This window comes from Methylobacterium sp. ARG-1 (genome assembly GCF_001262595.1).
Taxonomy (GTDB): domain Bacteria; phylum Pseudomonadota; class Alphaproteobacteria; order Rhizobiales; family Beijerinckiaceae; genus Methylobacterium; species Methylobacterium brachiatum.
Map to the genome: position 1 here is coordinate 332024 of NZ_LHCD01000001.1, position 40386 is coordinate 372409.

The 40386-nt window shown below is 69.4% G+C and carries 43 protein-coding genes; 21 read left to right on the top strand and 22 right to left on the bottom strand.

Annotated elements, in window-relative coordinates; genetic code table 11:
- Positions 1–193: 193 nt before the first annotated feature.
- Together AKJ13_RS01585 and AKJ13_RS01590 are read right to left on the bottom strand one after the other, a co-directional pair.
- The gene (locus AKJ13_RS01585) at positions 194–472 is read right to left on the bottom strand and encodes a hypothetical protein (RefSeq protein ID WP_050731803.1); all 279 of its coding nucleotides are present in this window, start codon (positions 470–472) and stop codon (positions 194–196) included.
- A 275-nt stretch (positions 473–747) separates the two neighbouring features.
- Positions 748–1215, bottom strand: a complete 468-nt coding sequence (locus tag AKJ13_RS01590) for a MucR family transcriptional regulator (RefSeq protein WP_050731804.1) — start codon at positions 1213–1215, stop codon at positions 748–750.
- Between the two features lie 689 nt (positions 1216–1904).
- Between AKJ13_RS01590 and AKJ13_RS01595 the strand changes: the two genes are divergently transcribed.
- The 5 genes from AKJ13_RS01595 to AKJ13_RS01615 all read left to right on the top strand — a co-directional run bounded on the left by AKJ13_RS01595 (position 1905) and on the right by AKJ13_RS01615 (position 3581).
- The gene (locus AKJ13_RS01595) at positions 1905–2111 is read left to right on the top strand and encodes a hypothetical protein (protein ID WP_007566117.1); all 207 of its coding nucleotides are present in this window, start codon (positions 1905–1907) and stop codon (positions 2109–2111) included.
- Between the two features lie 33 nt (positions 2112–2144).
- The gene (locus AKJ13_RS01600) at positions 2145–2330 is read left to right on the top strand and encodes a hypothetical protein (RefSeq protein ID WP_050731805.1); all 186 of its coding nucleotides are present in this window, start codon (positions 2145–2147) and stop codon (positions 2328–2330) included.
- A gap of 140 nt (positions 2331–2470) precedes the next feature.
- Positions 2471–2725, top strand: a complete 255-nt coding sequence (locus AKJ13_RS01605; RefSeq protein ID WP_007566121.1) for a hypothetical protein — start codon at positions 2471–2473, stop codon at positions 2723–2725.
- Positions 2726–2838: 113 nt separating this feature from the next.
- Positions 2839–3072 carry a hypothetical protein gene (locus AKJ13_RS01610; protein ID WP_050731806.1) on the top strand — a complete coding sequence of 78 codons (234 nt, stop codon included), beginning with the start codon at positions 2839–2841 and terminating at the stop codon, positions 3070–3072.
- A gap of 80 nt (positions 3073–3152) precedes the next feature.
- On the top strand, positions 3153–3581 hold the full coding sequence (locus AKJ13_RS01615) for a hypothetical protein (protein WP_144426154.1): 429 nt from the start codon (positions 3153–3155) through the stop codon (positions 3579–3581).
- 16 nt (positions 3582–3597) lie between these two features.
- Here the strand turns inward: AKJ13_RS01615 and AKJ13_RS01620 are convergent, their stop codons facing one another.
- From AKJ13_RS01620 to AKJ13_RS01630, 3 genes are all read right to left on the bottom strand, one after another.
- Positions 3598–4602, bottom strand: a complete 1005-nt coding sequence (locus AKJ13_RS01620) for a diguanylate cyclase (RefSeq protein ID WP_050731807.1) — start codon at positions 4600–4602, stop codon at positions 3598–3600.
- Positions 4603–4911: 309 nt separating this feature from the next.
- Positions 4912–6939: a threonine--tRNA ligase gene (gene thrS / locus AKJ13_RS01625; RefSeq protein ID WP_050731808.1), complete on the bottom strand. Its 2028-nt coding sequence runs from the start codon at positions 6937–6939 to the stop codon at positions 4912–4914.
- Between the two features lie 595 nt (positions 6940–7534).
- Positions 7535–8914 (bottom strand): RsmB/NOP family class I SAM-dependent RNA methyltransferase, encoded by a 1380-nt coding sequence (locus AKJ13_RS01630; RefSeq protein WP_200905563.1) that lies wholly within the window; start codon positions 8912–8914, stop codon positions 7535–7537.
- Between the two features lie 56 nt (positions 8915–8970).
- On the opposite strand from AKJ13_RS01630, the gene AKJ13_RS01635 reads away from it, so the two are divergent.
- Positions 8971–9192 (top strand): DUF1674 domain-containing protein, encoded by a 222-nt coding sequence (locus AKJ13_RS01635; protein ID WP_050731809.1) that lies wholly within the window; start codon positions 8971–8973, stop codon positions 9190–9192.
- Positions 9193–9206: 14 nt separating this feature from the next.
- Here the strand turns inward: AKJ13_RS01635 and AKJ13_RS01640 are convergent, their stop codons facing one another.
- A complete protein-coding gene (locus AKJ13_RS01640) occupies positions 9207–10214 on the bottom strand; it encodes a 2-keto-3-deoxygluconate permease (protein WP_050731810.1) in 1008 nt (335 codons plus the stop codon).
- Between the two features lie 262 nt (positions 10215–10476).
- Between AKJ13_RS01640 and AKJ13_RS01645 the strand changes: the two genes are divergently transcribed.
- The 3 genes from AKJ13_RS01645 (at position 10477) to AKJ13_RS32115 (ending at position 11583) form a co-directional block, all read left to right on the top strand.
- Positions 10477–10734, top strand: a complete 258-nt coding sequence (locus AKJ13_RS01645) for a cupin domain-containing protein (protein WP_244471482.1) — start codon at positions 10477–10479, stop codon at positions 10732–10734.
- Positions 10735–10890: 156 nt separating this feature from the next.
- Positions 10891–11178: a nucleotidyltransferase domain-containing protein gene (locus AKJ13_RS01650; RefSeq protein WP_144426155.1), complete on the top strand. Its 288-nt coding sequence runs from the start codon at positions 10891–10893 to the stop codon at positions 11176–11178.
- Between the two features lie 234 nt (positions 11179–11412).
- Complete coding sequence (locus tag AKJ13_RS32115) at positions 11413–11583, top strand: hypothetical protein (RefSeq protein ID WP_200905569.1); 171 nt, start codon at positions 11413–11415, stop codon at positions 11581–11583.
- A 20-nt stretch (positions 11584–11603) separates the two neighbouring features.
- Here AKJ13_RS32115 and AKJ13_RS01655 read toward each other — a convergent pair whose 3' ends face one another.
- Both AKJ13_RS01655 and bluB read right to left on the bottom strand, forming a co-directional pair.
- A complete protein-coding gene (locus tag AKJ13_RS01655) occupies positions 11604–12113 on the bottom strand; it encodes a L,D-transpeptidase (protein WP_007566141.1) in 510 nt (169 codons plus the stop codon).
- A 151-nt stretch (positions 12114–12264) separates the two neighbouring features.
- Positions 12265–12918: a 5,6-dimethylbenzimidazole synthase gene (bluB, locus tag AKJ13_RS01660; protein ID WP_050731811.1), complete on the bottom strand. Its 654-nt coding sequence runs from the start codon at positions 12916–12918 to the stop codon at positions 12265–12267.
- Between the two features lie 377 nt (positions 12919–13295).
- Between bluB and AKJ13_RS01665 the strand changes: the two genes are divergently transcribed.
- A complete protein-coding gene (locus AKJ13_RS01665; protein WP_050731870.1) occupies positions 13296–13670 on the top strand; it encodes a DUF2794 domain-containing protein in 375 nt (124 codons plus the stop codon).
- A gap of 4 nt (positions 13671–13674) precedes the next feature.
- On the opposite strand, the gene AKJ13_RS01670 is transcribed toward AKJ13_RS01665, so the two are convergent.
- The 4 genes from AKJ13_RS01670 to AKJ13_RS01685 all read right to left on the bottom strand — a co-directional run bounded on the left by AKJ13_RS01670 (position 13675) and on the right by AKJ13_RS01685 (position 19023).
- Positions 13675–14568: a dihydrodipicolinate synthase family protein gene (locus tag AKJ13_RS01670; protein ID WP_050731871.1), complete on the bottom strand. Its 894-nt coding sequence runs from the start codon at positions 14566–14568 to the stop codon at positions 13675–13677.
- Between the two features lie 98 nt (positions 14569–14666).
- Complete coding sequence (locus AKJ13_RS01675; RefSeq protein ID WP_050731812.1) at positions 14667–15443, bottom strand: Bax inhibitor-1/YccA family protein; 777 nt, start codon at positions 15441–15443, stop codon at positions 14667–14669.
- 317 nt (positions 15444–15760) lie between these two features.
- Complete coding sequence (locus AKJ13_RS01680) at positions 15761–18340, bottom strand: FtsX-like permease family protein (protein WP_050731813.1); 2580 nt, start codon at positions 18338–18340, stop codon at positions 15761–15763.
- Entirely contained in the window at positions 18340–19023 is a 684-nt protein-coding gene (locus AKJ13_RS01685; protein ID WP_144426159.1) for an ABC transporter ATP-binding protein, read from the bottom strand. Before AKJ13_RS01685 ends, AKJ13_RS01680 begins: the two co-directional genes overlap by 1 nt.
- 219 nt (positions 19024–19242) lie before the next feature.
- Between AKJ13_RS01685 and AKJ13_RS01690 the strand changes: the two genes are divergently transcribed.
- Entirely contained in the window at positions 19243–19842 is a 600-nt protein-coding gene (locus AKJ13_RS01690) for an arylesterase (protein WP_050731873.1), read from the top strand.
- Complete coding sequence (gene thpR, locus AKJ13_RS01695) at positions 19842–20381, top strand: RNA 2',3'-cyclic phosphodiesterase (protein ID WP_050731814.1); 540 nt, start codon at positions 19842–19844, stop codon at positions 20379–20381. The genes AKJ13_RS01690 and thpR overlap by 1 nt, the downstream gene beginning before the upstream one ends.
- A 4-nt stretch (positions 20382–20385) precedes the next feature.
- Here the strand turns inward: thpR and coaA are convergent, their stop codons facing one another.
- From coaA to AKJ13_RS01710, 3 genes are all read right to left on the bottom strand, one after another.
- Positions 20386–21375, bottom strand: a complete 990-nt coding sequence (coaA, locus tag AKJ13_RS01700) for a type I pantothenate kinase (protein WP_007566159.1) — start codon at positions 21373–21375, stop codon at positions 20386–20388.
- Complete coding sequence (locus AKJ13_RS01705) at positions 21372–21695, bottom strand: phosphoribosyl-ATP diphosphatase (RefSeq protein ID WP_007566161.1); 324 nt, start codon at positions 21693–21695, stop codon at positions 21372–21374. Before AKJ13_RS01705 ends, coaA begins: the two co-directional genes overlap by 4 nt.
- A gap of 156 nt (positions 21696–21851) precedes the next feature.
- Positions 21852–22799 (bottom strand): aspartate carbamoyltransferase catalytic subunit, encoded by a 948-nt coding sequence (locus AKJ13_RS01710; protein WP_050731815.1) that lies wholly within the window; start codon positions 22797–22799, stop codon positions 21852–21854.
- A 183-nt stretch (positions 22800–22982) separates the two neighbouring features.
- On the opposite strand from AKJ13_RS01710, the gene AKJ13_RS01715 reads away from it, so the two are divergent.
- The 3 genes from AKJ13_RS01715 (at position 22983) to topA (ending at position 27842) form a co-directional block, all read left to right on the top strand.
- Complete coding sequence (locus AKJ13_RS01715) at positions 22983–23846, top strand: cytochrome b/b6 domain-containing protein (protein ID WP_050731816.1); 864 nt, start codon at positions 22983–22985, stop codon at positions 23844–23846.
- The gene (locus AKJ13_RS01720) at positions 23843–24793 is read left to right on the top strand and encodes a molybdopterin-dependent oxidoreductase (RefSeq protein WP_050731817.1); all 951 of its coding nucleotides are present in this window, start codon (positions 23843–23845) and stop codon (positions 24791–24793) included. Before AKJ13_RS01715 ends, AKJ13_RS01720 begins: the two co-directional genes overlap by 4 nt.
- Before the next feature lie 361 nt (positions 24794–25154).
- Positions 25155–27842 carry a type I DNA topoisomerase gene (gene topA / locus AKJ13_RS01725; RefSeq protein ID WP_050731818.1) on the top strand — a complete coding sequence of 896 codons (2688 nt, stop codon included), beginning with the start codon at positions 25155–25157 and terminating at the stop codon, positions 27840–27842.
- Between the two features lie 45 nt (positions 27843–27887).
- Here the strand turns inward: topA and AKJ13_RS01730 are convergent, their stop codons facing one another.
- Entirely contained in the window at positions 27888–28076 is a 189-nt protein-coding gene (locus AKJ13_RS01730) for a hypothetical protein (RefSeq protein ID WP_050731819.1), read from the bottom strand.
- A 328-nt stretch (positions 28077–28404) separates the two neighbouring features.
- Between AKJ13_RS01730 and parE the strand changes: the two genes are divergently transcribed.
- The gene (parE, locus tag AKJ13_RS01735; RefSeq protein WP_050731874.1) at positions 28405–30465 is read left to right on the top strand and encodes a DNA topoisomerase IV subunit B; all 2061 of its coding nucleotides are present in this window, start codon (positions 28405–28407) and stop codon (positions 30463–30465) included.
- A 195-nt stretch (positions 30466–30660) separates the two neighbouring features.
- Here the strand turns inward: parE and AKJ13_RS01740 are convergent, their stop codons facing one another.
- Both AKJ13_RS01740 and AKJ13_RS01745 read right to left on the bottom strand, forming a co-directional pair.
- Entirely contained in the window at positions 30661–31152 is a 492-nt protein-coding gene (locus AKJ13_RS01740) for a PRC-barrel domain-containing protein (RefSeq protein WP_050731820.1), read from the bottom strand.
- A 176-nt stretch (positions 31153–31328) separates the two neighbouring features.
- Positions 31329–32195 (bottom strand): porin family protein, encoded by an 867-nt coding sequence (locus AKJ13_RS01745; protein ID WP_050731821.1) that lies wholly within the window; start codon positions 32193–32195, stop codon positions 31329–31331.
- A 416-nt stretch (positions 32196–32611) separates the two neighbouring features.
- On the opposite strand from AKJ13_RS01745, the gene AKJ13_RS01750 reads away from it, so the two are divergent.
- The 3 genes from AKJ13_RS01750 to AKJ13_RS01760 all read left to right on the top strand — a co-directional run bounded on the left by AKJ13_RS01750 (position 32612) and on the right by AKJ13_RS01760 (position 35861).
- Complete coding sequence (locus tag AKJ13_RS01750) at positions 32612–32965, top strand: hypothetical protein (protein ID WP_050731822.1); 354 nt, start codon at positions 32612–32614, stop codon at positions 32963–32965.
- Positions 32966–33150: 185 nt separating this feature from the next.
- Positions 33151–34698, top strand: coding sequence for a DEAD/DEAH box helicase (locus AKJ13_RS01755; RefSeq protein WP_050731823.1), 1548 nt, complete (start codon positions 33151–33153; stop codon positions 34696–34698).
- A gap of 104 nt (positions 34699–34802) precedes the next feature.
- Entirely contained in the window at positions 34803–35861 is a 1059-nt protein-coding gene (locus AKJ13_RS01760; protein WP_050731875.1) for a GGDEF domain-containing protein, read from the top strand.
- Positions 35862–35870: 9 nt separating this feature from the next.
- Here AKJ13_RS01760 and AKJ13_RS01765 read toward each other — a convergent pair whose 3' ends face one another.
- The gene (locus AKJ13_RS01765) at positions 35871–36248 is read right to left on the bottom strand and encodes an iron-sulfur cluster assembly accessory protein (protein ID WP_007566183.1); all 378 of its coding nucleotides are present in this window, start codon (positions 36246–36248) and stop codon (positions 35871–35873) included.
- Between the two features lie 122 nt (positions 36249–36370).
- Positions 36371–37384 (bottom strand): threo-3-hydroxy-L-aspartate ammonia-lyase, encoded by a 1014-nt coding sequence (locus tag AKJ13_RS01770; protein ID WP_050731824.1) that lies wholly within the window; start codon positions 37382–37384, stop codon positions 36371–36373.
- A gap of 289 nt (positions 37385–37673) precedes the next feature.
- On the opposite strand from AKJ13_RS01770, the gene AKJ13_RS01775 reads away from it, so the two are divergent.
- Both AKJ13_RS01775 and AKJ13_RS01780 read left to right on the top strand, forming a co-directional pair.
- Positions 37674–37898, top strand: a complete 225-nt coding sequence (locus AKJ13_RS01775) for a hypothetical protein (protein WP_007566185.1) — start codon at positions 37674–37676, stop codon at positions 37896–37898.
- A 363-nt stretch (positions 37899–38261) separates the two neighbouring features.
- Positions 38262–38417: a hypothetical protein gene (locus tag AKJ13_RS01780; protein WP_244471478.1), complete on the top strand. Its 156-nt coding sequence runs from the start codon at positions 38262–38264 to the stop codon at positions 38415–38417.
- Between the two features lie 339 nt (positions 38418–38756).
- On the opposite strand, the gene lpdA is transcribed toward AKJ13_RS01780, so the two are convergent.
- Both lpdA and AKJ13_RS30105 read right to left on the bottom strand, forming a co-directional pair.
- Positions 38757–40196 carry a dihydrolipoyl dehydrogenase gene (lpdA, locus tag AKJ13_RS01785; RefSeq protein WP_050731826.1) on the bottom strand — a complete coding sequence of 480 codons (1440 nt, stop codon included), beginning with the start codon at positions 40194–40196 and terminating at the stop codon, positions 38757–38759.
- 13 nt (positions 40197–40209) lie between these two features.
- The coding region (locus tag AKJ13_RS30105) for a 2-oxo acid dehydrogenase subunit E2 (protein WP_200905564.1) at positions 40210–40386 on the bottom strand (177 nt) is incomplete at its 5' end.

Consider the following 40386-nt stretch of genomic DNA (forward strand, 5'->3'; position numbering starts at 1 on the left):
CTGTGCTGGGGCCGGACCCGCGCCTGCCGGCGCCGGTCCGCGACACAGAGATAGGGCCGACAGCCCCGTATGCCGCCCCGGTCGAGGGCCCGGCGAAGCGACATCGGATCGCGGTTCGGCCGCTGCGCCTCGCGACACCCCGTCAGCCCGACCGTGGCCACGGCCCGAGGGGGCGATCTCGATCGGCGGCCGGTTACTTGCGGGCCGACATCATATCGTGGGTGAGCACGGTCAGCTTGCCGATCAGGCTGGTGATGTCGGCGCCCTTGCACGACCATTGCGTGCCGATCGCCTCGCCATCCGTCGAAACCGAGACGACGGCCACAGAGCGCAGACGTCCCTCACGGGCGAGGACCAGTTGCTCCTGCAGCACCGCGATCACCGATGCGGTGTCCTCGTCGGCCACGGTGGGGGCGATACGCGCCGGGAAGGCCACGACGGAGTTCGGGTTCGTCTGCTCACGCTTCATCATGCTTCGATCCCGCGCCTGTCACTCTCGGGATCCGGCGTGGGCATCTGCTTTGTGCAGAGTGTGGCAGCTTGTCCGTGTCACGCCACGTGCCGGACGTGTGTGGCCGCGCGGCAACGTTCGGGGGCGCCGGCAGGGCCGGGTTATCCACCGCGGCGGTTTATCGGCAGGGACGGCGGCACGCGGTCCACGAATGAGGGGGCCGGATAGCGTGCGCCGGTCCAAGCGCTCGGCGGAACGACCTCGGCGGCGCCTGCCGCCGGAGGCGTTCAGGTGGTTCACGCGGCCTTGCGGCCCTTGCGCTCGCGCTCGGCCATGGCGCCGGGCTGCCCCAACCCGATCGCCTTGGCGAGGGCGGAACGCTGCTCGGCGTAGCTCGGGGCGACCATCGGATAGTCGGCCGGCAGGCCGTAGCGCTCGCGGTAGCTCTGCGGGCTCAGACCGTTCGCGGTCAGGTGCCGCTTCAAGGTCTTGTAAGTCTTGCCGTCGATGAAGCTGACGATCCCGTCCTGCTGCACCGACTTGCGGATCTGGGCCGGGCTCGGCTTGTCGACCGTCTCGCGCGGCGCCGTACCGGCCGGAGCTGTGCCCGTACCGGAGGCGAGGCTGGCGATCGCACCGTGCACGCGGGCGATCAGTGCCGGCAGCTCGGACGCCGGAACGGGGTTGTTCGACACGTAAGCGGCGACGACGTCGCCGGCCAGCCCGATCAGATCTGGCGTGTGCACAATCGTTTCTTCTGTCACTTCATGGTTCCCAATGTGCCCCTCACGCGCGATTTGCTACCACTCCGGGCCGAATGCAAGTTACAAAAGCCTACAACCGGGTGCATCTCGGTCATGATCGCTGCGCATGCTCAAGCGCCGAGTCGGGAAATTCTGGCACAACCGCCAGGTGAACTGTCCTGATGGGCGGAGGTTTTGATAACCACTGCGCCAGTGTTTCTAGATCGTGGCCACTGGCTTGCCGGTTCGTGGATCGAACCGGACGCCGGCACGGCCGGTGATTCGGCCCGTTCGTGGGCACCTACGCGCGGCGACGATCTGGCGGAGCATCGCATAATCCGGCAACGCATGCGCCGTTCTTCTACATAAATATTGTGTTCGTCCGGTTTTAGACAGATCTCGCCGACGGTGCGACAAATATGTTCCGTGTTGTTCCAATCCTCGGCAGAGAGGCACGGCCGAGGACAGGCAGTCGTCGTCGAGCGTGCCTCGGAAAACTGAATCGTGATACGCCGTCGGAGGCTGCGATCGCGATCCGCAGCCCAATCAAGACTTTGATCCGTCAGCGGATCTCGATCCTGCCAGAATCCGGCAAATGCGTATCCGGGTGACGGGGCTTTCCCCAAGTTCTCAACTTTCGAGCGAATAGCTTGGGCGGGTGCAGCCCCTCGTGCGGTGACGCGCGGGCGCGGTCATGGCATTGCGCGCGGATGCTGCTGCTCGCTCTCCTTCTCGCCCTTCTGGTCGTCCTGGCCGTCATGATCATCACGCGACGCTGGACTGGCCGACTGGCCTCGCTCGCCACCTTGATCGCGGGGGCGATCATGGCACTGTGGCTGGCCCAGGTCGGGCTGCTGCCGGGCTCCACCGGACCGCTGACGCCGGACCGGCCCCGTGTCCCGGGGCTCGACCGGTAACGCGCCGGTAACCGTCCTGCGCGAGCATGGGCCATGCCCACGCTGTCAGCCCCGCGCCTGCTCACCTTCCTGGTCTCGGCCGTCCTCATCGGCCTGGCCGTCGCGAGCCTCTACACCCGCATCCCCATGGTCGGACGGACCGTGGTGGCGCATCGGCAATGGTTCTTCATCGGCGCCTACGCGCTGCTGGCGCTCGGGGTCACGACGCGCAGCCTGTAACCGACGCGGCGCCGTAACGCCGGCGCGCCTTCGAGATGCCGGCGGCCTTTGATCGCACGGCATCGGTTTCCGAATGCCGGCCACCACCTTTCAGAATGATGCCCTATCGCAACCGTGCGGCGTGCTTCAAAGGTAGCGGTATGGCGATGAAGACGACATTCGTGGTGCAGCCGTTCGAATTGCACCGGAAGCGGTTGCGGCCGGCTCGACAGGAGCCCGCCCAGAGCGAGTTCGGCGCCCTCAAAAAGGCCGAGGCCTTGGCCGGACGCATGCCGGGTGCAGCGGCCTTGAAGGTGGTTGCCGACGACGAGACCGGCGAACTCGAGGGCGTGACGATCCTGGGCCAGTTCGGCGAGGTGCCGGAAGACTTCGCCGAGAGCCTCCAGGGCGGCTGAGGCGATTGGGCACTCGCGCCCGGGTGCGACACAGGCGACGGCGGCTGGACACTACGTAGAAACAACGTAGCACGAAGCTTGCGAGCGATCGCGCGTCCAGAGCCACAAAATCCGTGCCCCGATACTTTATCGATCTCCATGACGGCACCAATCTCGTTCGTGATGAGAAGGGGGTCGACCTGCCCGATCTCGCCGCCGCGCAGGACCAGGCGGTCCGTATGATGACCCGGATCGCGCAGGGGCTCTCGGATCCGCAGGTGCGCCAGGATTACGTGATCGCCGTCCGGGACGAGCAGGGAACCGTCCGCCTGCGGCTGCGCCTGTCCTACGATGTCGAGCCCGGCTGAAAGTCGGGGCGCCGGATCGCGACGGAAGCAATCCTGCGCGCGTTGGTGCTGTACCGGTTCGCTCACGATCAGGAGGCTGTATGGGACGCTCGAGGATCACGACCGGATCGGCCCTGGCCACCCTCGTCCTTCTGGTAACCGCCGTCGGGCCGGCCGCGGCCCAGACGACGCCGCCACCGCAGGCCGGCTCGGCCGTGGCGACGCCCGACAACGCGATCCTGCTGACGGTCTTCCTGCGGCACGACCAGTCGCGGCCCCTGGCCGAGTTGAACGAGCAACTGGCCAAGCAGGGCTTCTACAAGGCCTTCCCGCCGCCCGGCATCGAGATCGTCTCGTGGAACGTCGTCATGGGGATCGGACAGATCATCACCCTGCGGCTGCCCGCCACCCGGCTGCGCGAGATCAACCGCGTCCTGGAGGACACCGCCTGGGGCGCCTACCGGACCGAGTTCTACCCGACCTACGATTACAAGGCCGTTGGCCTCGCGGAGCACGACAAGGCCCGCTGAGCCACATCATCGGCGCTCACACCACCCCTTCGGCAACCCGTACCGGGCCGGAGGCCAGCGCGTCGCTCCACAGGCAGGGATGACCGAGCTGCTTGGCCCGGTACATCGCCGCGTCGGCCTGCTCGAACAGCGCCTGCGCCCGGCAGGCGTGCTGCGGCGCGCGGGCAATGCCGATCGCGGCCCCGATCCGCACTGGCTGCCCGGCGCCGACATCGTAGGGTTCGGTGAGCCGCGCGTGGAGACGCTGCGCCCGATCGAGCACGGTCGAGGCCGGAACCTCATCCAGGAGCAGGACGAACTCGTCGCCGCCGAGGCGTGCGGCGGTATCCCGGTCGCCGAGACCCTCCTGGAGCCGCCCGGCCATCTGCCGGAGCAGCGCGTCGCCGGCGGCGTGGCCGTAGAGGTCGTTTACCGGTTTGAACCCGTCGAGGTCGATGCACAGCAGGGCGCAGCCCCGGCCGGTGGGCTCGGCCGTGGCCTGGTCGAGCCGCGCCTCGAACAGGTAGCGGTTGGGCAGGCCGGTCAGCGGGTCGTGATGGGCCCTGTGGTGCAGCAGCGCCTCCGCCCGTCGGCGCTCGGTGACGTCCTCGTAGAGGGCGAGCCAACCCCCGCCCGGTTGCGGCTGAAGCGCCAGGGCGATCTGGCGCCCGTCCGGGAGCGTCTGCAGCACGGTGCCGGGATCGCGCCGGGCCAGGGCCCGGGACCGCTCCGCCCAGATCTGCGCCGGATCCCGCTCGGCCTTCAGGCCTTTGGCGGCGTTGAGAGCGATGAGCGTTCGGGCGTGCATGCCGGGACGGGGTTGCCCGGCGGGCTGGCCGAAGATGCGCCGGTAGCCGTCATTGGCGAAGAGCAGGCGGTCTCCGGCATCGAACAGGCAGAAGCCCTGCGGCAGGCTGTCCAGGGCCCGCATGATCCGGGTGCCGAGCCGCCGGTCCCGGCAGAGCCCGTAGGGACGCGAGATGACGATCGCCTCCCGCTCGCGCCGTTGCAGCCGCGCCGAAACCCTGTTCGCTCGCGCCATGATGGCGAACCCCCTTCAGGCGCCCGGCCGAGCCCAAGCCCCGCTCACGGCCGAACGCCCCACCGAAGACTGCCCCTGCGCTGTCATAGAATGGGATTCCTTTCGCCAACCTTGACGAGATTGTGTTTCGCTCAAGGAAGCCTGGTCTTCGAGGCAGCCGCGTAAATCGCAGCACGAATCCCTGCCGGCCACAGCCACGCGCAGGCTCGCCCCAAAGAAAACCCCGCGGCTCGGCGCCGCGGGGATGGGGTCGTCTCGATCGGCGCGCCGCCTCCTCTCGACGCGGCGGCGACCGACGGCGTCGAAGGCTCAAGGTGCGTCGTGGACGCCGTGATGTCCGTCGAGGACGGTCTCACTGGTCGGGACCGTGTCGGCCACGGCTTCCGCCCGGCGGCGATCCGGGGCGGTCGCCTCCTCGACGAAGGCCGCCACCGCCTCCGTGAGCGGCAACGTCCGGGTCTGCTGGCTGCCGAGCCGACGGATCGAGACCGTGCGCTCCTCGGCCTCGCGCTTGCCGAGCGCCAGCAGCACCGGCACCTTGGCGAGCGAGTGCTCCCGGACCTTGTAGTTGATCTTCTCGTTGCGCAGATCGGCCTCGACCCGCAGGCCGGCCCGTTCCAGGGCGCGCACGACATCCCGGGCATAGGCATCGGCCTCGCCGGTGATCGTCGCCACCACCACCTGGACCGGCGACAGCCAGAGCGGGAAATGCCCGGCGAAATGCTCGATCAGGATGCCGGTGAACCGCTCCATCGAGCCGCAGATCGCCCGGTGCACCATCACGGGCGGCTTCCTTGCGCCGTCGGCATCGATGTAGAAGGCGCCGAACCGCTCGGGCAGGTTGAAATCCACCTGCGTGGTGCCGCATTGCCAGTCGCGGCCGATCGCGTCGCGCAGGACGTACTCGAATTTGGGCCCGTAGAATGCGCCCTCCCCCGGATTGACCTCCGTGCGGATCCGGCCGGCCGACTGCGCCTCGATCTGCGTCAGCACCCGGGTCATCACGTCCTCGGCGTGGTCCCAGAGCGCGTCCGAGCCGACGCGCTTCTCCGGCCGCGTCGAGAGCTTCACGACGATCTGGTCGAAGCCGAAATCCGCGTAGGTCGAGAGGATCAGATCGTTGATCTTCAGGCACTCGTCGGCGAGCTGATCCTCGGTGCAGAAGACGTGGGCGTCGTCCTGGGTGAAGCCGCGCACGCGCATGAGCCCATGCATGGCGCCGGACGGCTCGTAGCGGTGCACCACGCCGAACTCGGCAAGCCGCAGGGGCAGGTCGCGGTAGGACTTCAGGCCGTGCTTGAAGATCTGCACGTGGCCGGGACAGTTCATCGGCTTGAGGGCGAACCAGCGCTTGTCCTCGGCCTCGTCGCCCGCCGATTGTGCGGCGAACATGTTCTCCCGGTACCAGCCCCAGTGGCCGGAGGTCTCCCACAGGGCCTTGTCGAGGATCTGCGGGGCGTTGACCTCGGCGTAGTCGCCCCGGAGCCGCCGACGCATATAGGCGATCAGCTCCTGAAAGATCGTCCAGCCCTTGGCGTGCCAGAAGACGACGCCCGGCCCCTCCTCCTGGAAGTGGAACAGGTCCATCTCCCGGCCGAGCCGGCGGTGGTCCCGCCGCTCGGCCTCCTCGAGCCGGTGCAGGTAGCCGTCGAGATCGGCCTGGGCCGCCCAGGCCGTGCCGTAGATGCGGGTCAGCATCGGGTTGTTCGAATCACCCCGCCAATAGGCACCCGCGACCTTCATGAGTTTGAAGGCGGTGCCGACCTTCCCGGTGGAGGTCATGTGCGGGCCACGGCACAGGTCGAACCAGTCGCCCTGCCGGTAGATCTTGAGATCCTCGCCGGGCGGGATCGCGTCGACCAGCTCGACCTTGAATTTTTCGTCCTTGCCGGCGAACAGCGCCCGCACGTCCTCACGTTTCCAGATTTCTTTTGTAAACGGCGCATCGCGCGAAATGATCTCGCGCATCTTCGCCTCGATCTTCGGGAAATCCTCGGGCGTGAACGGGGTCTCGCGAAAGAAGTCGTAATAGAAGCCGTTCTCGATCACCGGGCCGATTGTCACCTGCGTCTCCGGCCAGAGCGCCTGCACCGCCTCGGCGAGCACGTGCGCGCAATCGTGCCGGATCAGTTCCAGGCTGCGCGGATCGGTGCGATCCAGGAATTCGATGCGGGCGTCGCGCTCGATCGGATCGTCGAGGTCGGCGACCGTGCCGTCGAGCGCCATGGCCACGGTGCGCTTGGCCAGCGACTTGGCGATGCCCTCGACCACGCTGCGGCCGGTGGTGCCGGCGGCGACCTCCCGCGTGTTGCCGTCGGGGAAGGTGAGAATCGGCATGGCTCAGGCTCTCCAGGCTCAGTCCTGCATACGCAGCAGGTAAGCGTTGTCAGGGTCCGTCTTCGGGGAGCGGCCGTGTAGACCGAATTTTTTTCCTTGGCGAGGGAATGGCGCGCAGTGCAGCCTCCCCTGTGGACGCCATCCTCCGGCGTCGTCCGGGGCGGCGAAGCCGGCTCGCGGCCGAGACGGCTCGAAACTTTATTCAACGCCGTGGTCCTACAATCAGCCGCCGCATCGTCTTGGACGGGCCGGCGCGGGACCGTCTTCTCGCGTGATCACGCGAGCGGCATCGGTAAGCGGATGATGGCGGGCAAGGACAAATCCGGAACCTTGTCCAGGTTGGGCGTGGGGGATTTGCGCGAACATCCCGATCCCGGCCCGCCGATATTGTGGCCGCCCAGCAAAGTTCGGGAACGCGAAAGCGCCCACGTATCAAAATCTTGGATGCCCTGTGGCTTCGAAGTGTGAGCGAGCCTGCTGCCTCCCGAACTGACACGGCGTTTTGTCCTGCGACCGTGACAGCGCAGATCGGCGAGGGAGCGCGGCAACGCCGGCTTCGGTAACGTCCCTCGGCTGCCCCAGAAGCCGGCCCGCCTCACCCCACGCGTTCGAGCCGGCTCGCGAAGAAGCCGTCCAGGCCGCCGCGGGCGCCCGGGACGTCCGGCAGGTGGCACGGCAGGGTGCGCAGGTCGCCGTTGCCGTCGATCATCTCGGCCGCGCCGCCGACCTCCACCGGCTGGACCGGCACACGCCGGTATCGGGCATCGCGGGCCAGGAAGGCCGCGATCTGGGCCTCGCCCTCCTCGGGTTCCAGCGAGCAGGTGCAGTAGACGAGCCGCCCGCCCGGGCGGACCAGTCCGGCCGCGTGGTCGAGGAGCTTCGCCTGGAGTGTCGCCAGCCGGGCGATGTCGGCCTCCGACTTGGTCCAGGCCACGTCCGGATGGCGCCGGATCGTGCCCGTGGCCGAGCAGGGCGCGTCGAGGAGCACGGCGTCGTGGTCCTGCGCCTCCAGGGCCAGGGCATCGGCCACCGCGATGGTGACGTCGAGGCCGAGCCGGGCGACGTTCTCGCGCAGGCGCTCCAGCCGGGGCGCCGAGCGATCGACGGCCGTGACCTGCGCGCCGGCGGCGGCGAGCTGCATCGTCTTGCCGCCGGGGGCGGCGCAGAGGTCGAGGACGCGGGCGCCGGCCTGCGGGGCGAGCAACCGGGCCGGGATCGCCGCGGCGGCGTCCTGCACCCACCAGGCGCCCTCCTGGAATCCCGGCAGGTCGGGGATTGCCGGGCCGTTCTCCGGCAGCCGCAGGGAGCCGGTCGGCAGCCGCACCGCGCCGAGCGGCTCGACCCAGGCGGCGGCATCCCCGCGCGGGGTCAGGTCGATCGCCGCGCCTGCGCGATGCGCCCGCGCGATGGCGGCAGCCCGTTCCGGCCCGTAGGCCGTGGCCCAGCGGCGGGCGAGCCAGTCGGGCGTGTTGACGGCGAGCGCGTCGGCGGAATCGGCCAGGATCGCGTCGCGCTCCCGGGCGACCCGGCGCAGAACCGCGTTGACCAGGCCGGCGAGATGAGCGGTGCGATTGTCCCCCTTGGCGAGACGCACGGCGCAATCGACGGCGGCATGATCGGGGACCGCGAGGTCGAGGATCTGAGCGGTGGCGGTGGCGAGCAGCGCCGTGAGCCGCGGCTTCTCGACCGGCAGGCCACGCTCCAGCCGGGCCGCCAGGGCGGCGCGGATCAGGCCGTATCGCCGGAAGGTCGCCACCGCGATCGCCCGGGCCAGGGCCGCGTCGGCCGGGCTCAGGGTCTCCGCCCGGATCGCCAGCGCCAGCGTCTCCTCCAGGGCCGGGGGGCGCTCCTGGCCGATGATCTCGGCCACCGCCTGCAGGGCGGCCCGGCGCGCGCCGAGGCCCGCTGTGTCGGGCGCGCTCGTGCCCGTCGATGTCTCGCCCCGCGTGTTGCGACCTGTGTCCCGCGATGCCACTTCTACTCCTGACCCAATTGCCTTCAGACCCACGCCCTCACACCCGAGCGACCGCGATGCAAGACCCGAACGGACATGACGTGACCGAAGACGCGGCCACCCCGCGCACGCTCAGCCCCGCGGCGGAGCGCGCGCTGGCCGAGGCGGCCGAGCGTCGCGCCGCGATCGACGCCCGCGCAGCCGAGATCCGCGCGGCCCCGGAGCGTCTGGGTCGCGGCGGCCTCGAGCCGGTGCGCTACCAGGATTGGGAAGTGAAGGGCCTCGCGGTCGACTTCTGAGACCGCCGGCTGCCCTACTCGGCCGCGACGCCGCCATAGACCACCGGCGGCTCGGGCCGGGCCTCCGCGGCGCCCGCTCCGAACCGTCGGTACCAGAGCCCGGTCAGGATCGGCACGAGGATCGAGGTGACAATGATGCAGATCGTCACCAGCACGGTGGCGGTCTGCGCCGCCGGCGCGAATTGCGGTGCCACGGCCGCGATCGCCAGCGGGTTGGCGGCGGCCGCGCCGGCGGTGGACGAGGCGGCGAGCCCCGCCGTCCCGGTGCCGCCGCCGATGGCCTTGTCGGCCAGGATCAGCGGGATGCCGGTGAGCACGATGACGGCCAGGGCCAGGACGATCCCCAGCCCGGCCAGCGGCGAGAGCAGGTTGTTGAGATCGACCGTGTTGCCGAGCGCGAAGGCGAAGAACGGGATCATCAGCTGGCTGCCCGGCGCGAAGAAGGCGCGCAGCTTCGGGTCGAGATTGCCCAGCAGGAAGCCGACGAGGAACGGCAGCACCGCGCCGATGAAGATCTGCGGCTCGAAATGCGCCGCCCCGGAGGCGCCGAGGATGATCATGCTCATCAGCGGTCCGGATTCGATCGAGGTCAGGATGAAGGCGCCGGCCTCCTCGCGGCTGCCGTAGGTCTGCATCAGCGAGGCGTAGAGGCCGCCATTGGTCATATCCATCGCGCACACGATCGCGAGGATCGACAGTCCCGCGAAGAAGCCGGTCTGGATCCCGTCGGGCGGGATGAACAGCGACGCGACCAGCACGATGACCCAGGCGGAGAGCAGCTTGGTCACCACCAGGGTGCCGGATTTGCGCAGGACGGTGCCGGTGGCCTTCAGGCTGACCGACGCGCCCATGCAGAAGAACCAGACCGCCAGGATCGGGATCACGCCGGTCATGAGGCCCTGCGTGAAGCCCTTGAAATAGACCGGGGCACCCGGCGTGAACGTCTTGCACAGGGCGCCGAGCAGGAGTGGGACCAGCATCAGGCCGCCGGGAATCCTGTCGATCGCCGCCTTGATCTGCATGGCGCGTTCCCTCCCGTTGGTTCGCGGACGCGCCGTATCCCGGGCGTCGCGCCGGTCCACGCCTCTGTCGGGCGCCTTCCTGGACCGGTGCGACATCCTGTTGCTGCGGGCCGCAGGCCGTCAAGCGGCGGTCCGGGCCGTGGCCGCGACACCGGGTGCGGAACGTCGCGCGGCGGGCGCCGTTGGGCTCGTTCATCACCAGGAGGCTCAGATGGCGACGAAGGTATAGGCTCACGGCGCGGCCGCGGGACCGCATGGCGAGATCGCGCTTGCCCGCGGCGAGCGGCTCGGGATGCGGATGTGGCGGGCCGAGGAGCCGAATGCCGACAAGCCCATGACGTCCTCGCCGCACGAGACCGTGGGCTACGTCATCAGCGGCCGGGCCGAGCTGGTGGTCAGCGGCGAGACGGTCGCGCTTGCGGCGGGCGATTCCTACTGCGTGCCGGCCGGCGCGGAGCACACCTATCGGATATTGGAGACCTTCACGGCCGTGGAGGCGACTGCGCCGCCGGCCAAGTAGGGCGCAGCGGCCGCCCAATCTGCGCGCGCCGCGGATTGGGCGTCGGCGCGCGCCTGCGCATCGGCGCGGCATGTTGTACATCACGCATCATGAGCCACGCGCTTGCCCGGGATAGGCTGTCGACGCCGCTCGCCGCGGCGTTCGTGCGCCTGCGCGATGTCGCGCCTGTCGAGCGCGTCATCCTGTTCGGAAGCCGGGCGCGGGGACCACGACGCGGACAGCGACTGGGATCTGTGCGTCCTGCTGAACGACGACATCCCGCCGGGCCGCTATACGCCGGGCTTCCTGTGGGAGGCCGTGCGCGACCGCGGCGCGTCGATCCAGGTGGTGCCGATGCGCAGGAGCGTGTTCGAGGCCACCCATCGCGACGTCAACGCGCTCGCCTATGACGTCGCCCGGGACGGTCTCGTCCTGTACGACAAGGCGTCGGAGAGCGCGCCGTGAGCGCGTCGGATCCGGGCGCATGGATCCGGAAGGCGCAGCAGGATACGCGCTCGGCGCGACGCCCGCTGCTTGATCCGCCCGAACTCGAGGATGCCGCGTTCCACGTCCATCAGGCCGTCGAGAAGGCCGCCGAAGCGGTCTTGGTGGCGGAGGGCATTCGGTATCCGCGCGGTTGTGGGGCCGGCCCTGATCCCGACGCTCCGACCAGGCTGATACCGATCGCCAATCCGTTCCATGAACGGGCAGCTCGCGGGTCTGACGCCGTGGGCGACCGCCTTCCGTTACCCGACGGATGATCCCCTCGCGGCCGAGCCGCTACCGACCAAGGCGGACCTTGAACGCCATCTCGAAGGTGCGGAGGCTCTCGTGGAAGCCGTGGCGCGCCATGTCATCAAAGCGACCTGATCACGCCGTTGTCCCGATCCTTACTGGGTCACGTAGACCTGGGCGCCGACATCGACCCGGGCGTAGAGATCGACCACGTCCTGATTGTACATCCGGATGCAGCCGTAGGAGGCGTAGGTGCCGACCGAGCTCGGCCGGTTGGTGCCGTGGATGGCGTATTCGCCGCCGGCCAGCGTCATGGCGGCGGCGCCCATCGGGTTGTTCGGCGAGCCGCCCGCGATGAGGTTCGGCAGCCGCGGGTTGTCGCGCTTCACTTCAGCCGGCGGCGACCAGGCCGGGGCGACGTACTTGCCGTCGATGGACGCCGTGCCGAACCATTGCTTGCCGGGCCGGCCCACCGCCACGGGATAGCGGATCGCGGTGCCGTCGCCGTTCACCAGGTAGAGCTTGCGCTGGGACACGCTGATCACCACCGAGCCCGGTGCGACGCCATTCTGGAACGGCACCACCTCCCGAGCCTGGGCCGTCCCGAAGCACCCCGCCAGCATCGCGCCGGCCATCCCGAATAAAGCCGCCACCCGACCCGACATCACCAACTTCCTCGACAAGCAAGAGATCATGCGGGCCAGTAATCCACGGCCGCGCTTGCCGTTCCACGAAAAGCTATGGTTGATGCGGCGTTGATCCCGGGAAGTCTTGGGGGAGGGTAAAGGAGTAGCGTAAATCCGGGATCTCGACGGATCAGCGCTCGATCAACGCTGCGCCGCGCGGGTCTTCGACCTGCCAGCCGTGCCGCTCCAGTTCCGGGTCGAGATGCTCCTCGACCGGGTGGCCGACGCAGAGATAGGCGACGAGCCGCCAAGTCGCCGGCACGGCCAGGATCTCGGTGACGCAAGCGGGCTCCAGGATCGAGACCCAGCCGACGCCGAGCCCGCGCGCCCGTGCCGCCAGCCAGAAGCACTGCACCGCCCCGACCACCGAATAGGCCAGGGTCTCCGGCATGCTGGCCCGGCCGAGACCGAGGCCGGTCTCGGTGGAATCGTCGCAGAACACCGCGAGGTGCTCCGGCGCCTCGTTCAGCCCGGCGAGCTTGAGCGCCCGGTAGCGCGCCGCCCGCGCGGCGTCGTAAACCGCGGCGGCGGCGGCGTTGCAGCGGGAGAAGTCCTGCGCGACGGCGGCGCGCCGGGCCGGGTCCGACACGCGGACGAAGCGCCAGGGCCGGCTGTTGCCCACCGAGGGCGCCCGATGGGCCGCGACCAGGCAGGCGCGCAGATGATCCGGATCGACGGCGTCCGGCCGGAAGCGGCGCACGTCGCGGCGCCACGCGAACAGCGTGTCGAGAGTCTGGATGAAGGCGTCGTCGAAGGCGGGCGGACCCATGATGCGGCTCGCCATACCCGTATCCCGCGGTCAACGGGAGACGGAAAGACGGCCGTCCCGTCCGGCGGGCGAGAGAATCATAAAAAAGGCCGCCCGGAGGGGCGGCCTGAAGTCATTGGGTCTCGAAACCTCGGAGTGCCGAATCCTGGGATCCCGACCGGTGACCGAAGGCTGGGGAGCTGGGTTACGGTCGCCGGCCGGGCAAAACCCGGCGAGGTTCAGCGATTGTTGTGCCGCTGCAACGCGGCTCGCAAAAGGCACAAATCGGGCGGAACCATGTTTTTTGCAGCTGGCCTGTGTCTCACGCGACACGGAGACCCGCCGCGACCACCCTTGCGGGGCGCGGCGGCGGGGGCCATCATCCGGCAAAGCATGAGCGCCACGGAGTTATGATGACGGAGCGGACGAGCGCGGGGTTGCGGCCCGACGATGCGGCGGGCCATGTCATTCCGTTTCCCGCCCGTGCGGAACCCCCGCAGATCGCCTTCAACCGGGACGAGCTGCGCACGATCTTCAACCTCTACGGCCGGCAGGTCGCCGCCGGCGAGTGGCGCGACTACGCGATGGATTTCCGCCGGGACAAGGCGGTGTTCTCGATCTACCGCCGCAGCTCCGAGATGCCGCTCTACCGGATCGAGAAGGATCCGAAGCTCGCCCGCCGCCAGGGCGCCTACGCGGTCATCGCCGCCAGCGGCCTGGTGATGAAGCGCGGGACCGAGCTGGCCCGGGTCCTCGCCGTGCTGGAGCCGCCGCCGCGCGCCGTCTGAGGTCTCAGGCGAGGTTCAAGGTCCGGACGGTGGCGACGATCTCCTCCCGGATCTCGGGCGCCAGCGGCAGGATCGGCCGCGGCGGCTCGGCCCGGCACAGGCCGAAGGACTCGGCAAGCGCATAGACCACCCGTATGCTCGAATGGGTCTGGAACAGTGCCCAGAGCGGTGCGAGTTCCGCATTCAGCCTCCGGGCCTGCGCGATGTCGCCGGCCTGGACGGCGCGCGTGATTGCCAGGCACGTCTTCGGGAACAGGCCGCCCGCCACGCTGAACCAAGCCGTGCCGCCGGCGATCAGTGCCTCGGTCACGTTCCAGTCGCCGCTGAACCCGACGGGAAAACCGGCGGGAACCGCATCCCGAAGAGTCGCAACCCCGGCCGCGGCAACCTCCGGCGCCGGCGCGGGACATTTGGCCGCCACGACACCGGGCAGGCGCGCGATCCGGCCGATCAGGTCCGGGGAGAAACGGAAATGCGTGGTCGCCGGGTTGTCGTAGATCACCAGGGGCAGGCCGCCGTCGCCTGCCACAGCCTCGAAATGCCGGAACACCTCGTCGTCGGTGAGCGGCGTGTAGGAGACCGGGGCCAGCAGCCCGGCATCGGCGCCGGCTGCCCAGGCGTCCCGGGCCAAGCGAATCGCCTCGTCGGTGCGCAGAGCCCCGATTCCCACTAGGATCGGCACCCGGCCGCCGACCACCTCGGCAGCGATGGTCACGGCGCGGCGGCGCTCGTCCCGGGACAGGTAGGCGTAGGTGCCGGTGCTGCCGAGCAGCCCGACCGAATCGACTTGCGCCCCTGCGAGGCGCTCTAAAAGCCGGCGCAGGCCCGTTTCATCGACGCGGCCGTCGGCGTCGCTGGGGGTGATCGGGAAGGCGGACAGGCCGGAGATTGAAAGCATGTCGGCACGATAGCGGGCGGCGACTGGCAGTACAGACAAAAAGAAACCCCGGCGGTTTCCCGCCGGGGCTTCCGATCAAGTCCGGTCTCTGTCGGGGCCTAGCGGCGGTCGCCGATCAGGCTCAGCAGGAACTGGAACATGTTGATGAAGTCGAGATAGAGGGTCAGGGCGCCGTTCACCGACATCTTGGCCGCCATCTCGCCGTCGAAGCCGCCGTAGAGATACATCTCCTTCAGCTTCTGCGTGTCGTAAGCGGTGAGTCCCGCGAAGATCAGCACGCCGAGCACCGAGATGGCGAACTGCAGAGCCGACGACGCGAAGAAGATGTTCACGAGCGACGCCAGGATGATGCCGATCAGGCCCATCATCAGGAACGAGCCCATGCCCGACAGGCTGCGCTGGGTCGTGTAGCCGTACAGGCTCAGCGAGCCGAAGGCCGCCGCCGTGATGAAGAACACCTGGATCACGCTCGCCCCGGTGAAGACCAGGAGAAGCGAGGACATCGAGGCGCCCATCACCGCCGCGAAGGCCCAGAACATCGTCCGGGCCGACGAGGCCGACATCCGGTCCATCCGCATCGAGAAGACGAAGATGAACGCGAGCGGAGCGAGCATCAGGACCCACTTGAGCGGGCTGTTGTAGAGGGTCTGACCAAAGGGGGTCAGGATCGGGCGCGTACCCTGGTAGGCCGCGACCGACGCCATGTTCAGGCCGAGGGCAACGAGACCGGAGATCCCGAGCCCGACGACCATGTTGTTGTAGACGCCGAGCATGAAGGTCCGCAGGCCCTGATCGACCTGGACCTGGCTGCCCGCGCCAGCATAGCCGGACGGCTGCTGGGCGCCGTACCGGAAGGGAGAGTTCTCGAATGCCATGGGAGTTTCCTTGCGGAGGCTCTCTCAGCGTGGTGTTTCGGGCGAGGCCCACGCAGGACCTCTGGCGCCAGGCTGGCGCCTCGAAGAGGAATATGTTGCGCGGTCATCGCCCGCACAAGTCCCCGGCCACGGTTGCCGGGCCGCTTTTCAGGTCCCGGACGATGTATTTTTGTCCATGATCGCAGGGATTAAAATGGATTCCCGTGGTCACGGCCGTCGGTTCGACTGACGGTTGCCCGGGTCACACCGTTTCGATGACTCGCGGCGAAGTCTTAACCACCCGCCGAGACCGGCTGGCCGACCAAGAAGACCGGCTCCTAGATCTGGCGAAGATAGGGCGCCGGCTTCTGGCCGAGGATGCGCCACGTGCCGGCCAGCCCGAGAAGGATCGCCAGTGCCACCGCGGACGTGGCGGCGACCAGCGCTCCCCACAGGTCGAGGCGGAAGTCGAGATGCATGACCTTCGCGACGATCACCCAGCCGGCGACGCTGCCGGCGGCGAGGCCGAACAGGGCGGTGGCGAGCCCGAGCGCCGCGTATTCGATGGCGTAGGCGGTGAGCAGCCGGGCCCGGCTGGCGCCGAGCACCTTGAGCACCACGGCGTCGTAGAGGCGGGCCCGATGGCCTGCCGCAATGGCGCCCGCCAGCACGAACAGGCTCGCCAGAACCGCCACCGCGCTGGCCCCGCGTATCGCCAGGACCAGGCGGCCGACGAGGTCGCCGATCGCGTCGAGCGCGTCCTTCACCCGCACGGCGCTCACCGATGGAAACGCCTTGGCGACGTCGCGTAGGATGTGGTTCTCGGCCCCCGCGTCGGTGCCCCCCGGAAGCGACAGGGTGGCGAGGTCCGAATGCGGCGCGCCGCGGAAGGTGCCGGGCGAGAACACCATCACGAAGTTGATGCCGAGATTGCGCCACTCCACCCGGCGCAGGTTGAAGATCGTCGCGGTCAGGTCGCGGCCGAGCACGTTAACGGTGACGCTATCGCCGAGCTTGAGCCCGAGCTGGCGCGCGAGTTCGGCTTCGAACGACACCAGCGGCTTGGCCCCCTGCTCGGCGCTCCACCAGGCGCCTTCGGTGAGGGCCGAACCCTCCGACACGGTGTCGGCGTAGGTGATGCCCCGGTCGCCGTCGAGGACCCAGGCGGCATCCTCCGGGGGCCGGATCTTGTTGGCCGGCACGCCGTTCAGGGCGACGATCCGGCCGCGCATCATCGGCACGTCCTCGATCTTGCCGTTGGGGGCCGAGCGCGCCAGGAACGCCCGGAACTCGGCCGCGTCGCGGGACGGGATGTCGAGGAAGAACAGGTTCGGCGCCCGCGCCGGCAGCGTCGCGCTGATCGTCCGGCGGACATTGGCGTCGATCAGGCTGAGGGTGACCAGCAGCGTCACCCCGAGACCCAGCGACAGCACGATGGCCGGCGTCAGGGCGCCGGGCCGATGGAGATTGGCCAGCGCCATCCGGGGCGCCGGCCAGCGCGGATGCGGCAGGCGGCGGGCGAGCGCCATCAGGCCGAGCGCCACCCCGTGCAGCAGCGCGAAGGCGATCGCCGCGGCGGCGATGAAGATCAGCGCCACCCGCCGGTCGAACGCGGTGGTGACCGACAGGCCGACCAGCGCCGTCAGACTCAGGGCGAGCCACACCCGGTAGCGCCAGCGCGGTCTGACCCGGGCCGGGTCGACCGTGTCGCGGAACAGGCCGGAGACCGGTACGTCATGGGCGCGGCCCAGAGGCGTGATCGCGAACGCGAAGGCGGTCAGCAGCCCGTAGGCGGCGGCGAGCGCCAGTTCGGCCGGAGCCAGGGTCGGGTTCAGCGGCAGGGGCAGGTCGGCGGAGAACAGCGCGTCCAGCACGAACGGCAGGCTCGCCCCGATGGTGAGCCCGATCAGCGTGCCGATCCCGGCGATCAGCATTACCTGGGTCAGGTAGAGAGCGACCACCTGCGAGCCCGGCGCGCCGACGCTCTTGAGCGTGGCGATCGACGGCCGCTTGCGCTCCACGAAGGCGTGGACGGCGTTGCCGACGCCCACGCCGCCGACGATCAGCGCGGTCAGGCCGACCAGGGTCAGGAACTGGGTGAAGCGCTCGATGCTCTTGGCGAAACGCGGATCGGCGTTGGTGCGCGACCGGATCTCCCAGCCCGCCTCCGGGGTCGCGGCGCGGATCCGCGCCTGCGCGGCGTCGATATCCGAATCTCGGGCGGCGTCCTTGGGCAGGACGATGCGGTAGCTCCAGCGGTTGAGGCTGCCCGGCTGGACGAGGCCGGTCGCCCGCAGCGCCGGCTCCGAGATCATCAGCCGCGGGCCGAAGCCGATGCCGCCGGCGATCTTGTCGGGCTCGGACGTCAGCGTAGCGCGGATCGTCACAGGGTGGCCGGCCAGGGTGATCCGGTCGCCGACCTTCACGTCGAGGCGGGTGAGCAGGGCCGGGTCCGCCAGGGCGCCCGGTGCACCGTCGCGCTCTGCCAGCAGATCGACGAGCCGGCCCGGCGGGTCGGTGACGAGATCGCCCGCCGCCGGGTAGGTCGCGGGATCGACCGCCTTCAGCTCGACCAGCGCGGCGTCGCCGCTGCCCGCGACCGCCATGGCCCGCAGGGTGGCCACCGCGTCGATCCGGCCCTCGCGAGCCAGAGCCTGCCGCTCCAAGGCGGTCGCCTCGCGGTTGATCAGGTTGTAGGCGAGATCGCCGCCGAGGATCCGGCGCCCCTCCCGGCCGAGACCGTCGGAGAGCGAGCGCGAGATCGAGGCCACGCCGGCGATCGCCGCGACGCCGAGGGCGATGCAGGCCAGGAACACGCCGAAGCCGGACAGGCCGGCGCGCAGCTCGCGGAGCGCGAGGCGCAGGGTCAGCGGGATGCGCCGGGGCGCGGGTTCGGGACGCGGGATCGTGCCGTGCATCAGGCGGTCACCGCCTCCTCGATCCGGCCCGAGCGCAGGCGCACGGTGCGGTCGCACAGGCGCGCGAGGCCGTTGTCGTGGGTGACGAGGACGAGGGTGGCGCCGCGGTCGCGCTTGAGCCGGAACAGCAGGTCGACGATCTGGCGGCCGGTGGCCTCGTCGAGATTGCCGGTGGGCTCGTCCGCCACCAGGATCGCCGGGTCGGGGGCGACGGCCCGGGCGATGGCGACGCGCTGCTGCTCGCCGCCCGAGAGCTGGGCCGGGTAATGGTGCAGCCGGTGGCCGAGGCCGACCGCCTCCAGCTCGGCGCGGGCCCGCTCCAGCGCGCCGGGCCGGTCCGCGAGTTCCAGCGGCAGCGCGACATTCTCGAGGGCCGTCATGGTCGGGACCAGGTGGAAGGCCTGGAACACGATGCCGATGCGCCGGCCCCGGAAGCGGGCGAGCGCGTCCTCGTCGAGGCGGGCGAGGTCGGTATCCTCGATCACGACGCCGCCGGAATCGGGCCGCTCCAGCCCGGCCATGACCATCAGCAGGGTCGACTTGCCCGAACCCGAGGGGCCAACCAGCCCCACCGCCTCGCCGCGATCGACGCTGAGCGAGATGCCGCGCAGGACGTGGACCCGCGCGGCGCCGCGGCCGAGGCTGAGATCGATGTCGGACAACGCGATCGCCGGCTCGCGCAGCACCTTGTCGTGGCTCACGAGGCGGCCGATCTGTGGGCGATGACGAGCATGGCGCGCGAGGTCCTGACTTGGCTTCGAACTTGGCTTCGAACTTGGCTGCACGGGCCGTTGATGCACCGCGATATGGGGGCCGCATTGGGGCCGCGCCATGACGGCGTCCGCCGAGCCCAACGGGCGGCCCTGTTTGTCGCAGCGCTAGCGGGTCTGGTGTTCCCTTTCATGACAGAGAGTCACGCGGCATCAGCCGGCCCGATCAAGCTCGTGGCGCTCGGCGACAGCCTCACGGCCGGCTACCGCCTGCCGTCGGACGCCGCCTTCCCGACCGTGCTGGAGCGCCTGCTCAAGGCCAAGGGTGCGGATGTGACGGTGGCCAATGCCGGCGTCTCCGGCGACACCGCCACGGGCGGGCTCGACCGGGTCGACTGGTCGGTGCCGGACGGGACCGCCGGGGTGATCTTGGAACTTGGCGCCAACGACATGCTGCGCGGCACCGACCCGAAGGTCACCGCGGGGGCGCTCGCGGCGATCATCGAGCGGCTGAAGGCCCGCGGGATCCCGGTGCTGCTGGCCGGCATGCAGGCCGCTCCCAATCTCGGGCCGGATTACAAGGGGCGGTTCGACGCGATCTACCCGACGTTGGCCAAGCGCTACGACCTGATCCTCTACCCGTTCTTCCTGGACGGGATCATCGGCGACCGCGCCCAGCACCTCGATGACGGGCTGCACCCGAACGCCCGGGGCGTCGAGACGATCGCGGCCCAGATCCTCCCCACGGTCGAGACTTTTCTCGGGAGCCTCCGGCAGGGGGCGTCGCGCTGATGCCGCGGCTGTTCACCGGGCTCGCCGTGTCGCCCGAGGTCGCGGACGCGCTCCGGGCCTTCCGGGGCGGCCTGCCGGGTGCGCGCTGGGTCGAGCTCGGCGATTACCACGTCACCCTGCGGTTCCTCGGCGATGTCGAGGTCCCCGTGGCCGAGGACGTGCTCGAGGCGCTGGCCGAGATGCGCCTGCGCGCCGCCCTGCCGGTGACGCTCGACGGGCTCGGCATTTTCGGCGGCGACCGGCCGCGGGCGCTCTACGCCTCGGTGGCGCCGAGCCCGGACCTGATCGACCTCCAGGCCGAGCAGGAGCGGCTGGTGCGCCGGGCCGGCGTCGCGCCGGAGCGCAGAAAATTCACCCCGCACGTCACGCTGGCCCGCCTGCGGCGCGAGGCCAGCCCGGAGGCGGTGGCGATGTACCTCTCGCAAGGACCGTCCTTCGCCTCGCTGACCTTCACCGTCGACCGGGTGACGCTATTCTCGGCGAAGGAATCGACCGGGGGCGGACCCTATCTGGTGGAGGCCGAGTTCCCGTTCGTGTGAGCGGTCACAGCCGCCGCAGCGCCACGCTCTCGATCCGGTGGCTCGCACCCTTGGTCAGGATCAAGCTCGCGCGCTGGCGGGTCGGCAGGATGTTCTCGCGCAGGTTCGGCAGGTTGATCGAGGTCCAGAGCCGGTCGGCGATGTCGAGCGCCTCGTGCTCGGGCACCTCGGCGTATTTGCGGAAGTAGGAGCGCGGGTCGCGGAAGGCGGTCTGGCGCAGGCGCATGAACCGGGTGACGTACCAGCGGTGCAGGTCGTCCTCGTGGCCGTCCAGATAGATCGAGAAGTCGAAGAAGTCGGAGACGAACGGGATCGCGGTGCCGTCCCGCGGCAGGCGGGCGGGCTGGAGCACGTTCAGGCCCTCGACGATCAGGATGTCGGGGCTCTCCACCACCCGCTCCTCGCCGGGCACCCGGTCGTAGACCAGGTGGGAGTAGAGCGGTGCCGTCACCCGCTTGTGGCCGGCCTTCACGTCGTGGAGGAAGCGCAGCAGCGAGGCGGTGTCGTAGCTCTCCGGGAAGCCCTTGCGCTCCATCAGGCCGTGCTGGGCCAGCTCGGCATTGGGCAGCAGGAAGCCGTCGGTGGTGACGAGGTCGACCTTCGGGGTGTTGGGCCAGCGCGCGAGCAGCGCGGCCAGGATGCGCGCGGTGGTCGACTTGCCCACCGCCACCGAGCCGGCCAGGCCGATGATGTAGGGCGCCTTGGTCTCGCGCTCGGCCAGCAGGAAGCGCTGGGTCGCCTTGAACAGCCCCTGCGTGGCCGCGACGTAGAGCGAGAGCAGCCGGGACAATGGTAGGTAGATCGCCACCACCTCCTCGACCGAGATCGGGTCGTTGATCGATTGCAGCCGCTCGATATCCTCGGCCTTGAGGGTCAGCGGCGTGTCGGCGCGCAGCTGCGCCCATTCCTCGCGGCTGAAGCGACGATAGGGCGAGAGCCGATCCGATTCGTCGAGGATCGCCTCGACCGAGCCCGGCAGCGCGGCCGCGTTCACGCGGGGCGCCTCGCTGCCTTCTCGGCGAGCCCGCTCTGGGCGGTGCGGCGCTCCAGCTCCGCCATGACGGCGTCGAGCTCGACGCCGCCCGCCCGCAGCAGCACGACCAGGTGATAGAGTACGTCCGCGGCCTCGTTCCGGAGCCCGGTCTTGTCGCCCTGCACCGCCGCGATAGCCGCCTCGACGGCTTCCTCGCCGAGCTTCTTCGCCGCCTTGGCGGGCCCCTCGGACAGGAGCTTGGCCGTGTAGGAGGTCTCGGGATCTGTCCCGGCGCGGCTCGCGACGAGCTTGGCGAGGTCGGCGAGCGTGTAGGCGGTCATGAAGCGATCTGCATGTGAGGTCGGCCTTGCGGGTTCGGCCGAGGCCGTATTCGGCAGGAAACTGCGCCACGGCCGTCCTGCGGGCAAGCAGCGCGGGTGAAGGCGACCGAGCTTTGTCCGCGTTATACGGGGTTCCGATCGGTTCCGCGGTCGTGTTCAGCTGTTCGGCAGGTGCCGGGCCAGCGCCTCCAGCACGGCCATGCGCACCGCCACCCCCATCTCGACCTGCTCGCGGATCAGCGACTGTGCCCCGTCGGCGATCTCGGACGAGATCTCGACGCCGCGGTTCATCGGGCCCGGATGCATCACCAGGGCGTCGGGCTTGGCGAGCGCCAGCTTCTCGCCGTCGAGGCCGAAATAGCGGAAATACTCCTTCACGGAGGGCACGAACGAGCCGTTCATACGCTCGCGCTGGAGGCGCAGCATCATGACGATGTCGCAGCCCTCCAGGCCCTTGCGCATATTCGTGAAGGTCTCGACGCCGAAGCGATCGATCCCGGCGGGCAGCAGGGTCGAGGGCGCGATCAGGCGCACGCGCGCGCCCATCGCCTGCAGCAGGATGATGTTCGAGCGCGCCACCCGCGAGTGCAGGACGTCGCCGCAGATCGCCACCTGAAGGCCCTCGATCCGGCCCTTGTTGCGGCGGATCGTCAGCGCGTCGAGCAGCGCCTGAGTCGGGTGCTCGTGGGCGCCGTCGCCGGCATTGACCACCGCGCAATCGACCTTGCGGGCGAGCAGATGGACCGCACCGGCCGATTCGTGGCGCACCACGATGATGTCCGGCCGCATCGCGTTGAGCGTCGCTGCGGTGTCGATCAGGGTCTCGCCCTTCTTCACCGAGGACGAGGCCACCGACATGTTCATCACGTCGGCGCCGAGCCGTTTGCCGGCGAGCTCGAACGAGGATTGCGTCCGGGTCGAGGGCTCGAAGAACAGGTTGATCTGTGTGCGGCCTCGCAGTGTCGCGCGCTTCTTCTCGACCTGCCTGGAGATGTCGACGGCGGCATCGGCCGCGTCGAGCAGCGCCTCGATGTCGGGCCGGGTCAGACCCTCGATGCCGAGGAGGTGCCGGTGCGGGAAGGCCGGGGGCGCGGAACTCGTCATGATGAGTCCGGGGTGTAGGTCCGGCTCGCTCTCCCGGCAAGGCGCGCCAGCCCCTGCGGCCTTTTTTCGTCGGTTGGTAACTTGAGCGTCCGCGCCACGTATCAGCCGGATCGGACGGAACCCGCACCGTCGCCACCCCCGCGAGACGCACGCTTGAGACCCGAAAGCCTGAGAGCCGAACCTTTGGCCGGCGCCCCCGCGCTCGCAGCGCCCGAGACCGTCGACGCCTCCGGGCGCCGCTGGTTCTACCGGCATCCCGTGGTGATCCGGGCGGCGCACTGGATCAACGCCGCGGTGCTGCTGGTGCTGCTGATGAGCGGCCTGCAGATCTTCAACGCCCACCCGGCTTTGTACTGGGGGACGGTCTCGACCTTCGACGATCCCGCTCTGGCGATCACCAGCGAGCAGGGGCGCGACGGCACGAATCGCGGCGTCGTGACGATCGGCGCGCACAGCTTCGAGACGACCGGCGTGCTCGGCCTGTCCCGTGAGGGCGGCACCACGGTGGACCGGGCCTTCCCGGCCTGGGCGACCCTCCCGGCGGACCAGGACCTCACCACGGGGCGGCGCTGGCACTTCCTGTTCGCGTGGTTCCTAGTGATCAACGGCGCGGTCTATCTCCTCTACGGACTGTTCAGCGGTCAGCTCCGCCGCCGCCTGATCCCGGACGGCGACCAGATCCGCGACTTCGGCGGCTCCGTGAAGGAGCACCTGCTGCTGCGCTTCCCTGAGGGCGAGGAGGCCAAGCGCTACAACGTGATCCAGAAGCTCACCTATTTCGCCGTCGTGCTGGTTCTCCTGCCCGCCATGGTCCTGGCCGGCCTCGCCATGTCGCCTGGCGTCGACGCGGCCTGGCACTGGTTGCCGGAGCTGTTCGGCGGCCGCCAATCGGCCCGCACGATTCACTTCATCGCCGCCGGGCTGCTGGTGCTGTTCGTGGTGGTCCACGTGGTGCTGGTTCTGGTCTCCGGCTTCGTCAACAACATGCGCGGCATGCTCACCGGCTGGTTCAGCCTCGGCCGTCCCGAGAAGGAGACCGCGCGATGATCCTGCACCGCCGCAAGCTGCTCACCGCTGGCGCCGGCCTCGCCGGGACCGCCCTGCTCGGCGGCTGCGACCGCTTCGCCGGGACAGAGGCCGGGCGCAGGACCCTCAAGGCCGGCGAGGACGCCAACCTGTTCGTCCAACGCCTGCTGATGTCGCCCGCAACTCTCGCCCGGGAATACCCGGCCGCGATGATCTCGCCCTGGTTCAAGCCGAACGGCACCATCGATCCGCCGGACCGGGCGTTCCGCGCCCTGGCGGCGAAGAGGTTTGCGGAGTTCAAGCTCACGGTCGACGGACTGGTGCAGACCCCGCTGTCGCTCAGCTTGGCGGACCTGCGCGGGTTGCCGGGCCGCACCCAGGTGACCCGCCACGATTGCGTTGAGGGCTGGAGCTGCATCGGCCAATGGTCCGGCGTGCCGCTGGCCGAGCTTCTGAATCGGGCCGGGCTGAAGCCCCAGGCGCGCTACGCCGTGTTCCACTGCGCCGACACGCTGGAATATGCCGGCGGCGGCCTCGAAGGCGGTGACGGCGCCTCCCTGTGGCGCCCCGAGCATCCGGGCTCGGTCCGCGACGGCACCGTCCAGCTCGCCGCCGCCGAGGATTGGGGCGGCCCACCGACCGCCACCGACGCGCCCAAGGACGATTGGGGCCAGGGCGCCCCGGAGCCCGAGTCGCCCGAGGATAAGCGCACGCCGATCCGCTACTACGAGAGCATCGACCTGTTCGACGCCTTCAACCCGCAGACGATCCTGGCCTATGACCTCAACGGCAAGCCGCTGCCGGTCTCGAACGGCGCCCCTTTGCGCCTGCGCGTCGAGCGCCAGCTCGGCTACAAGCAGGCCAAATACGTGATGCGGGTCGAGCTGGTGGAGTCGCTGGCAGGCTTCGGCCAGGGCAGAGGCGGCTACTGGGAAGATCGCGGCTACGAGTGGTACGCGGGGATCTGATCCGGTCGAAAGACGCACCACCGTCTTGCGAGCGCAGCGGAGCAACCGAGGCTTGGGGCAATCCGCTCAACCGTCCGCGCCTGCGCTCAAACCCCCCGCTCGGCCAAGGTTGTCCAAGGTTGTATGGCGTTTGGCCGGAACGCAACCGATCTCCATCGGTCGGCCGTCAGACGGATTCGTGCGTCGCGCCTGATGAGCCCCGGGCGCCCAGGCGTGGACCTCCGCCATTTGACAACCCGCCGCCCGTAACCCACTTGTCCCCGGCGCGCGGCCCCGGCCCGACGGCGGGCACTCGTCCCACGCGAATTTCGAACAGAATTCGTCCGTCGCGCCCAGGCTCCGTCGAGGGGCAGAGGTCTGAATGAAAGTCGTCGTCGTCGAGTCGCCGGCCAAAGCCAAGACGATCAATAAGTATCTTGGCCGCGACTATGAGGTGATCGCCTCCTTCGGGCACATCCGCGACCTGCCGGCCAAGGACGGCTCGGTCGATCCCGAGCAGGATTTCCACATGGTCTGGGAGCTCGCGGACCGCGGCGCCAGCCGGGTCAGCGAGATCGCCAAGGCGGTCAAGGGCGCGGACAAGCTGATCCTGGCCACCGACCCGGATCGCGAGGGCGAGGCGATCTCCTGGCACGTCCTGGAGGCGCTAAACGCCCGCAAGGCGCTTAAGGGCATCCCGGTCGAGCGCGTGACCTTCAACGCCATCACCAAGGCCTCGGTCGAGGCCGCGATGCGCAAGCCGCGCGAGATCGATCAGGCTCTGGTCGACGCCTACCTAGCGCGCCGGGCGCTCGATTACCTCGTCGGCTTCAACCTCTCGCCGGTTCTGTGGCGCAAGCTCCCCGGCGCCCGCTCGGCCGGCCGCGTGCAGTCGGTGGCACTCCGGCTCGTGGTCGAGCGCGAGATGGAGATCGAGAGCTTCAAGCCGCGCGAGTACTGGTCGATCGTCGCGACCCTGACCACCATGGACGGCGCGACCTTCGAGGCGCGCCTGGTCGGGGCCGACGGCAAGCGGATCCAGCGCCTCGATGTCGGCACCGGCGACGCGGCGGCCGCGTTCAAGCGCGACCTCGAACTCGCGACCTTCCAGGTGGCGAGCGTCGAGGCGAAGCCGGCCAAGCGCCACCCGCAGCCGCCCTTCACCACCTCCACGTTGCAGCAGGAGGCCTCGCGCAAGCTCGGGATGGCGCCGGCGCAGACCATGCGGGTCGCACAGCGCCTCTACGAGGGCGTCGATGTCGGCGGCGAGACGGTGGGCATCATCACCTACATGCGGACCGACGGCGTCGACATGGCGCCGGAAGCGATCCAGGACACCCGCAAGGTGATCGGCAAGGAGTTCGGCGACCGCTACGTGCCGGACGTGCCGCGCAAGTACAGCGTCAAGGCCAAGAATGCGCAGGAGGCCCACGAGGCCGTGCGCCCGACCGACATGAGCCGCCTGCCCAAGATGGTGGCCCGCCACCTCGAGCCGGAGCAGGCCAAGCTCTACGACCTGATCTGGACCCGCACGATGGCGAGCCAGATGGAATCGGCCGAGCTGGAGCGCACCACCGTGGACGTCACGGCGAATGTCGGCCCGCGCCGGATCGACCTGCGCGCCACCGGCCAGGTCGTGAAGTTCGACGGCTTCCTGGCTCTCTACCAAGAGGGCAAGGACGACGAGGAGGACGAGGAGAGCAAGCGCCTGCCGCCCATGAAGGCCGGCGACCCGCTCACCCGCGAGCGCATCACCTCGACCCAGCACTTCACCGAGCCGCCGCCCCGCTATTCCGAGGCGAGCCTGGTCAAGCGCATGGAGGAGCTCGGTATCGGCCGGCCCTCGACCTACGCGGCCGTCCTCCAGACGCTGCGCGACCGCGAATACGTCAAGATCGAGAAGAAGCGGCTGCAGCCGGAGGACAAGGGGCGGCTCGTCACCGGCTTTTTGGAGAGCTTCTTCCGACGCTACGTCGAGTACGATTTCACTGCCGATCTCGAGGGCCAGCTCGACCGGGTGTCCAACGCCGAGATCGACTGGCGCGCGGTGCTGCGCGACTTCTGGCGGGATTTCTCGGCGGCGATCGGCGAGACCAAGGAACTGCGCGTCACCGACGTGCTCGAGGCGCTCAACGGCCTGCTCGGCCCTCATATCTTCCCCGACAAGGGCGACGGCTCGAACCCGCGTACCTGCACGGTCTGCGGTACGGGCCAGCTCTCGCTGAAGCTCGGCAAGTTCGGCGCCTTCATCGGCTGCTCGAACTACCCCGAGTGCAAGTACACCCGCCAGCTCTCGGCCTCCGGGGTCGACGGCGACGGTGACGGTTCCTCGGCCGAAGGCGGCCAGCCGGGCGTCCGGGTGCTGGGCAACGATCCGGTGACCGGGATGCCGGTGACGATCCGGGATGGGCGGTTCGGGCCATTCGTTCAGCTCGGCGAGGCATCCACCGAGAAGGACGCGGCGAAGCCGAAACGCTCCTCACTGCCGAAGGGGCTTTCCCCCTCCTCGGTCGATCTGGACAAGGCCCTGGCGCTGCTGTCGCTGCCGCGCGAGGTGGCGCGTCACCCCGAGACCGGCGAGCCGATCCTGGCCAATCTCGGCCGGTTCGGACCCTACGTGCAGCACGGGAAGACCTACGCCAATCTCGGCAAGGACGACGACGTGCTGGAGGTCGGGGCGAACCGCGCCATCGACCTGATCGTCGCCAAGGAGCAGGGCGGCGGCCGGGGCCGGCCGGCGGCCGATCCGGGCCGGCCGCTGGGCAAGGACGAGACGAGCGGGCGCGACCTCGTGGTCAAGGCCGGCAAGTACGGTCCCTACGTCACCGACGGCGAGATCAACGCGACGCTGCCGAAGACCATGAATGCCGAGGCGCTGACCCTCGACGAGGCGATCGCGCTGGTGAATGCCAAGCGTGCGTCGGGTGGCGGCAAGCCGGCTAAGCGGACATCGGCCCGGAAGGCGCCGGCTCGGACGGCGGCCGCGGACAAGAAGCCGGCGGCCAAGAAGGCCCCCGCGAAGAAACCGGCAGCCAAGAAGAGCCCGGCGAAGAAATCGGGTGCCGGCTGAGAGCCGCGCCCGATCCCTTCGAAGACTTGGCGCGAACGCTTCGCGTTAAGCCAGATAGGTGATGGTCGCAGCCAGGGCGGTGGCGACCGTCGCCAGCGCGATGGTCAGGCCGTTCACCAGGAAGCGGGCGGGCGGCACGCAGGCCGTCTCCTCGTCGCACCCGAAGACGGTGCCTGCGGCGCGCTCGAAACGGATCAGGGTGAGGCGGCGGGCCTCGATCGCGGCGTTGCTCATCGACGGCGGCTCCCTGACCACGGTCAAGCTCTTTCCCGGACAAACGCGGCCGGAGCCGCACGGTTCCGATCCGGGCGGCAGCTGAGGAAGCCTTAACCCACGATTGTGCAACGTCGCGATGACGGCCTCATCGCGCCGGGCCGGCCGCGCCACTCGCTCGCGGCGGCGCAGCATGCGATGGTGAAGACGGTTCGGCGACGCACCGAACGCTCTGGATGTTTCTGTTTTGTTCCGCTATGATGCGGGGATGAAGGCGCATGCTGCACGATCCAACGCCCGTCTGCCCAACACCGAGCCGGCCGATGCGCCGCGTTCGCGGAGGCCGCGCGTGAGCGATCCGGCGCGCGACCTGTTCGGGCCCGGCAGCAAGCCCCCGGCCCCGCGTCCGACGGAGCCGCGGCGGCGGCTCGCGGAATCGGCCTCCGTGCCGACTATCGCGGCGGCCGAGCCCGAGGCCGGCTACACCGCCTCCGACATCGAGGTGCTGGAGGGATTGGAGCCGGTCCGGCGCCGGCCCGGCATGTATATCGGCGGTACCGACGAGCGGGCGCTGCATCACCTCTTCGCCGAGGTGATCGACAATTCCATGGACGAGGCGGTGGCCGGCCATGCCAGCTTCATCGAGGTCGAGCTCGAGGAAACCGGCTCGCTGGTGATCACCGACAACGGCCGCGGCATCCCGGTGGACCCGCACCCGAAATTTCCGGGCAAGTCGGCGCTCGAGGTCATCATGACGACGCTGCACGCGGGCGGGAAGTTCGACTCGAAGGTCTACGAGACCTCGGGCGGCCTGCACGGCGTCGGCATCTCGGTGGTCAACGCCCTGTCCGATCTCCTCGAGGTCGAGGTCGCCCGCAACCAGACCCTCTACCGCCAGACCTTCTCCCGCGGCCACGCGCAGGGGGCGCTGGAGCTGGTCGGCCGGGTGCAGAACCGGCGCGGCACCCGGGTGCGCTTCCACCCCGATGCCGAGATCTTCGGCTCGCTGAAGTTCGACCCGCGCCGCCTGTTCAAGATGGCGCGCTCGAAGGCCTACCTGTTCGGCGGCGTCGAGATCCGCTGGCGTTGCGCCCCTGCCCTGCTCGAAGGCCTGGAGGATGTGCCGGCCGAGGCGGTGCACCGGTTCCCGGCCGGGCTGCGCGACTACCTCGCCCGGGACATCGAGGGCAAGGAGCTGGTCACCGAGGCGATGTTCACCGGCAAGGTGACCAAGCCCGGCTCGCACGGCTCACTCGAATGGGCGGTGGCCTGGATGGTCGCCGAGGACGGCTTCTCGCATTCCTACTGCAACACCATCCCGACGCCCGAGGGCGGCACCCACGAGGCCGGCCTGCGGGTCGCCCTGCTGCGGGGCCTGCGCGAGCATGCCGAGCGGGTGAACCAGGCCAAACGCATGACGGCGGTAACCACCGACGACGTCATGGCGACCTGCGCATCCATGCTCTCGGTGTTCATCCGCGAGCCGGAATTCCAGGGCCAGACCAAGGACAAGCTCGCCACCGTCGAGGCGCAGCGCATCGTCGAGACGGCGGTGCGCGACGCCTTCGACCATTGGCTGGCCGCCTCTCCGGCCCAAGCCAACAAGCTGCTCGACTGGGTGATCGACCGGGCCGAGGAGCGACTGCGCCGGCGCCAGGAGAAGGAGGTCGCCCGCAAGAGCGCGACCCGCAAGCTGCGCCTGCCCGGCAAGCTGGCGGATTGCTCGGCCGCCGGCACGGCGGGCTCCGAAATCTTCATCGTCGAGGGCGATTCGGCGGGCGGCTCGGCCAAGCAGGCCCGGGACCGGACCACTCAGGCGATCCTGCCGCTGCGCGGCAAGATCCTCAACGTCGCCTCGGCGAGCCGCGACAAGCTCGGCGCCAACCAGCTGATCTCCGACCTGACTCTGGCGCTCGGCTGCGGCACCGGCGCGGCCTTCCGCGAGACGGATCTGCGCTACGACAAGGTGATCATCATGACGGACGCCGACGTGGACGGCGCCCACATCGCGTCGCTGCTGATCACGTTCTTCTATCGGCAGATGCCGAAGCTGATCGACCGTGGCCACCTCTACCTGGCGATCCCGCCGCTCTACCGGCTGCAGCAGGGCTCCAAGGTCGCGTATGCCCGGGACGATGCCGACCGGGAGCGGATCACCAAGACGGTGTTCAAGGGCGGCAAGGTCGAGATCGGGCGCTTCAAGGGCCTGGGCGAGATGATGCCGGCCCAGCTCAAGGAGACCACCATGGACCCGAAGAAGCGCACGCTCCTGCGGGTCGCGGTGCTCGACGAGGCAAGGGAATCCACCGGCGACACGGTGGAGCGCCTGATGGGCAACAAGCCCGAGGCCCGCTTCGCCTTCATCAGCGAGCGCGCGGCCTTCGCCGACGGGGTCGATCTGGATATCTGAGGCGACAGAGCGGCCGTAAAACGGCGCGCCGTCATTGCGAGCGGAGCGAGGCAACCCAGGGAACGCGACATCTCAAGATCGCGCGCCGCACTGGGTTGCCTTGCTGCACCTGCATTGACGGTGTTGGGGAATTGCAAAGGGCTCTCGGGGCGGCGCCCCTGGAGCGCGGGCCTATCCGGTGCGGTGCGGGTGAGGCTACTCCGCCGCCATCGCCTTGGCCGGGTCGAAGGGTTGGGCGGCCGCGACCATGTCGGTGCTCATGTGGAGCACGGCCGAGAATCGCTCTCCGCCCGGGCGCAGCACTATGGCGCCGGGCTCCACGGCGATGCGCTTGCTGCCGAGACCCAGGGGGCCCCCGACATCCAGCACCACCGCCTTGAGGGCCCCGCCATCGGCGATCAGCAGGTCGTCGATCGTGCCGACCTTGTCACCGGCCGCGTTGCGCACCGTGACGCCGATCAGGTGAGAGGCCAGGACGGAGGCCGGCTTGACGCCCTGGCGCTTGGTCGCCGCCTCCGCGCTGGCTGCAATCGTCAACGGGCCGCCGCCAGTGCCGCCGGTCGATGTTCCCGGCCCGGTGCCCGGCAGCACCGTCTTGTTGCCGATCACGCTAGCATCCTGGGCCCGGGCCGGGAGCCCGGCCAGGCTGAGGAGAGCCAGCGGTAGCAGGAGAAGGGAGTTGCGCATCGGGGATCGCTCCGGCGCAGCCGAGCCATCCGCGCGCCGTCGGTGAAAAGCGGTCGCGGCGGCGGCTGTTCCCGTGGTCCCTGTCGCAGCGCGCATCCGCAAACGACGAAGGGCCCGACCTTGCGGCCGGGCCCCCGTTGAGACGGCGCTGGCTGGGCCGGCGCCGATCGTCGATCTTAGTACGAGCCGAACTTGTAGTTCAGGCCGGCGCGGACGACGGCGAACTCGGTGTTGGCCGCGGCGCCGTTGAGGTAGGCCACGCCGTTCGGGGCCAGCAGGTTGCTGTAGAACACGCCACCGGCGGTGTTCTTCTGCCGGTCGAGGTTCACGTACAGGCCTTCGACCTTCAGGGTCACGGCCGAGGACTTGAAGAAGTTCAGGAACGAGTCGGTGGGCAGGGCGTACTCGATGCCGCCGCCGACGGCGTAGCCGGTGCGGAAGCTGTCGCGGAAGCGGTTGCCAGCGAAGTTCTGGTCGTCCTGGCCCGAGCCGTAGGCGTAACCGCCGGTGGCGTACACGAGGGTGCGGTCGAAGGCGTAGCCGAGGCGGCCGCGCACGGTCCCGAAGTAATCGAGGCCGTTGCCGCTGGTGGCGACGAAGGCGCGCGAGCCGGAGAACGCGGTGCCCGGAACGCCGGTGACGCCGTAGTTCAGGGTGCCGTTGGCGCGGCGGGCGAAGTCGACATACTGGGCGTCAGCCTCGATACCGACCACGACGCCCGAGCCCGGCGTGAACTGGTAGTTGTAGCCGATCTGCGCGCCGCCGGTGAAACCGTCGTTGTTGCTGCGGTTGTTGACGCTGACGACAGCGTTCGTGTCGGCCGAGTTGATCAACGAGCCGGACGGCAGGGCGTAGTTGGTGGTGTTGCGGCTGCTGGCGTCGAAGCCGTAGCCGGCGTTCACGCCCACGTAGAAGCCGGTCCAGGTGAACACCGGCACCGGCGTGAACACCGGCGGCGGCGCAGCGCGACGCGGCAGGTCGGCCGCGGAAGCGGCGACGGTCATGCCGGCGAGAACGGTCGATGCAAGAAGAACTTTTTTCATGGTGCCATTGGTCCTGGGGTTGGCTTGAGCCGGCTGCCTTCTAGGCGCTCTCGGTCAGCGGGTCTGTCGCTTTCCTGCAACAAGCTCGGCCAGACTAACGTGGTCTCGTCAATGAAAGGTGAAGGTTGCGCGCACAGATTCCCCGTCCTGGCGCGAAACTGTGTATCAGAAGCTGCATCGACGCTCCCATAAACCCTGAACATTAGTCGGTCGGTCTGATCGGGCGGCGATGGTATCTAGCCGCTCTGCGGGCCGTCATTGATCCGGGTGGCGCAAACCGCATTCGGCGATGCTGTTTTACTGCGATCCGCTTGGCGCTCCAAAGCGCGGTCTTGTGTCAACAGGCGGTTAACCCTGCCGGCTTTAGGATCCTCTCCAGCCGTCGCCGGCTCCTCGGGCGGCGGAGAGGAATGCCCATGCTGCCGCCCGTCGAACGGCCGACGAAACCGTTCGGGACCCGCCGGCCGGCTGCCTTCGACGCGGCACCGGGTGCGAGGCCGGAGCCCAGGGCGGACGGCTCGGCCCGGCCCGCGGGGTCCCTGGCCTGGGCGCTGCGCATCTCGGGCCTGGTCGGGCTGCTCGCCCTTTTGGCGACCCATCAACTCGCCCGGCTCGGTCAGACCATCCCGGCGCCTACTCAGCTCGCCCTCGGCGGCAAGGCGCTCCCGATCGATCCGGAGACGACCGGCTCGATCACCGCCGCCCGTGCCGCGCGCGCGACCCACCTCGACCCCTGCCTGCTGCCCGCCCTGGACCGCCCGCACCCCTGATCGGCTGTGATTGGGACCCGGATGCGCGCATTGCGAGATTGACAAGCAGCGCCAAGGCCCTAACTGACTGGCCCATGCGCCCCGCGGCCACGGGAGCGTTCGTGCGCCCTATCAGAGCCTTTCCGAGCCGTTGCCGCGACGGTGTCCACCGCGCCGGCCGGGCGCGCAACGGTTCCTGAACGCAGATGCCTTTTTCCGACCTGGGACTGAGCGAGAAAGTCCTCAACGCCGTCGAAGCGGCGGGTTACACCGAGCCGACGCCGATCCAGGCTCAGGCCATCCCCCATGTGCTGGCGCGCCGGGACGTCCTCGGCATCGCCCAGACCGGCACCGGCAAGACCGCGGCGTTCACGCTGCCGATGCTGACGCTGCTGGAGAACGGCCGCGCTCGGGCCCGGATGCCCCGCACGCTGATCCTGGAGCCGACTCGCGAGCTGGCGGCCCAGGTGGTCGAGAATTTCGACCGCTACGGCACCAACCACAAGCTCAACGTCGCCCTGATCATCGGCGGCGTGTCCTTCGCCGACCAGGATGCCAAGCTCACCCGCGGCACCGACGTGCTGATCGCCACGCCGGGCCGGCTCCTCGACCATTTCGAGCGCGGCAAGCTGCTGCTCACCGGGGTCGAGCTGTTGGTGATCGACGAGGCCGACCGGATGCTCGACATGGGGTTCATCCCCGATATCGAGCGCATCGTGAAGATGGTGCCGTTCACCCGGCAGACCCTGTTCTTCTCGGCCACCATGCCGCCGGAGATCGAGCGGCTGGCCGACATGTTCCTGCACAACCCGCAGCGGATCGAGGTGGCGCGGCCGGCTTCCACGGCCTCGACCATCGCGCAGCGGCTGGTGGCGGTGGGCTCCGACGGCCATGCCAAGCGCGAGCGCCTGCGCAGCCTGATCCGGGGCGAGGCCGAGCTCAACAACGGCATCATTTTCTGCAACCGCAAGCGCGACGTCGCGCTGCTGCAGAAGTCGCTGGTGAGCCACGGCTTCGACGCCGCGGCTTTGCACGGCGACATGGACCAGCGTGCCCGCACCACCGCGCTCGACGCCTTCCGCAACGGCGAGACCGCGCTCCTGGTCGCCAGCGACGTGGCGGCCCGCGGCCTCGACATCCCGGCGGTCAGCCACGTCTTCAACTTCGACATCCCGCACCACCCGGAGGATTACGTCCACCGGATCGGCCGCACCGGCCGCGCGGGTCGCAGCGGCACCGCCTACACCCTGGTCGCTCCCGGGGACGACCGCTCCCTCGGCGCCATCGAGGCCCTGATCGGGCAGCCGATCCCGTGGTTCGACGGCGACCTGTCCACCGTGGCCGACCCGTCGGCCGATACCGGCACGCGCCATCGCGGCCGGTCGGGCGAGGGGCGCGGCGGGCGGCGTTCGGGCAAGTCCGAGGGCCGATCGTCCGAGAAGCGCGGCTCCGAGGGCCGGTCCTCCGAGGCCAAGGCGGTTGAGGACAAGCCCGAGGTTCGGGCCGAACCCGCGCGGGCCGAGGCCAAGTCCAACGGGCGCAGCGAGGCCGGCGGCCGTCAGCGGTCGCGCGGAGATTCGGCCGGCCGGCGCAGCGAGGGGCGTCCGGCCCCGCGTCCCGAGCTGGTACGCGAGGAAAGGTCGCGCGAGGAGCGTGGGCGCCGCAACGATCCCGACGGCGATACGCCGATCGGTCTCGGGTCACATGTTCCAGCCTTCTTGCTTCGACCAGTCTTGGCAAAGAAAGATAAGTAACGTCCGGACGTCCTAGCTTAACGTTCCTGCTACCAACCCGCCCTAGATTGTGATTCGGGCCGTCATGTCGTACTTCATTGATGGCCTCGTACGGCGGGATGCGGATGAGCCAGAAGACCCATTCGGATCGTGACCGCAGCTTCGCGCTGGCGAAGCGCGCGCACGATCTGATCCGCGATTACGGTCCCTCGGCCACGCCGCGGGCCTACGCGGTCTGGTACGCCTACGTCTCGGGCGAGCTGCCGCTGCTCGGCGATTCGATCAAGCGCCTGACCACGCAGAACGGCAGCCTGACCGAGTCCGATATCGACGACCTGCACGAGACCTATCTCGACGGCCGGCAGCTCACGAGCACCACCGGCGATGTCAGCCGCGGCATGCTCGACGAGATCGCGGCGGTGACCGAGATCCTCGACCTGTCGCTCGGCTCGACCGCCCAATACGGCGAGGCCCTGCGCGGGCTCGCCCAGGACCTGGCCCAGGGCATGCCGACCCGGGCCCGGCTGGGCGAGATCGTCTCGACCCTGGTCTCCACCACCCGCGAGGTCGCGGTGAACAACCGGGTGCTCGAAGCGCGAATGCGCGAGACCCGCAACGAGATCGAGACCCTGCGCGAGAAGCTCGAAGCCAGCCGGCTGGAGAGCCTCACCGACGCGCTGACCGGACTGTCGAACCGCAAGCATTTCGAGGAAACGCTCAAGGCGTCCCTCGAGGCCGCGCGGCTGGGGGCCACCCCGATGAGCCTGATCGTCCTCGACATCGACTTCTTCAAGCGGTTCAATGACCTCTACGGCCATCTCACGGGCGATCAGGTGCTGCGCCTCGTGGCGATCGTCATGCGCGAGAATGCCGGCAAGCAGGCGCTGCTCGCCCGGTTCGGCGGCGAGGAATTCGGCATCGTGCTGCCGGGTGCCGACCGGGCCGTGGCTCGGCAGGTGGCCGAGCAGGTCCGGGCCAGCGTCATGGGCCGGGAGCTGGTGAAGCGCTCCACCGGCGAATCGCTCGGCAAGGTCACGATCTCGCTCGGCATCGCGGTGCTGCATGCCGAGGACACGCCGGCCTCGCTGCTCGAGCGGGCCGATCTGTGCATGTTCGCGGCCAAGCGCGCCGGCCGCAACCGCGTCGTGGACGACGCGGCCGACTCGCTCTCCCAGGTCGCCTGAGAGCCGGCTTCAGGCCCGGGCCGGGATCCGGTCCTCGGACACCGGCGTGATCGCCACCGATTCGCCGCAGCCGCAGGCGGAGGTCTGGTTCGGGTTGTTGAACACGAACTGCGAGGCGAGCTTGGTGGTGGTGAAGTCCATCTCGGTGCCGAGCAGGAACAGCACCGCCTTGGGATCGACGAACACCCGGACGCCGCGATCCTCGACCACGTCCTCGCCAGGCTTGGGCGCCTCGGCGTATTCCATCGTGTAGGACATGCCGGCGCAGCCGCCGTTCCGGACGCCGACCCGCAGGCCGGCGATCGGACGGTCGGCATCCGCCATGATCGCCTTGATCCGCTCGGCCGCCCGATCGGTCAGCGACAGAACCTTGAACCCTGAAAACATCGTCACCCTCCCGCCCATCCGGGTTCAAGGCCCGGGAGCGCGCATTCTGACGGAGACAAGATAAGCATCCGCCCTCGCCCGGTCCACCGGGGCTGAGCCACAGGGCCGCGGCATTCGGCGCGTCAGGCGGTTTCGCCCACGAGCCGCGCGAAGGTGGCGAGGTCGACGTTGCCGCCGCTGATCACCACGCCGACGCGCTTGTCCTTCACGTCGACCAGCCCGTGCAGCACGGCCGCCGCCGCCAGGCAGCCGGTCGGCTCGACCAGAAGCTTCATCCGCTCGGCGAAGAACCGCATGGTCTCAACGAGCTGCGGGTCCGAGACGGTGAGGATGTCGGCGACCTCGCGCTGGATGATCGCGAAGGTCAGGTCGCCGAGCGCCGTCGATTGCGCCCCGTCCGCGATGGTCCGGGGAACCGGGATGGTCACGATCCGGCCCGTACGGAACGATTGCTGGCCGTCATTGCCGGCCTCCGGCTCGACGCCGATCACCCGGCAGCCGGGCGACAGGGCGGCGGCGGCGAGCGCGCAGCCCGCGAGCTGGCCGCCGCCGCCGAGGCAGGCCACCAGCACGTCGAGCGGCCCGGCCTCCTCGATCAGCTCCTGCGCCAACGTCCCCTGCCCCGCGATCACGTCGCGGTGGTTGAACGGCGGAATCAGCGTCATGCCCTTGGGCTCGGCGAGCTCGCGGCCCAGCGCCTCGCGATCCTGGGTATAGCGGTCGTACAGCACGACTTCGGCGCCGTAGCCCCTTGTCGCGGCGATCTTCGCCGCCGGTGCGTCGCCCGGCATGACGATGGTGGCTGGAATGCCGAGCAGCTGGCTCGCCAGGGCAATCGCCTGGGCGTGGTTGCCCGAGGAGAACGACAGCACCCCGCGGGCGCGGACCGCCTCCGGCAGGGCGCTGATCGCGTTGTAGGCCCCGCGGAACTTGAAGGCCCCGCCCCGCTGCAGGTTCTCGGCCTTGAAGAACAGTTTCGCGCCGGTCCGCGCATCCGCGGTGCGCGACGTCAGAACGGGGGTGCGATGGGCGATTCCGGCGATGCGTTCCGCCGCCCGGGCGACATCCGCGAAGGTCGGCGCGCCGCTCCGGGCCGCCATGGTCGTCTCTGCTTGCTCGGGCATCGTATCCTGCATCGCTCCTGGGCTCGTCCGCGCCGCGATCGGGCCCGGCTGCGCGGTCCTGACCGGACACGCACTCCTGCTGAAACCGGGATTCCTGTCGGCGTCGCGCTCCGAGCCGACGCGAGTCATAGGCAGGATTTGCGCCCGGCGCACCCGGCGGATTCAAAGGCCAAGCGGAGCCATTCGCTGGCCCGCCACTTGTATCTCTGGACTGGTTCGGGAGTAGCGTTGCCATGATAATGGAATCGAGGATCCGAATCGCTTCTCCGGCCAGCCTGAAGTGCGGTTTTGCGGAGGTCCGATGAGCGACAGGACGCGCGACCGACGCGCCGGCGATGAGGCCACCGAGGTCACGTTCCGGGGCCGTGGGCTCGCCCTGCGCTCCGGCGGCCGACTGATCCTGCTCGTCTGCCCGCTCTGCTCGCAGCGCAATGCCAGCCGCGGCGCCGAGCGCGGTATCTGCGAGTGGTGCGCCTACGTCCCCTCGCAGGACCAAGCCGAGCCGGTGGAGCGCGGAAACGGCTGAGTCGTGCGGTGCGCAAGCACGTCCCGTCTCCGGGTCGCATCGCTGGTCTGCCGCTTCCAGGGCCCCCTGCCGTGTGAGCAGAACCAGTTTCTGCGGGCGAGGCCGCGATCGCAGCCTCCGCCGCGGGGGCCGCGGGCATCGCATGCGAAGCGAGGACGGAAAACGCGCCCCCGAGGACGGCGTCACCGCGAGCGGCCGCGTTACCCGTCTCCCGCGAATGTCCGCGGTGCGTACTATTAACGGTTGCAAAAAACTTCTAAGATTTCGATTATAAGTCAGGGGGGGTGCCGACCGGGAGGTTTCATGCAACCGTCGGAATGCTGCATCTTTCGCATGATCATCGCGTCCGTGATCGGAAGCGGTATGACGTTGCTCGTGGTCCGGGGCTTCGACCCCTGGGCCCTCGTGCTGATCCCCATCGGCGGCAGCCTCGCGACCGTGTTCGTGATCGCCCTGTTCCAGGGCATCAGCCTGGCCCTGACCGCACGGTCGAACGGGAATTCCGAGTCGCCGACGTAGGGGTGTCGCGGCCCTTTTTTTATGACGGACTTTCGCAAGGCGGAAGCCGCACGTTTTTCAGATCCTCGACCCGCGACGGACGATGCAGCGTCCTGAGAGCCGGTCCCGGACAAGCCGAAAGCGCTTCTTCCCTTGCGCGCGCTACCACCTTCGCACGTCGGCCTGTGAAGCCCGCCACGTGCTCCCCTCTCCCGTGCGGGAGATGGGGACCCGCGTCACCAAGTCGACGATGTCTGAATCCGCCCGCCCACCCGGAGAGCGGACCCGAGTCCCGTCCTGAAGCGCCCCCCGGCCGCCCGCGGAGCGAGCCGCCAGAGCCGCCCCGCGCCGTACGTCTCCTCAGGTGTGGATCACCTTGCCGTAGGCGTCGAGCACGCTCTCGTGCATCATCTCGCTGAGCGTCGGGTGCGGGAACACCGTGTGCATCAGCTCCTCCTCGGTGCTCTCCAGGTTCATCGCCACCACGTAGCCCTGGATCAGCTCGGTCACCTCGGCGCCGACCATGTGGGCGCCGAGCAGCTGGCCGGTCTTGGCGTCGAACACGGTCTTGACCAGGCCGTCCGGCTCGCCCAGCGCGATCGCCTTGCCGTTGCCCGCGAAGGGGAACCGGCCGACCTTCACGGTGAAGCCCAGCTCCTTGGCCTTGGCCTCGGTGAGCCCGACGCTGGCGATCTGAGGCTGGCAATAGGTGCAGCCCGGGATCTTGGCCTTGTCCATCGGGTGGGTGTGCAGGCCCTTGATGGTCTCGACGCAGATGACGCCCTCGTGCTCGGCCTTGTGGGCGAGCATCGGCGGGCCGGCGACGTCGCCGATGGCGTAGAGGCCGGGCACGTTGGTCCGGCCGAGCCCGTCGGTGACGACGATGCCCCGGTCGATCGTCACCCCGAGCTTTTCGAGGCCGATATTCTCGATGTTGCCGACCACGCCGACCGCCGAGATCAGCTTCTCGGCGGTGATCTGCTGAGTCTTGCCGTCGCCGCCTTCGATGGTCGCCGTGACGGAATCGGCCCCCTTCTCGACCTTCGTGACCTTGGCGCCGGTGAGGATCTTGATGCCCTGCTTCTCGAAGCGCTTGCGGGCGATGCCGGCGATCTCCGCATCCTCCACCGGCAGGATCTGCGGCAGCAGCTCCACCACGGTCACCTCGGCGCCCATCGTCCGGTAGAACGAGGCAAACTCGATGCCGATCGCGCCCGAGCCCATGACGAGCAGGCTCTTGGGCATCGTCTCGGGGACCATGGCCTCGTAGTAGGTCCAGATCTGCTTCTTGTCGGGCTCGATCCCGGGGATCGCCCGGGGCCGGGCGCCGGTGGCCACGATGATGTGCTTGGCCTGGTAGGTCCCGGCGCCCTTGGCGCCCTTAGGCGGTTCGGCGCGCTTGGACTCCTTCACGGTGACCTGGCCGGGCTGGTTGCCCTTAGCCACGCTGTCGACCGCGGCCTCGCCCCAGATCACATCGACCTTGTTCTTCTTGAGCAGCATGCCGACGCCGCCGTTGAGCCGGCCCGAGACGCCGCGGGAGCGTTTGACGATGGCCGCGGTGTCGAACGACACCTCCTTGGCCGACAGGCCGTAATCGGAGGCGTGCTGCATGTAATGGTAGATCTCGGCTGAGCGCAGCAGCGCCTTGGTGGGGATGCAGCCCCAGTTCAGGCAGATGCCGCCCAGGTGTTCCCGGTCGACAACCGCGGTCTTGTAGCCGAGCTGCGCCGCCCGGATCGCCGTGACGTAGCCGCCGGGCCCGGCGCCGATGATGAGGATGTCGTAGGTGTCGGACATTGCGTGCTCCGGCTCAGACCAACATGCCCATCGGGTTCTCGATCAGCCCCTTGAAGGCCGCGATCAGCTCCGCGCCGAGCGCGCCGTCGAGGACGCGGTGGTCGCAAGACAGGGTGCAGGTCATCACCTGGACCACCGCCGGCGCGCCGTCCTTCACGACCACGCGCTTCTCGCCGGCGCCCACCGCCAG

What these genes read in the sequence shown, in the direction of transcription:
- AKJ13_RS01585 (WP_050731803.1), bottom strand. Translation starts at nt 472, where the DNA reads ATGATGAAGCGTGAGCAGACGAACCCGAACTCCGTCGTGGCCTTCCCG.
- AKJ13_RS01710 (WP_050731815.1), bottom strand. Translation starts at nt 22,799, where the DNA reads ATGACGAGTTCCGCGCCCCCGGCCTTCCCGCACCGGCACCTCCTCGGC.
- bluB (WP_050731811.1), bottom strand. Translation starts at nt 12,918, where the DNA reads ATGGCGAGCCGCATCATGGGTCCGCCCGCCTTCGACGACGCCTTCATC.
- AKJ13_RS01705 (WP_007566161.1), bottom strand. Translation starts at nt 21,695, where the DNA reads ATGACCGCCTACACGCTCGCCGACCTCGCCAAGCTCGTCGCGAGCCGC.
- AKJ13_RS01740 (WP_050731820.1), bottom strand. Translation starts at nt 31,152, where the DNA reads ATGCGCAACTCCCTTCTCCTGCTACCGCTGGCTCTCCTCAGCCTGGCC.
- lpdA (WP_050731826.1), bottom strand. Translation starts at nt 40,196, where the DNA reads ATGTCCGACACCTACGACATCCTCATCATCGGCGCCGGGCCCGGCGGC.
- AKJ13_RS01665 (WP_050731870.1), top strand. Translation starts at nt 13,296, where the DNA reads ATGACGGAGCGGACGAGCGCGGGGTTGCGGCCCGACGATGCGGCGGGC.
- topA (WP_050731818.1), top strand. Translation starts at nt 25,155, where the DNA reads ATGAAAGTCGTCGTCGTCGAGTCGCCGGCCAAAGCCAAGACGATCAAT.
- AKJ13_RS01655 (WP_007566141.1), bottom strand. Translation starts at nt 12,113, where the DNA reads ATGTCGGGTCGGGTGGCGGCTTTATTCGGGATGGCCGGCGCGATGCTG.
- AKJ13_RS01635 (WP_050731809.1), top strand. Translation starts at nt 8,971, where the DNA reads ATGCAAGACCCGAACGGACATGACGTGACCGAAGACGCGGCCACCCCG.
- AKJ13_RS01780 (WP_244471478.1), top strand. Translation starts at nt 38,262, where the DNA reads ATGACGTTGCTCGTGGTCCGGGGCTTCGACCCCTGGGCCCTCGTGCTG.
- AKJ13_RS32115 (WP_200905569.1), top strand. Translation starts at nt 11,413, where the DNA reads ATGAACGGGCAGCTCGCGGGTCTGACGCCGTGGGCGACCGCCTTCCGT.
- AKJ13_RS01775 (WP_007566185.1), top strand. Translation starts at nt 37,674, where the DNA reads ATGAGCGACAGGACGCGCGACCGACGCGCCGGCGATGAGGCCACCGAG.
- thrS (WP_050731808.1), bottom strand. Translation starts at nt 6,939, where the DNA reads ATGCCGATTCTCACCTTCCCCGACGGCAACACGCGGGAGGTCGCCGCC.
- AKJ13_RS01615 (WP_144426154.1), top strand. Translation starts at nt 3,153, where the DNA reads ATGGGACGCTCGAGGATCACGACCGGATCGGCCCTGGCCACCCTCGTC.
- AKJ13_RS01720 (WP_050731817.1), top strand. Translation starts at nt 23,843, where the DNA reads ATGATCCTGCACCGCCGCAAGCTGCTCACCGCTGGCGCCGGCCTCGCC.
- AKJ13_RS01770 (WP_050731824.1), bottom strand. Translation starts at nt 37,384, where the DNA reads ATGCAGGATACGATGCCCGAGCAAGCAGAGACGACCATGGCGGCCCGG.
- AKJ13_RS01675 (WP_050731812.1), bottom strand. Translation starts at nt 15,443, where the DNA reads ATGGCATTCGAGAACTCTCCCTTCCGGTACGGCGCCCAGCAGCCGTCC.
- AKJ13_RS01730 (WP_050731819.1), bottom strand. Translation starts at nt 28,076, where the DNA reads ATGAGCAACGCCGCGATCGAGGCCCGCCGCCTCACCCTGATCCGTTTC.
- AKJ13_RS01765 (WP_007566183.1), bottom strand. Translation starts at nt 36,248, where the DNA reads ATGTTTTCAGGGTTCAAGGTTCTGTCGCTGACCGATCGGGCGGCCGAG.
- AKJ13_RS01680 (WP_050731813.1), bottom strand. Translation starts at nt 18,340, where the DNA reads ATGCACGGCACGATCCCGCGTCCCGAACCCGCGCCCCGGCGCATCCCG.
- AKJ13_RS01745 (WP_050731821.1), bottom strand. Translation starts at nt 32,195, where the DNA reads ATGAAAAAAGTTCTTCTTGCATCGACCGTTCTCGCCGGCATGACCGTC.
- AKJ13_RS01595 (WP_007566117.1), top strand. Translation starts at nt 1,905, where the DNA reads ATGCTGCTGCTCGCTCTCCTTCTCGCCCTTCTGGTCGTCCTGGCCGTC.
- AKJ13_RS01600 (WP_050731805.1), top strand. Translation starts at nt 2,145, where the DNA reads ATGCCCACGCTGTCAGCCCCGCGCCTGCTCACCTTCCTGGTCTCGGCC.
- AKJ13_RS01760 (WP_050731875.1), top strand. Translation starts at nt 34,803, where the DNA reads ATGAGCCAGAAGACCCATTCGGATCGTGACCGCAGCTTCGCGCTGGCG.
- AKJ13_RS01605 (WP_007566121.1), top strand. Translation starts at nt 2,471, where the DNA reads ATGGCGATGAAGACGACATTCGTGGTGCAGCCGTTCGAATTGCACCGG.
- AKJ13_RS01755 (WP_050731823.1), top strand. Translation starts at nt 33,151, where the DNA reads ATGCCTTTTTCCGACCTGGGACTGAGCGAGAAAGTCCTCAACGCCGTC.
- AKJ13_RS01620 (WP_050731807.1), bottom strand. Translation starts at nt 4,602, where the DNA reads ATGGCGCGAGCGAACAGGGTTTCGGCGCGGCTGCAACGGCGCGAGCGG.
- AKJ13_RS01750 (WP_050731822.1), top strand. Translation starts at nt 32,612, where the DNA reads ATGCTGCCGCCCGTCGAACGGCCGACGAAACCGTTCGGGACCCGCCGG.
- AKJ13_RS01640 (WP_050731810.1), bottom strand. Translation starts at nt 10,214, where the DNA reads ATGCAGATCAAGGCGGCGATCGACAGGATTCCCGGCGGCCTGATGCTG.
- AKJ13_RS01670 (WP_050731871.1), bottom strand. Translation starts at nt 14,568, where the DNA reads ATGCTTTCAATCTCCGGCCTGTCCGCCTTCCCGATCACCCCCAGCGAC.
- AKJ13_RS01690 (WP_050731873.1), top strand. Translation starts at nt 19,243, where the DNA reads ATGACAGAGAGTCACGCGGCATCAGCCGGCCCGATCAAGCTCGTGGCG.
- thpR (WP_050731814.1), top strand. Translation starts at nt 19,842, where the DNA reads ATGCCGCGGCTGTTCACCGGGCTCGCCGTGTCGCCCGAGGTCGCGGAC.
- AKJ13_RS01650 (WP_144426155.1), top strand. Translation starts at nt 10,891, where the DNA reads ATGTCGCGCCTGTCGAGCGCGTCATCCTGTTCGGAAGCCGGGCGCGGG.